General features: G+C 67.3%; 52 protein-coding genes and 1 tRNA gene (1 of these 53 running past the window's edge). 30 read left to right on the top strand and 23 right to left on the bottom strand.

What is annotated here, in order from left to right:
• The 5 genes from GV027_RS00005 to GV027_RS00025 all read right to left on the bottom strand — a co-directional run.
• A partial coding sequence (locus tag GV027_RS00005) for a BapA/Bap/LapF family prefix-like domain-containing protein (protein WP_159510535.1) occupies positions 1-478 on the bottom strand: 478 nt, incomplete at its 3' end.
• 242 nt (positions 479-720) lie between these two features.
• Positions 721-1,599 carry a hypothetical protein gene (locus GV027_RS00010; protein ID WP_056408435.1) on the bottom strand — a complete coding sequence of 293 codons (879 nt, stop codon included), beginning with the start codon at positions 1,597-1,599 and terminating at the stop codon, positions 721-723.
• Between the two features lie 35 nt (positions 1,600-1,634).
• Positions 1,635-1,847: a CsbD family protein gene (locus GV027_RS00015; protein ID WP_056408432.1), complete on the bottom strand. Its 213-nt coding sequence runs from the start codon at positions 1,845-1,847 to the stop codon at positions 1,635-1,637.
• Complete coding sequence (locus tag GV027_RS00020; RefSeq protein ID WP_159510536.1) at positions 1,844-3,376, bottom strand: PAS domain S-box protein; 1,533 nt, start codon at positions 3,374-3,376, stop codon at positions 1,844-1,846. The genes GV027_RS00015 and GV027_RS00020 overlap by 4 nt, the downstream gene beginning before the upstream one ends.
• A 4-nt stretch (positions 3,377-3,380) precedes the next feature.
• Entirely contained in the window at positions 3,381-3,746 is a 366-nt protein-coding gene (locus GV027_RS00025) for a CsbD family protein (RefSeq protein WP_031395490.1), read from the bottom strand.
• Here GV027_RS00025 and GV027_RS00030 point away from each other — a divergent pair.
• On the top strand, positions 3,739-4,209 hold the full coding sequence (locus tag GV027_RS00030; RefSeq protein ID WP_159510537.1) for a hypothetical protein: 471 nt from the start codon (positions 3,739-3,741) through the stop codon (positions 4,207-4,209). The two genes, GV027_RS00025 and GV027_RS00030, sit on opposite strands and share 8 nt — an antisense overlap.
• On the opposite strand, the gene GV027_RS00035 is transcribed toward GV027_RS00030, so the two are convergent.
• The 4 genes from GV027_RS00035 to GV027_RS00050 all read right to left on the bottom strand — a co-directional run bounded on the left by GV027_RS00035 (position 4,210) and on the right by GV027_RS00050 (position 8,667).
• A complete protein-coding gene (locus tag GV027_RS00035; protein WP_159510538.1) occupies positions 4,210-4,428 on the bottom strand; it encodes a hypothetical protein in 219 nt (72 codons plus the stop codon).
• Positions 4,429-4,530: 102 nt separating this feature from the next.
• A complete protein-coding gene (locus GV027_RS00040; protein WP_159510539.1) occupies positions 4,531-5,514 on the bottom strand; it encodes a hypothetical protein in 984 nt (327 codons plus the stop codon).
• On the bottom strand, positions 5,511-7,031 hold the full coding sequence (locus tag GV027_RS00045) for an AarF/UbiB family protein (RefSeq protein WP_159510540.1): 1,521 nt from the start codon (positions 7,029-7,031) through the stop codon (positions 5,511-5,513). Before GV027_RS00045 ends, GV027_RS00040 begins: the two co-directional genes overlap by 4 nt.
• Before the next feature lie 4 nt (positions 7,032-7,035).
• Positions 7,036-8,667, bottom strand: coding sequence for an ABC1 kinase family protein (locus tag GV027_RS00050; RefSeq protein ID WP_159510541.1), 1,632 nt, complete (start codon positions 8,665-8,667; stop codon positions 7,036-7,038).
• Positions 8,668-8,835: 168 nt separating this feature from the next.
• On the opposite strand from GV027_RS00050, the gene GV027_RS00055 reads away from it, so the two are divergent.
• The 10 genes from GV027_RS00055 (at position 8,836) to GV027_RS00100 (ending at position 23,957) form a co-directional block, all read left to right on the top strand.
• Positions 8,836-9,540, top strand: a complete 705-nt coding sequence (locus GV027_RS00055) for a hypothetical protein (protein WP_159510542.1) — start codon at positions 8,836-8,838, stop codon at positions 9,538-9,540.
• A gap of 15 nt (positions 9,541-9,555) precedes the next feature.
• Positions 9,556-11,652, top strand: coding sequence for a GMC family oxidoreductase N-terminal domain-containing protein (locus GV027_RS00060; protein WP_159510543.1), 2,097 nt, complete (start codon positions 9,556-9,558; stop codon positions 11,650-11,652).
• A gap of 112 nt (positions 11,653-11,764) precedes the next feature.
• On the top strand, positions 11,765-12,796 hold the full coding sequence (locus GV027_RS00065) for an NAD-dependent epimerase/dehydratase family protein (protein WP_159510544.1): 1,032 nt from the start codon (positions 11,765-11,767) through the stop codon (positions 12,794-12,796).
• Complete coding sequence (locus GV027_RS00070) at positions 12,793-17,421, top strand: aminotransferase class III-fold pyridoxal phosphate-dependent enzyme (RefSeq protein WP_159510545.1); 4,629 nt, start codon at positions 12,793-12,795, stop codon at positions 17,419-17,421. Before GV027_RS00065 ends, GV027_RS00070 begins: the two co-directional genes overlap by 4 nt.
• Complete coding sequence (locus GV027_RS00075; protein ID WP_159510546.1) at positions 17,399-18,649, top strand: acyl-CoA dehydrogenase family protein; 1,251 nt, start codon at positions 17,399-17,401, stop codon at positions 18,647-18,649. The genes GV027_RS00070 and GV027_RS00075 overlap by 23 nt, the downstream gene beginning before the upstream one ends.
• 12 nt (positions 18,650-18,661) lie before the next feature.
• On the top strand, positions 18,662-19,057 hold the full coding sequence (locus GV027_RS00080) for an SCP2 sterol-binding domain-containing protein (protein WP_159510547.1): 396 nt from the start codon (positions 18,662-18,664) through the stop codon (positions 19,055-19,057).
• Positions 19,057-21,114, top strand: a complete 2,058-nt coding sequence (locus GV027_RS00085; RefSeq protein ID WP_159510548.1) for an amino acid permease — start codon at positions 19,057-19,059, stop codon at positions 21,112-21,114. The genes GV027_RS00080 and GV027_RS00085 overlap by 1 nt, the downstream gene beginning before the upstream one ends.
• Entirely contained in the window at positions 21,105-21,905 is an 801-nt protein-coding gene (locus GV027_RS00090) for a TylF/MycF/NovP-related O-methyltransferase (protein ID WP_159510549.1), read from the top strand. The genes GV027_RS00085 and GV027_RS00090 overlap by 10 nt, the downstream gene beginning before the upstream one ends.
• A gap of 1 nt (position 21,906) precedes the next feature.
• On the top strand, positions 21,907-22,983 hold the full coding sequence (locus GV027_RS00095) for an alpha/beta hydrolase (RefSeq protein WP_159510550.1): 1,077 nt from the start codon (positions 21,907-21,909) through the stop codon (positions 22,981-22,983).
• Between the two features lie 11 nt (positions 22,984-22,994).
• Complete coding sequence (locus GV027_RS00100) at positions 22,995-23,957, top strand: hypothetical protein (RefSeq protein WP_159510551.1); 963 nt, start codon at positions 22,995-22,997, stop codon at positions 23,955-23,957.
• A gap of 12 nt (positions 23,958-23,969) precedes the next feature.
• Here GV027_RS00100 and GV027_RS00105 read toward each other — a convergent pair whose 3' ends face one another.
• From GV027_RS00105 to madL, 3 genes are read right to left on the bottom strand one after another with little or no spacing between them, the layout of a single operon-like run.
• Positions 23,970-24,659, bottom strand: a complete 690-nt coding sequence (locus tag GV027_RS00105) for a GntR family transcriptional regulator (RefSeq protein WP_159510552.1) — start codon at positions 24,657-24,659, stop codon at positions 23,970-23,972.
• Between the two features lie 4 nt (positions 24,660-24,663).
• Complete coding sequence (madM, locus tag GV027_RS00110) at positions 24,664-25,428, bottom strand: malonate transporter subunit MadM (protein WP_056022622.1); 765 nt, start codon at positions 25,426-25,428, stop codon at positions 24,664-24,666.
• Between the two features lie 11 nt (positions 25,429-25,439).
• Positions 25,440-25,883 (bottom strand): malonate transporter subunit MadL, encoded by a 444-nt coding sequence (gene madL / locus GV027_RS00115; protein ID WP_159510553.1) that lies wholly within the window; start codon positions 25,881-25,883, stop codon positions 25,440-25,442.
• Between the two features lie 164 nt (positions 25,884-26,047).
• Here madL and mdcA point away from each other — a divergent pair, with 164 nt between their 5' ends.
• From mdcA to GV027_RS00160, 9 genes are all read left to right on the top strand, one after another.
• Entirely contained in the window at positions 26,048-27,694 is a 1,647-nt protein-coding gene (mdcA, locus tag GV027_RS00120; RefSeq protein ID WP_159510554.1) for a malonate decarboxylase subunit alpha, read from the top strand.
• A gap of 11 nt (positions 27,695-27,705) precedes the next feature.
• A complete protein-coding gene (gene mdcC / locus GV027_RS00125) occupies positions 27,706-28,023 on the top strand; it encodes a malonate decarboxylase acyl carrier protein (RefSeq protein WP_159510555.1) in 318 nt (105 codons plus the stop codon).
• Complete coding sequence (locus GV027_RS00130; protein ID WP_159510556.1) at positions 28,020-28,988, top strand: biotin-independent malonate decarboxylase subunit beta; 969 nt, start codon at positions 28,020-28,022, stop codon at positions 28,986-28,988. Before mdcC ends, GV027_RS00130 begins: the two co-directional genes overlap by 4 nt.
• Positions 28,975-29,691 carry a biotin-independent malonate decarboxylase subunit gamma gene (mdcE, locus tag GV027_RS00135; RefSeq protein ID WP_159510557.1) on the top strand — a complete coding sequence of 239 codons (717 nt, stop codon included), beginning with the start codon at positions 28,975-28,977 and terminating at the stop codon, positions 29,689-29,691. The genes GV027_RS00130 and mdcE overlap by 14 nt, the downstream gene beginning before the upstream one ends.
• Positions 29,691-30,320: a malonate decarboxylase holo-[acyl-carrier-protein] synthase gene (gene mdcG, locus GV027_RS00140; protein ID WP_159510558.1), complete on the top strand. Its 630-nt coding sequence runs from the start codon at positions 29,691-29,693 to the stop codon at positions 30,318-30,320. Before mdcE ends, mdcG begins: the two co-directional genes overlap by 1 nt.
• Positions 30,317-31,153 (top strand): triphosphoribosyl-dephospho-CoA synthase MdcB, encoded by an 837-nt coding sequence (mdcB, locus tag GV027_RS00145; protein WP_159510559.1) that lies wholly within the window; start codon positions 30,317-30,319, stop codon positions 31,151-31,153. The genes mdcG and mdcB overlap by 4 nt, the downstream gene beginning before the upstream one ends.
• Complete coding sequence (locus GV027_RS00150) at positions 31,150-32,061, top strand: acyltransferase domain-containing protein (protein ID WP_159510560.1); 912 nt, start codon at positions 31,150-31,152, stop codon at positions 32,059-32,061. The genes mdcB and GV027_RS00150 overlap by 4 nt, the downstream gene beginning before the upstream one ends.
• Positions 32,062-32,213: 152 nt before the next feature.
• Entirely contained in the window at positions 32,214-32,789 is a 576-nt protein-coding gene (locus GV027_RS00155; protein ID WP_159510561.1) for a GAF domain-containing protein, read from the top strand.
• Between the two features lie 46 nt (positions 32,790-32,835).
• Positions 32,836-33,180, top strand: a complete 345-nt coding sequence (locus GV027_RS00160; protein WP_107933800.1) for a hypothetical protein — start codon at positions 32,836-32,838, stop codon at positions 33,178-33,180.
• Positions 33,181-33,308: 128 nt separating this feature from the next.
• Here the strand turns inward: GV027_RS00160 and GV027_RS21330 are convergent, their stop codons facing one another.
• Positions 33,309-33,968 carry a PEPxxWA-CTERM sorting domain-containing protein gene (locus tag GV027_RS21330; protein ID WP_236558974.1) on the bottom strand — a complete coding sequence of 220 codons (660 nt, stop codon included), beginning with the start codon at positions 33,966-33,968 and terminating at the stop codon, positions 33,309-33,311.
• Between the two features lie 1,658 nt (positions 33,969-35,626).
• Here GV027_RS21330 and GV027_RS00170 point away from each other — a divergent pair.
• The gene (locus GV027_RS00170) at positions 35,627-36,043 is read left to right on the top strand and encodes a hypothetical protein (RefSeq protein ID WP_159510562.1); all 417 of its coding nucleotides are present in this window, start codon (positions 35,627-35,629) and stop codon (positions 36,041-36,043) included.
• 626 nt (positions 36,044-36,669) lie between these two features.
• On the opposite strand, the gene GV027_RS00175 is transcribed toward GV027_RS00170, so the two are convergent.
• From GV027_RS00175 to GV027_RS00200, 6 genes are all read right to left on the bottom strand, one after another.
• Positions 36,670-36,930, bottom strand: coding sequence for a hypothetical protein (locus GV027_RS00175; RefSeq protein ID WP_236558975.1), 261 nt, complete (start codon positions 36,928-36,930; stop codon positions 36,670-36,672).
• A gap of 927 nt (positions 36,931-37,857) precedes the next feature.
• Positions 37,858-38,226: an HIRAN domain-containing protein gene (locus tag GV027_RS00180; protein ID WP_051916446.1), complete on the bottom strand. Its 369-nt coding sequence runs from the start codon at positions 38,224-38,226 to the stop codon at positions 37,858-37,860.
• A gap of 1,065 nt (positions 38,227-39,291) precedes the next feature.
• Entirely contained in the window at positions 39,292-39,843 is a 552-nt protein-coding gene (locus GV027_RS00185) for an FxDxF family PEP-CTERM protein (RefSeq protein WP_159510564.1), read from the bottom strand.
• Between the two features lie 857 nt (positions 39,844-40,700).
• Positions 40,701-40,776: transfer RNA gene (locus GV027_RS00190), tRNA-Ile, on the bottom strand.
• Between the two features lie 123 nt (positions 40,777-40,899).
• On the bottom strand, positions 40,900-41,166 hold the full coding sequence (locus tag GV027_RS00195; protein WP_031393308.1) for a hypothetical protein: 267 nt from the start codon (positions 41,164-41,166) through the stop codon (positions 40,900-40,902).
• Between the two features lie 154 nt (positions 41,167-41,320).
• Complete coding sequence (locus tag GV027_RS00200; RefSeq protein ID WP_159510565.1) at positions 41,321-42,721, bottom strand: M20/M25/M40 family metallo-hydrolase; 1,401 nt, start codon at positions 42,719-42,721, stop codon at positions 41,321-41,323.
• A 104-nt stretch (positions 42,722-42,825) separates the two neighbouring features.
• Here GV027_RS00200 and ettA point away from each other — a divergent pair, with 104 nt between their 5' ends.
• The 3 genes from ettA to GV027_RS00215 all read left to right on the top strand — a co-directional run bounded on the left by ettA (position 42,826) and on the right by GV027_RS00215 (position 46,720).
• Entirely contained in the window at positions 42,826-44,505 is a 1,680-nt protein-coding gene (gene ettA, locus GV027_RS00205; RefSeq protein ID WP_159510566.1) for an energy-dependent translational throttle protein EttA, read from the top strand.
• Positions 44,506-44,746: 241 nt separating this feature from the next.
• Positions 44,747-45,940 (top strand): sensor histidine kinase, encoded by a 1,194-nt coding sequence (locus tag GV027_RS00210; protein WP_235188280.1) that lies wholly within the window; start codon positions 44,747-44,749, stop codon positions 45,938-45,940.
• A 66-nt stretch (positions 45,941-46,006) separates the two neighbouring features.
• A complete protein-coding gene (locus tag GV027_RS00215) occupies positions 46,007-46,720 on the top strand; it encodes a DUF3108 domain-containing protein (RefSeq protein ID WP_159510567.1) in 714 nt (237 codons plus the stop codon).
• 17 nt (positions 46,721-46,737) lie between these two features.
• Here GV027_RS00215 and GV027_RS00220 read toward each other — a convergent pair whose 3' ends face one another.
• From GV027_RS00220 to GV027_RS00235, 4 genes are all read right to left on the bottom strand, one after another.
• Complete coding sequence (locus GV027_RS00220; protein ID WP_159510568.1) at positions 46,738-47,508, bottom strand: NYN domain-containing protein; 771 nt, start codon at positions 47,506-47,508, stop codon at positions 46,738-46,740.
• 10 nt (positions 47,509-47,518) lie between these two features.
• Positions 47,519-47,899, bottom strand: a complete 381-nt coding sequence (locus GV027_RS00225) for a DoxX family protein (RefSeq protein ID WP_159510569.1) — start codon at positions 47,897-47,899, stop codon at positions 47,519-47,521.
• Positions 47,900-47,996: 97 nt separating this feature from the next.
• A complete protein-coding gene (gene greB / locus GV027_RS00230; RefSeq protein ID WP_031439512.1) occupies positions 47,997-48,473 on the bottom strand; it encodes a transcription elongation factor GreB in 477 nt (158 codons plus the stop codon).
• 19 nt (positions 48,474-48,492) lie between these two features.
• Entirely contained in the window at positions 48,493-50,496 is a 2,004-nt protein-coding gene (locus tag GV027_RS00235; protein ID WP_159510570.1) for a lytic transglycosylase domain-containing protein, read from the bottom strand.
• A gap of 79 nt (positions 50,497-50,575) precedes the next feature.
• On the opposite strand from GV027_RS00235, the gene dapA reads away from it, so the two are divergent.
• The 6 genes from dapA to GV027_RS00265 all read left to right on the top strand — a co-directional run.
• Positions 50,576-51,475 carry a 4-hydroxy-tetrahydrodipicolinate synthase gene (dapA, locus tag GV027_RS00240; RefSeq protein ID WP_159510571.1) on the top strand — a complete coding sequence of 300 codons (900 nt, stop codon included), beginning with the start codon at positions 50,576-50,578 and terminating at the stop codon, positions 51,473-51,475.
• 115 nt (positions 51,476-51,590) lie between these two features.
• On the top strand, positions 51,591-52,073 hold the full coding sequence (gene smpB, locus GV027_RS00245; RefSeq protein WP_031395420.1) for an SsrA-binding protein SmpB: 483 nt from the start codon (positions 51,591-51,593) through the stop codon (positions 52,071-52,073).
• 78 nt (positions 52,074-52,151) lie between these two features.
• Positions 52,152-52,637, top strand: coding sequence for a DUF2062 domain-containing protein (locus GV027_RS00250; RefSeq protein ID WP_042466983.1), 486 nt, complete (start codon positions 52,152-52,154; stop codon positions 52,635-52,637).
• A 92-nt stretch (positions 52,638-52,729) separates the two neighbouring features.
• A complete protein-coding gene (locus tag GV027_RS00255; protein WP_159510572.1) occupies positions 52,730-54,817 on the top strand; it encodes a M13 family metallopeptidase in 2,088 nt (695 codons plus the stop codon).
• Positions 54,818-54,982: 165 nt separating this feature from the next.
• The gene (locus GV027_RS00260) at positions 54,983-57,034 is read left to right on the top strand and encodes a M13 family metallopeptidase (RefSeq protein WP_159510573.1); all 2,052 of its coding nucleotides are present in this window, start codon (positions 54,983-54,985) and stop codon (positions 57,032-57,034) included.
• 80 nt (positions 57,035-57,114) lie between these two features.
• Positions 57,115-57,308, top strand: partial view of a hybrid sensor histidine kinase/response regulator gene (locus tag GV027_RS00265; protein WP_159510574.1) — the start only. Its footprint extends 2,191 nt past the window's final position; only the first 194 of its 2,385 coding nucleotides appear in the window; it begins with the start codon at positions 57,115-57,117; its stop codon lies beyond the right edge, outside the window.

Below are 57,308 nucleotides of genomic sequence, written 5' to 3' on the forward strand. Positions count from 1 at the left end.
GGGTCGTGACGGGTGGGGTGGCCGGATCGGGCTGGGTCGCGGGAGTATCCGAGCCGCCGCCGCCGCCCAGTGCCGCCGCCGCGCCGCCTGCCGTGACCACCCCGCCCAGCAGGGCAGCGGGCAGCGCGAGCGAGGCGCCACCGCCGCCGCCCGCCGCCGCTACGAGGTCCTCGGGATCCTCGAGCGGAACGAAGCGCGGCGCGCCCGGCGCGACGCGCGCCTGCCACATGGTGCCGCCGGGTTCGTTCAGGACGAGATCATGCGGTGCGACCCCGGCATCCTCAGGATGAAAATTGGCGACCTCGACATGGTCCCCGTTGGTCAGGCGGACGATGAGCGCATTGCCCTCGCGCTCGAACCCCGCAACTTCGGAGCGGGCAAGGTCGAGCCGGACGACGCTCGGCGCATCGAGGCTGACGGCGTCTCCCGATACGCGCGTGACGGCCCCGGTTGCCTTCGAGATGACGTGTACGTCCATGCTTCATCCTCCTGTGCGGGTCAGCAGCGCCGCGGCGCCGACGGCCCCAGCGGGCATGTCGACGACCTTCGAAACTGCTGGCTTCTCGAGAGGGACAAAGCCCGGCGCGGTCGGGGGGCTGCAACCATTCCGCTATCGGAATCAATTCCGCGGCCAGGGTCATGGCACGGTGAGGCGCCGGCCAAAAAAAAGGCGCCGCCGGAGGATCCGGCAGCGCCCCAGTCAGGCTCGGCGGATCGCGATCAGATGCGGCGGCGCGTCGCGGCGGTCGCGCCGGCCCCTGCGGCGGCGGCACCGATCAGCATCGCGATCACCACCATGAACGACGTGCCCGCAGCGGCGCCGGCGGCGGTGTCGGTCGCCGACTTGGCGGTCGCGATCGTCTCGTCCTTGGTCTTGACGAACTGTGCCTTGGCGCGCGTTACCTGAGCCTGGGCTTCGGGACGCGCGATCTTGCGCTGCGCGGCGACGATGTCGACGATGCGGCTCTCGGCACGCGCGCCGTCCGGCCCGCCGCGGGCGAGCGCGGGAAGCTGCTTGGCGACTTCCTTCTGAGCCTGTTCCGACGTCATCTGAGCAGGATCCGACGGTGCGTCCGACAGATAGGCGGCCGCCTCTTCGCGGACGTCGCCCGTATCGACGCCGGCGACGTCGGCAACCTTGGGCGCAGCAGCCCCGATTCCGGTGCCGGCCGCGGTCGCGACCGAGCCGACGGTACGGAAGGCGCCGCCGATGATCCCGCCGACCGCCGAGGTCAGCAGGTACAGCGTCAGGATCAGCGTCACGCCCCAGACCACAAGCCCGTGAACGAGCCCGTCGAACCGGTCATGCACGCCGGCAACGCGGGCCGCGGCATAGCCGCCCGCGCCAAGCGCGATGATCGTCGTGACGACCCAGTACAGCCCGGCACTGATGCCGAAGCCCGCAGCGCCCGGCGTGGTCCCCTCGACCGGGTCGACCAGCGTCAGGCCGATGCCCGTGCCGAGAATGCCCAGCACGAGCTGGACCGCGATCGCGAGGACGACGCCCGCAAAGATCGCCCCCCAGGATATGCGGCTGGGCGTCTTCGCAAGACGCAGGTCGTCGGCCGGCAGAACGCCGGGTGTCGTGGTGATCGTCATAGATGCTCCTGTTGAATAATGTGCCCGCGACGGCGTCAGTCGGCGCCGTCGCGGTCGATGGAATGATCCGTTTCATGCGGCTCGGCCTGGGCCTGCTTCGCGCCGGCCTTGCTTTCGCGGCGGCCGCTGCGTTCGACACCGGGGTCGCCGATGATCTTGCCGATCGCCTCCTGGACGGAGCCCTTGGCCTGGCGTGCGCGTCCGGTCTTGCTGCCAGCCTTGCCGCCGGGTGTCGTGTCGTCGGTCATGCTGCGACCTCCTTGCTTGCTGCGTCGGCCGGATGACGCGCGGGCAGCGAGTCTCCGTCGAAGCCGCGCGCGCGCGCCCAGGCGGCGGCGGCGTTGCGGCGGTTGACCCCGATCTTCGAATAGATCCGCGCGACGTGATTGCGCACGGTGTTGCCCGAGACGTCGAGCGTCCGCGCGATCGACTTGTCGTCGAGCCCGCGACAGATCAGCGCCAGCACCTCGCGCTCGCGCGGAGTAAGCTCATCGAGCCCGACGCCGACCGGATCGGCCTGCGGCGTCCGGATCCGCGCCAGCTTCTCCATGATCGACCGGCTGAGCCAGCTCGTATCCTGCATCACCGCCTCGATCGCATGGACCAGCTCGCGTTCGGATGCCTTGCGCGTGCTGATGTCGCGCATCGCCCACAGCATGCACGGTTCGCCGCCGAGCTGGATCGGCTCGCTCGAGACGATCCCGTCGATCACCTGACCAGATTTCAATCGGAGCCGCAGTTCGCGGTCGCGGATCGGGTGGTCGGCGGCGATCTCGCCCTCGATCGCGTGCTGGATCGCACCGGTCTCCCACAGATCGACGACCCCGAGCGGCTGGTCGACGATGTCCGCCGCCGTATAGCCCGTCAGCTCGGTGAACGCCTCGTTGACGTCGCACAGCCGGTGGCCGTCGCGCGTGCCGATCGCCAGCGCGACCGGCGCCAGTGAGAAGGTGCGCGTGAACCGGTCCTCGCTGTGGCGCAGCGCTGTCTCCGCCTTGCGACGCGGTTCGAGGTCCGCGAAGGTGAACAGCATGCACGCCTGCTCGGCCAGATCGATCGGCTGGCCCGCGACGATCACCAGCTTGGTGCCGCCTTCGGGCAGGTCGAGTTCGGCCTCCATCTGCGGGATCGTCCGCCCCTCGCACAGCCGCTGCTTTGCCACGTCGCGCTTGTCGGCATGCGCGAGGATGTCGAGATCGTAGAGCGTGCGCGCGAGCACCCCGTCGCGCTCATGCCCGGTCATGTCGAGAAAACCCTGATTGACCTTCACGAACTTCAGATCGCACAGCCGGCAGATCAGCGCGGGCGCGGGGTTCGCGTTGAACGATTGCTCGAACCGGTCCTCCGCCTCGAACTGCGCCGAGACGTCCTGGATGACCAGGACGAGGCATTCGGGCTCGTCCTGGTCGTCGGTCAGGACGAGGCTGCGGACCTGATGGACCCAGCGCGGGCTGTCCTCGCCCGCGACCGCCACTTCGACCACGACCTGCGAAAACGCCTCGCCCGACACGACGCGCTCGATCGGATAGTCATCCTCGCCCAACCGGTGGTTGTTGCGATAGCGCAGCTGGAACTTCGCGCGATAGGCGTCGACCGTCGCCCCCAGATCCTCGACCGCGTCGACCCCGTGCATCGCGAGCGCCGCGGCGTTCGCCCACAGGATCGACTGGTCCGGATCGATCAGGATCACGCCCTCGTCGAGCCCCGCGATGATCTGGCGCAGATGGCGCAGATCGGCGGAGTCGCGCAGCGACTTGAGGGCGGGGGCGGCGGTCATCGGATCAGTCGCGCTGGCCGTGGACGAGCCAGGCCAGGCCATAGCCGATCGCGGCGGCGCCGAGTGCCCAGAGCAACGGTGCGTCCTCGGCGGATTCCTGCACGGTTCGCGCACCCTGGCGCGCCAGCTGGCCGGCGCGGTCGGCGGCTTCGCGGGCGTCGCTGCCGAGCTTGTCGGCGAGCTCCGGGGCGCCATCGACCGCATCGGCGACCGCGGACTTCGCGCGGCCATAGAGATTCTGTGCGCCGCCTGCGACCTGATCGACGACGCCGTCGACCTGCCAGTCACGGCTGCTGACGGTATCGCCGATCGTCTTTTCGACCTTGCCGCCGACATAGCGTGCGCCGCCCTGGAATTCGTCCTTGTTCATCGTCTTGTCCTTATCGAAAGTGGGGAAACGTCAATTCGGCTCAGGGAAGGAAACGGCAGGCCGCCGCGGCCTTGCCGACCTCGAGCGCGATCGCCGGGTCGCGCAGTTCGGAGGCGACACGGATCAGGTCGGACGGCGTCAGCGCTCCCGGCGTCGTGTCGTTTTGCCGATACGCCGCGGCCGCCTTGCCGAGCCGCTGGAGCTGCCCGAGCGACAGGCGCGACTGGAGCCGCTCGCCGACGCAATCTGCGCGCGGCGCGTCGAGCCCGTAGCGCTGAACCCCGAGGATATGCGCGTCGCCGGTGCCGCACAGCCGACGACTCCCGTCATCAGCACGAGCGAGGCGATCGTCGCAGACAGGCTCTTCATGATCGGGCTCCCGACATTCCAGGAGCGCAACTGCTTCCGGATCGGACGCATAAAGCGTGAAACAGGACGTAAGTTTCTGGTATTTATGCGCTAATCATGGGTATCCATATACTAGAGGATCGGCCGCCCGCGCCCGGTACAATCGCGCGAACCGGCGATGCAGCGTCACCGTGCTGGCATCGGTCGCCACGCTGGCGCGCCGCTCATGCCAGTCGGCGCGCGCGTGGAAATAGGGGGCCTCGCCGGCATCGCCGGTGTGGGGCGGCCGGTCGTCGTCCTGATCCGTCATCGTCCTGCTTTTCTCAATGGTCATCGCCGCGACCTTAGGCCGTCAGCGCCACCGCCGCGTGATCGGAAAGGACCAGTGCACTGGGTAGATATCCCAGTCGGCGCCGCGCCCGTCCGGCGGTCGCCCTCACGCGCGGCGGAAGCCACCCCGCCGGTTGAAGATCGCCACCGTCGCGTCGATCCCGACCGTCACGACCTGTTCGATGATCCGGTCGAGCAGCACGGATCGGCCGGCCAGCCCATGCTGGCGCAGGACGATCATGACGAGCGCGCGGACATAGGCCTGCTTCTGCGCGCCCGACAGATGGACGAACACCTCCGCCTGCTGCGTGCCGATCGCGAAGACCGCGGCGAGGCTGCGCACCAGGCCCGGATTGTCCGTGATCAGCGTCCGCAACTCGGCCACCGCGGCAAGCGCCCCCGCATCCCGGCTCGCGACACGGTCGACGATCACGCGCAGCCCGGGCGAGAGCTGGTTCGCGCCGAGCACGAGTCGCCATGCCAGTCCGGCGAGCCATGCGGCCGCGCGGTCGAGAAGCTGGCGCAGCAGCAGCAGCGGCGGGCTCGCGATCCGCGCGCGGATGCCGAGCCGCGCGCCGGCGAGCTGGTCCGTGTCCCACAGAGCGTTCTGGTTGACGTGCGCCACCGTGAAATCGATCAGCAGATCGGCGCCGAGCGAGAACACCGCCGGCTCGAGCAGGCTCGGGACCCAGGGAATGTCGTACCCGCCGCGCCGTGCGGCATAGAGGAGCGCGGCCTTGGCCTGCTGGCGCTTGTAGCGACCCCGGCCCGCCTGCGTGCCGTGCAGCCGCTCGGCTTCGTCGACCAGTGTGTCGACCAGCGCGATCAGCGCAACCAGACGTTCGCCAAGGTCGCGCGCGAGGAGCACGACATCGCCGAATGCCGCATCGATACCCGGCACCGCGGCGACCTGCGACAGCCGGGCCTGCATCTCCCAAGCATCGCGGTGGAGACGCATGACGACGTCGCGCGGCAGGGCGGCAGACTCGCTGTCGCCGGCCAGCAACGAGGCACTTGCGCGCAGCATTGCCGCCAGCGCTGTGCTGCCGGCCTGTTCGGCGGCGCACGCGGCCTCGCCGAACGCGCTCACGCCGACCGCCGCCAGAGCTGGACAAAGCCCGTCGCGCTGAGCGCTGCCAGGCTCCAGAGCGTGGCCGTCAGTGCGGTCGACGCCCGTGCCGGCCAGCGATCGGCGGCTGGATGCGGCACCAGCAGCAGCACCGCACAGCCGACCCAGAAGATCGCGACGCCGATCAGCCGCCGCTGATCCCGCCGTACCGCGCGGTCGGCCGGCGGTTCGCGTAGATCTACGGGCACGCGGTATTGCGGCGCGGTCGCCTGTGACAGGAGCTGGTCGATCCGGCGGGGCAGCGTCGCGAGCGGTTCGATTTCGTCGAGCAGCCCGACCGCGATCGCATGGCTGTCGGGCGCTTCGAACAGTGTCTCGATGCTACGCCGCATCATGAAGCGCTGGGTGATCGCGGCAAGGTCGACCGCCGGGTCGAGCCGGCAGGCGCTGGCGGCAAGAGCGGTCATCCAGCGTAGCGCCGCCAGAAGATCGGCGGGCACGCGAAACCCGCACATGCCCGCGGCGGCGAGCCCGTCGGCAAGCGCGCGCTCGAACCACGTGCCGTCGCGCCGATCCCGCATCCTCCGCTCCAGCGTCGTGACGTGACTCGCATAGGCCGCGGCATCCGCCACCGGCCCCGCCTCGAACAGCACCACTGCCTCGCTGGACAGTCGGGCCGGATCGCCCGACAGCAACGCGCGGACGAACCTGGGCAGCGCCTGCTCAAGCGCGCGCGACACTGGCTCGGCGGCGCCGAGATCGCCCAGGCCGATCCGGCTTTCGGGCAAGATGACCAGCGATGCGGGGCGCGGGTCGACCGGCGCTTCGTGATGAATGAAGAGCCGTTCAAGCCCCGTCTCGATGAGCCGTTGCGCCGCGGTCGGCGCGTCGATGTCGTGCCGGTCCAGCGCCGCCACGTCGTTGCGCGCGACGAGCTGCTCGACCTGGGGGAGCGGCAGCCCGGCCAGCGGCGCGACGCCGATCACATGCGGGGCGTCGGGCGTACAGATCCGCGGGACGACGACTCCGGTCCGCGTCAACGCTCGACGCCGCCACGCGAGCATCCTGCGCCGTTGCCCGTGAATGTCGAGATCGGCGGCAATCCAGTGGTGCAGATCCTGCGCCAAGGATGTCGCCGCGTGCTCGCAATCGACACCGGGTCGAAGCAGCGGGATGACGATGGCGATCGCGGTGTCGATCGTCGCGCTGCCGGGCGCGCGTTCGGGTAGGGCGACGCGCAGGAGGACGTCGCGCCCGTCCGCACGCCGACCGAACGCGGTCCAGCATAACGGATTGCTCCCGGTCGAACTGGCGGTCCAGACCGGCAGGATCGCGTCGAGCGTCTGGTCGAGCTCCGTCGCGATCACCGCGAGGGCCTGGGCCGGCGGTCGGACCTCGACGGGGTGGCGCAGCGTGAGCGCCCGGGTCGTCTCTCGGTCGAACAGATCGATGCGCAGCGCCATCAGTTGCGAGAGACGCACCCCGCCGTGGCCCAGCCGGGCGAGCCGCACGGCGGCCTGCTGCGCGGTCGCCGCCACGCGATCAGCTCCCGGCCCATAGCGCGCGCACGCCGCCGATCGCGACGAGCGCCGCCGCGCCGGCGACCACGCCGGCCGCGAGTCCGTGGGGCAATGCGGCGGCATGCAGCGCCAGCGCGACCGCGGCGAGCGGGAGCGCGACCGCGCGGGCATCGTCGCCACCCGGCAGCCGCGCGACGATCGGGATTGCCGGCCGTCGCGCCACCGCCGCCACGGCGCGCGCGGCCTCCCCACGTGTCAGGCGGACATAGTCGACGAGGCCGCCGATCGCAGATGCGCCGCGCACGCCGATGCCCGGGCGGATATCTGCAAAGAAGCGACGCACGGCCGCCAGCAGGTCGAACTGCCCCGGCAGCTGATGCGCGGTCGAATCCAGCAGGCCAAGCGCGCGCCAGAACAGGAGATGCTCCGGCGCCAACCGGACCCGGTGCCGCCGCATCACCTCGAACATCAGGCCCTGGTAATAGGCCGTCAGCTGGCGCTCCACCGGGGTCGCCGGATCGGTCGCGGCCTCGTGCCAGCCGCGCAGGATCGCCTGCGTCGCGCGCTGATACGCCGCGACATCGGTCGTCGGCGCGGGGGTGACGAGCGCCGCATAGCAGTCGAACGCCGCCTCGATCCGGCCAAGCGCCAGATTCTCGACATAGGCCGCCAGCGTCAGCCGGTCCGCGCCCGAGATCTCGCCGAAGATGCCGAAATCGATCAGCGCGATTCCACCGCCGCGTTGGATCATGACGTTCCCCGGATGCGGGTCGCCGTGAAAGAAGCCGGTGACGAACAGCTGGCGAAGAAACGCCTCGCACAGTCGTTCGGCGATCACCGCTGGCGTGATCCGCAGGCGTTTGGCATCGCCGCCGCGCGCGATGACGCGTGCCAGCGGCACGCCGACGATCAGGTCCATCACTAGCACGCGCCGCGTGCTCAGCGTCCAGTGGATCCGCGGGATGCGGACGCCGCGCTCGGGATCCGCGGCGATGCGATCCGCGGTTCGGCCCTCGATCCGGAAATCGGTCTCGCGCATCGTGAAGGCGGCGATTTCGGCGACCAGCGCCCGCGCGCCGACGCCGGAAAACAGCCCCAGCCGATCCGCCAGCGCCGCGGCGGCGGCGATCAGCCGGAAGTCCGCGGTCATCGTCGCGACGATGCCGTCGCGCTGGATCTTGACCGCGACCCGGGTGCCGTCGTGCAGCCGCGCGCGGTGGACCTGCGCGATCGAGGCGGCGCCGATCGGTACCGGATCGAACGCGGCGAACCACGTCGCGATCGGCGACCCGAGTTCGCCTGCGATGATCGCCGCCGCACGATCGCCCGGCATCGGCGGTACGGCGTCGAGCAGCCGGGACAGTTCCGCGCACGTCAGCGCGGAGAACAGATCGCGCCGTATCGCCAGATACTGCCCGATCTTTACGGTCGTCACGCCCCCCGCTTCGAGCAGCCGCCGCAACCCACGCGCGACCTCGGCCTCGGTCGAGTCGTGCTTGAGCAGGTGCAGTACCGCGGGCCGGAAGAACAGCCGTATTGCAAGCGCCGTCAGCCATGCCGCGCGGCCGATCGCCACGACCAGATGCCAGGCTCCGACCGCCGATACCCCGCGCCGCTCGCCGATTTCGTCGCTGTCGATGACCGCCGCCAGCATGTCTTGCTCCATTTCGGAGGTTTCAAACGAAGTTCTAGTCCGCAGTGGAGATAGTATTTAAATGCCTTTGTTAAACTATGCCGGGATCCGTGATAGTCAAGAACCAATCAAAACACCAAGGCGTAAGTACACTGATAGCTGAATCTGCAAATCTCGAAAGGATTGGGCATGGCAAACCGTTCTGACAAACCAAATCAGGGTGACAGCGACCGGCGTGATCGTGTGCAGCATGAGCGGCTGGTCAGGCGCGCGCGGGTCCGATCCCGGCGCGACCTGCGGTCGCCGCGTGACTTTGCCGAGAATGTCGAGACGATCGATCGCGTCGCGGATCGCGTCGCGAACGACGTCAATGCGCTGGTGCGCGCCTGGAGCGCGGCGAACGCTGAGAGCTTCAAGGGCGCGGTCACGATCCTCGGCAATGTCGCGCTCGACCTGTTCGGCGGCGCCACGCGCGCCAGCCGCCGCCGCCGTGACGAGGCGTACCGCGATGACCTCGATCGGGAGGATGAGTATGCCGAGCGCGATCCCGACAGGGCGCCGGCGCCCTATGCCACGCGCCGCTCGAACGCCGACCGGATCGAGGAGGCGGGGGACGAGGTGGCCGGTTTCACCCATGCCGTATCCGACGCGCTGGCGGGCGCCGCGAGCGTCGTCTCGCGCTCCAGTCGGCGCTTCCAGGACGAATATGACAATGCGCTCGACGACGCGGAGGATGCCGACCGCGATCTGGGTCGCGAGGACACCGATCCGCGCGATCATGATGACGGCACGGCCCCCGACGAGAGCCTGGGCGCGCCCGGGGACGACGCCGATCGCGTCGACGACCGCCCCCCGCCGGCCGGCCCGCCGTCGACGCGCAAGCGTCGCCTCTAGACGCGGGAGGGTGCGGTGGTCGAGCGTTTGATCGCGGCGGTGCTCTGGCTGTATTGGCGTGCGAACCGCGGCTTTCTCGAGCGGTTCGCGGTGGCGCTGATCGGTCGCAATCCCGGCAATGTCCTGCTCGATCCCGACGGCCGCGCGGTGGTGCGCGAACTCGATCGGCTGTTGAAAATGATGACGCGCGCGGTCTTCGTCCAGGCGGCGCTCAGCGTCCTCGTCATGCCGCTCTGGGTTCCGCGAAAGCTGCCCTATTCGCCGCTTGCGCGTCTGCTGCTCGGCCTGTTCCTGCCGGTCTGGAGCCAGGTCTTGCGGATCGTCTTCTGCTTTCGATCCGCAGCGGGCCGGGCCCGCGTCGTCGACACGCTGTTCGTGCGGCTCGGCGAGCAGGCCGCGGCCGAGGAAGACCAGCTGATCAAGAACATCATCGTCATCGGCGCGGTCAAGACGTTGCTGAGCGGTGCCTATCTCGACCTCGACCGCACCTGGAATGGGCTGGACTATCAGCGGTTCCAGCAGCGAAGCTGGACCCCGCCAAGCGGGCCGGATCTCGCCGACCCGCAGCGTACGCCCGCCTCGACGCTGTTAATGCAGCGCCGGCGGACGCTGGCGGAGGTCGCGCGCAAACCGGCCGGTTCGACGACCTATCTCGTCATCGGGTCGGGGGCAGGGGGCGCCACCGCCGCCTATTTCATCCAGCAGGCCGATCCGTCGGCGCGGATCGTGATCCTCGAGACCGGGCCGCTGGTGCCCAACGACGCGCTGCCGGACAAGCTGATGGAGTCCGCCGCGTCCCTGTACATGAACGGCGGCTTCACTTTGTCCGCGGACGAGAAGACGACCTTCGTTCAGGGGCGCGTCGTCGGCGGCGGGACGCTGCTCAACAATTCGGTCGCCTGGAAGCCCGAGGGCGTCTGGTGGGACGACGTGGTCGTCAAGCGCTGGGAGCGTTTCGGCGTGACGCTCGACTGGGCCCGGCTCGATGCCAGCTACGACGCGATGCTCGACCTGCTCAACGTCCGACCCGTCAACCCGGTGGTGATGCCGCCGATGGCGCAGACGCTGAAGGACGGATTTGCCGCGATCGGCCAGACCGCGACCACGGTAAAGTGCAATATCCTCGACTGTATCGGGTGCGGGCGGTGCAATGCCGGATGCCGGTTCGGCGCCAAACAGTCGATGAACGAGACGACCTTGCCGAGACTCGTGGCGGCGGGTGCGCTGCTGGTCCCGGACGCGCACGTCACGGGTCTGATGCTCGACGGCGAACCGGGCGCGCAGCGGTGCCGCGGCGCCTATGCGCGCGATGCCACAGGCACCGACTTTCAGGTCGAGGCCGATCGGATCGTTCTCGCCGCGGGCGCCTTCGCCTCGACCAAGATTCTGCGGCGCAGCGGCTTTTCGGGCGCGCTGCCCGGGGTGCGGACCGTCGGCAAGCGCTTCTCGGGCAATATGGGAACCCCGGTGTTCGGCGAGTTCGCAACGCGCCAATATGGCGCCCGCGGGATCCAGGTCGGCTATGCGATCGAAATGCCGCGCGAGCGCATGGTGATCGAGACCGCCTTCGGACCGCCGTCATCGCTCGGGATGGAGGCCCCGCAATGGGGTCCCGATTTCATGGGGCTGCTCGATCGCTACAACGACGTCGCGGTCGCGGTCCCGGTGATCGGCGCGAACGCCTATGGCAGCATCAACGCCGATCTCTCGTCGAGCGGCTACACCATCTCCTATGCGCTCGACGATGACGACTGGTATCGCCTGACGCTGGGGATGAAGGCGGCGGGGCAGGCGATGTTCGCCGCCGGCGCGCGCCGCGTCTGTTCGACGCGGTTCGATGCGACCTGGGCCAATTCGCCCGCCGAGCTCGACGCCTATTTCGGGGCGGTCGGCCCGCTCCAGTATCTCAAGATCACGACCGCGCATCTGCAGGGTGGCAATGTGCTCCATCCCGATCCGGCGCAGGGCGTGGTCGATCTCGACATGCGCGTCCATGGGATCGACAAGTTGTGGATCGCCGACGCCAGCATCATTCCGTCGCCGATCACCGTAAATCTGCAGATGACGGTCATGGCGCTCGCCCATTATGCCGCGAAGTCCATCGTCGCCTGACGATCATTCATAATGGAGCAGCTTGATACGCTCGCGCTCCATTACGGACCAGCATCGCGATGTCACATCCTGCAAACCCGATATTGTGGGATCTTCTCTGAAGGAGGTCGTGGTGAGGGTTCTGGTCACGGGAAGTACCGGCTTCATCGGCGCCCGCACCGTGCGACGGCTGCTCGACCACGGATACCAGGTCCGCTGTCTCGTCCGCTCCGACCGTCGGATCGGCCGGCTCGGCGGACTCGCGGTCGAGCAGGTGCGCGGCGATCTCTTCGATGCGTTCAGCCTGGCCCGCGCGGTCAAGGGCTGTGATGCCTGCATTCATCTCGCCGGGCTGAGCGGCTGGGACCAGATCACCGGCCCGGCGGTCCATGACGTCATCCACCAGGGGACGCTCAGACTGCTCGCCGCATTCGCCGACACCAGTGTCCGGCGGCTCGTCTATGTCTCCTCGACCGCCGCGATCGACGGCACCCGCAAACCCGTCGCGCTCGACGAGCGCAGCCGCTTCACGCTCGGCCAGTCGGGGCTCGACTATGCGGTCGCCAAGCATGCGGCGGAACAGGCAGTCCTCCGCCATAATGGCGGCACGCTCGAGACGGTGATCGTCAGCCCCGCGGAAACCTATGGTGCCGACGATCAGGACTGGATCACCGCGGGCAGCATCCGCGACGTGCTCAGCGGCTGGCCCGCGCTGGCGGTGCGCGGTGGCAGCTCGGTCGTCCATGTCGACGATGTCGCGGCAGGTATCGTCGCCGCACTCGCGCGGGGCGGTGCCGGCGAACGCTATATCCTGGGCGGCGACAATCTGACGATCGAACAGGTCGTCCGGCTGATGCTCGACATCGCCGCGGTCCGCCGACCCGTGGTCGTCGTGCCGTTCGCGCTGCTGCGAAGCGCGGTGGTCGCGTGCCGCCTGGTCCGACGGGCGCCGCCAATCGAGCCGGTTTTGCTCGACTATCTCAGCCGCTACTGGTTCGTCGTGTCTGACAAGGCCCGCGCCGAGCTCGGCTATCGCCCGCGACCGGCGCGCGACGTGCTCGCGCCCGCGGTGCACTGGGTCCGCGATCAGATCGCCGAGACGCGTCGCGCCGTCCTGCGCGAAACGATCTCGGGCGAGCCGGTCGCGCATGGTGCAAGCCAGTGACCGGCGCCTCGACCCTCGTCGAGCTGCTCATCGCCAGGGCGTCCCCGGGCGGCGGCGAGGACGCTGGGTACCGGTTCGAACGCGAGGACGGCAGCGAGGATATCCTCGACCTCGCCGTGCTCGAAACGCGCGCGCGCTCGCTCGCCTCGCACCTGCTCGCGCACGGCAGGCGCGGCGACCGCGTCCTGCTCTATTATCCCCCCGGGCTCGACTTCATCATCGGCTTCTTCGCGACGGGCTTTGCCGGCATGACTGCGGTTCCGGTGCCGTGCCCACGCGGCGGGACGATCGGCGCGCTGGCCTATGCCGCGACCGCCGCGGTGATCGCGGATTGTACGCCCCGGATCGCGCTGACGACCAGCGATCGCGTCGCCGCGCTGCCCGCGGCGGCGTCTCGCGAGGGCGTCATATGGATCGCCAGCGACGCGCTGCCCCCGGCGTCTGCCGGACCATCCGGACCGCCGTTTCCCGCGCCGGGGCAGCGCGACCTGCCGTCGCCGGACGACATCGCCTATCTGCAATACACGTCGGGATCGACGGGGATGCCCAAGGGCGTGATGATCACGCACGCACAGGCACTCGCGAACCTCGCGGCGATCGGCGCGGCTATGGACTTGCCAGCGGGTGCGCCGGGCGTGACCTGGCTCCCGCATTTCCACGACATGGGGCTGGCGGGCGGCATCCTGTTCGCGCTGTATGGCGGTCATCCGCTTGTGCTCATGGCTCCGCAGACGTTTCTCAACCGGCCGGTGCGATGGTTGCGCGCGCTGACCCGGCACCGCGGCGTCTGGAGCGGCGCACCCAATTTCGCCTATGAGCTGTGCCATCGTCACATCGCCGCAGGTGAGCGCGACGGGCTGGATCTCCAACACTGGCGTGTCGCTGTCAGCGGTGCCGAGCCTGTCCGACGCGCGACGGTCGACCGGTTCGCCGCCGCCTTCGCGCCGGTCGGCTTCGATGCCGCGGCACTGCGCCCCTTCTACGGACTGGCCGAAAGCGTCGTGTTCGTCAGCGGCACCCGCGCCGAAGGGGGGCCGCGGATGGTCGGCGCGCCAGCCGCGGACGGCGACCCGTCGCCCGCGCTGGCCTATGCCGCCTGCGGCACAGCGGCGGCCGGCCACCACATCGCGCTCGTGAACCCGGAAACTCTGGAGCGGCAGTCCTCCGGAGCCACCGGCGAGATCTGGGTGACGGGCCCGAGCGTCGCCGGTGGATATTGGGGCCGCGCGGCGGAGAGCGAAGCGGTGTTCGGCGCGCGCATCGCGGGCGAGCCCGGGACGCGCTGGCTGCGCACCGGCGACACGGGGTTTTTCGATCAGGGCGAGCTCGTCGTCACGGGACGGCTCAAGGACCTGATCATCATCGCCGGGACCAATCACGTGCCGCACGATATCGAGGCGACCGTCGAGGCGGCGCACGCCGCGGTCCGCCCCGGCAATGTCGTGGCCTTTGCGGTCGAGGGCGATACCGATGCGCTGGTCGTCGCGGCCGAGGTCTTTGCCGATCTGGGCAGCGATGCGCCCGAAACCGTGATCGCGGCAGTGCGCGCCGCGGTGTCTGACGCGCACGGCATCGCGGTCCGCTCCGTCGTCCTGCTCCGACGTCGCACGCTGCCTAAGACGTCGAGCGGCAAGCTGCGCCGCGCGGCGGTGCGCGACGCCTGGTGCGACCAGCGGCTGGAGGGGGTGATCGCGGCGTGGCCTACGCACTCGTCCGCGCCCGCCGCCCGCGCAAGCGTCGCGCTGCCCGCCAACGCGTGCCCCGACGCCAACGCGCTGACCGCAACGTTGGTCCGCCATGTCCGCCGGCTGCTCGGCGATCCGAATCTGCACGTCGCGGTCGAGCGCCCGTTGCACCAGCTCGGTCTCGGGTCGCTCGAACTTGCCGACCTGCGCGCCGCGATCGAGCGGGAGATGACGATCGACCTGCCGCTCGAACGGCTCCTGCGCGGATGGAGCATCGCCGAGATCGCCGCCGAATGCGCCGCGCCGCCCGGGACGACGGCCGGGCGTCATCCGTGGGAAACGCTGGTCAACCCCGAGATCGGGGCATTGCTTCGCCGCTTCCGGCTCGACCGGCCGTTCACGAGCGGTGCCGGCGCTTGGCTGACATGGGACGACGGCACGCGCATCCTCGACGCGATTGCAGGGTTCGGCGCGCTTCCCTTCGGGCATAATCCACCCGAGATATGGCAGGCGCTCGACGCGGCGCGTACCGCTGCCGCGCCGAGCCTCGTCCAGCCGTCGATGAATGACGCCGCCGGGGCCCTGGCCGAGGCGCTGCTGGCGATCGCACCACCCGGGCTGCGCCACGTCTGCTTTGCGAACAGCGGCGCCGAGGCGACCGAGATCGGCCTGAAGATCGCGCGCGCCGCGACCGGACGCCCGGGCTTTCTGTCGACCACCAACGGGTTCCACGGCAAGACCTTGGGCGCGCTGTCGGTGACCGGCCGCGACACGTTCCAGGCGCCGTTCGGCGCACCCGTCCTCGACGTCGATTATGTGCCGTTCGGCGACATCGCCGCGCTCGAGCGCGTGCTCGTGGAGACCGGCACGCGCTATGCCGGGTTCATCGTCGAGCCGATCCAGGGTGAGGCGGGCATCGTCGAGCCGCCGCGCGGCTATCTCGCCGCCGCGGCCAGCCTGTGCCGCGCGCACGGCGTGCTGCTGATCGTCGACGAGATCCAGACCGGGCTCGGTCGCACCGGCGCGATGTTCGCGTGCGACGTCGAATGCGTCGCGCCCGACATCCTGCTGATCGCCAAGGCGCTCGGCGGCGGGGTGCTGCCGATCGGCGCGGTCCTCTATGCGTCGGGCTGCCACAGCGCGGCATTTGCGGGCAAGCACAGCTCGACCTTTGCCGGCAACGGGCTCGCCTGCCGGGTCGGCCTTGCCGCGCTCGCCCGGCTGACGGCCGATGGCGGGCGTCTCGTCGATATGGTGGCCGAGCGGGGCGCCCGGCTTGAGGCGGGGCTGCGCGGCGTGGCGGATCGCTATCCGGCGGCCCGGCTGGGCGTTCGCGGGCGTGGCTATCTCCTCGGGCTGCAGCTGCCCGCGGGCCGCGCCGCGCCCGCCGCTCACGGCCTGCTCGATATCCTCGCCGAACAGGCGATGCTCGCGCCGCTCGTCGCAAGCTATCTCCTCAACGTCTGTCACGTCCGCGTCGCACCGACGCTGCTCGGCAGCGAGGTCGTCCGGATCGAGCCGCCGCTGACGCTGACCGAGGCCGAGGCGGACCTGATCGTCGCCGCGGTCGGGCAGGTCGCACGGCTGCTAGCGGCGGGGGATGGCGGGGCGCTGGTCAACCACCTGCTCGACGCGCCGCTGTCCGCATCGGCCATCGGCCAGACGCGGACCCCGCCGGGTCCGTCGGCGCCGTCGATCGTCGTCGCGAAGCACGACGCGCGACCCTGGGCGTTCCTCGCGCATCCGCTCGACGCCGCGGGCTTTGCCGCGATCGACGACACCCTCGCGCGCTTTTCCGTGCCGCAGCTGACCGAACTGACCGACCGGCTCGGCGGCATGATCGCGCCGTTCGTCGCGAACACGCTGTCGGTCGTGGGTAACGATCGCACCGCGTCCGGTACGGTCATCCTCGTGCCCTGGACTGCGCAGGCGCTGGCACGCGACCGCGCCGGCGGGCTCGCGGCGATCCGCGCGGCGGCCGAGCTCGCGCGGACCGCCGGCGCGGGTGTGGTCGGGCTGGGCGGCTATTGCTCGATCGCGTGCGGCGGCGGCAGCGACCTTGCCGGCTCGGGGGTGCCGGTCACGACCGGCAACAGCTACACCGCGATCGCCGCGGTCGATGCGATGGCGGCGGCGTGCGACCGGCTCGACCGTCCGCTGGACAAGGCGGTCGTCGGGATCGTCGGCGGCGGGGGCTCGGTCGGACTCGGTCTCGCCTATCTGATGGCCGAGCGCGTCAGCCGGATCGTGCTCGTCGGCAATCCGGGGCATCGGCGCGCCAGTCTGGCGCGGCTGCGGTCGGCGGCGGCGGCGATCGCCGCGGCGCTGATCGCGGGCCGCGACGGAGTGAGCGGCGACCTGGCGCGCCGCGCGCTCGCCTATCACGACAGGACCGGGGCGGATGCGGCCGCGGTCGCCAACTGGCTGATCCTCGCGGGCGATGTCGAGCTTGCCGCGGACCATGCCGCGCTCGCCGCCTGCGACCTCGTCTTTACCGCGACCTCCAGTCCGGACCTGATCCTGGCACCCGAACTGTTCCGCCCGAACGCGATCCTGTGCGACGTATCGCAGCCGCGCAACATCGGCCGCGCGACCGCGACCGCGCGGCCCGATCTGCTGGTGCTAGACGGCGGGCTGGTCGCGGTCCCCGGCGCGCCCGATCTGGGCATCCGCTTCGGCCTCGCTGCTGGGGTCGCGTTCGCGTGCATGTGCGAACCGATGATCCTTGCGCTCGAAGGCCGGTTCGACGCCGCGCCGATCGGGCTTGGCGTACCGCTCGACTATCTTCGCGCCCTGCGCGGCTGGGGCGCGCGGCAGGGCTTCCGGATCGCCGCGCCGACCAGCTTCGGCCGACCGCTCGAGCCCGCCGACTGGCGCGCCCGCCGCACGCATAACCTTCATGACCAAGGGGAAAGATATGCCCAACGCCCTCAATCTTGACGGCATCGCGCTCACGCGGGAGCAGGGACGCTGGTGTCGCAAGGCGGAGACGCTGGCGCGCGAGGTGCTGCGCCCCAATGCGGCCGAGATCGATCACGGCGGGGTCTTCCCCAGCGCCAATATCGACGCGCTCAAGCGATCGGGGCTGCTCGCGCTGATGATCCCGACCGAGATGGGCGGCGGCGGCGGGGATATCGTCACCGCCGCGCTGGTGACCGAGGCGCTCGCCAAGGGCTGCGTGTCGACCGCGATGATCTACACGATGCACCAGTCGACGCTGCCGATGCTTTGCGCGCTCGCCGATGCCGAACAGGTCGAGCGGTTCATCGCCCCGATCGTCCGCGGCGAGCTTCTCGGCGCGTTCGCGATGAGCGAACCGGGATCGGGCAACCGGATCTGGCACATGGACAGCCATGCGCGGAAGAACGGCCACGGCTTCATCCTCGACTCCTTCAAGTCGTTCTGCACCTCGGCGGGCCATGCCGATTTCTACCTCGTCCCGACCCGCGGCAATGCCGATGCCGGTGCGACCGATCTCAGCATGTTCTGGGTCGATGGCGATGCGACCGGGATCGAGCCCAAGGGCGCCTGGGACGGCATGGGGCTGCGCGGCAATGGCAGCCGCCCGCTGCACTTCAACCAGGTGCACGTCCCGCCGATCGCCCGGCTCGGCGGCGAGACCACGGGCTTTTCGTTCATGATGGCCTATGCGCTGCCGATCTACCTGGTCGGCCTCGCGAGCTGTTATCTGGGGCTTGCCTCGGCCGCGTTCGACGGCGCGATCGCGCATGTGAAGGGGCGCGTCCATTCGGATACGCAACGCTCGCTCGCCACCGTCGAGACGGTGCAGCGCTATGCCGCCGAGATGCGCTGCCGGATCGACCAGGCGCGCGCGACCGTGTTGCGGGTCGCGCAGATGTCGGACAATGCGGTGGTCCTGTTCAACGAGTTCAACACCGCCGGGCTGCTTGACGAGATCATCCGCGACAATCCCGACGATCCCTATTTCGTCGAGCTGGCCGAACTCAAGATCATCGCCAGCGAGATGGCGGTCGATGTCGCGCATACCGCGCTGCAGGTCTGCGGGGGCAGCGGCTACAAGCGCGGCCACCTCGTCGAGCGCTGTTACCGCGATGCGCGCGCCGGCTCGCTGATGGGCCCCTCCGACGACACGCTGAAGGTGATCATGGGCAATCAGTTGCTCGGCACGCCGCAACCCTGGGCCTGAGGATATATCGCGATGACATTTGCCGCCGCCGCCGTGCAGCCCGCCGTTCCCCTTGAGACGCTCGATCACTGGCTCGGCGATTTTCGCGATCGCTTCAACGCCAATGTCCGCGCGGCGAAGCTGACGGCGGGCTGGAACCGCCGCCTGCTTGTCGACGCGACCGACACCGCGCGCAGCGTCGTGCTGACGGTGACCGGCACCCGCGTCACCGATATCCGCGACGGGACCGAGGGCACCGGCGACACCCCGTTCGTGACGCTGAGCGGCGAGGAGCGGACGCTGATCGAGATCTTCGCGGGCCGCTACAATCCGTCCTCGGCGGTGATCGACGGACAGCTCGAAGTCTATTCGGACGCGCGCGACAAGGTGAAGCTCGAAGCGCTCGCCATGGTCATCTGGGGGCTGTGATGGCGACCGGCCTGTCCTTTCGCGGCGAGTGGCTGTTCTATGTCGCGGTCGGCGCGGGCATGGCGCTCAGCAACTCGGCCTTTGCGATGGTCTCGGGCCTGTTCGCGGTGACCGGCACCGGGCCGGCGCTGGTCGCGCTGCTGGTCGCCGGCGTGATCTGCACGGTGATCGGCGCGGCGATCGGCGAGCTGGCCAGCATGTGGCCCTCCTCGCCTGCGGTGATCACCTATTTCCGCGCGGCGTTCGGACCGGTCGCGGCGCTGGTGCTGGTCCACGCCTATCTGCTGTTCGTCGTGATGATCGCGGGGGTGGAGAGCTACGGCTTTGCGATGGTGGTGCAGGCCGCGCTGCCCGCCGTGCCACCGACGGTGTCGATCGTCGTCCTGATGTCCGTCGTCGTGCTGACGAACCTGCGCGGGCTCGACCTGCCACGTCGCCTGCAGATCCTTACCGCGTTCGGGACGATGGCGGTGCTGCTTGTCACCGCCACGGCTGCGCTCTGGTTCCTGCCGGCACCGGGCGTCACGCCGATGCGAGACCTGACGACGACAGCCGCGCCCGCGGGCTGGGCAGGGCTGCCCGCGGCGATCGCGCTCGCGATCTTCATCTATACCGGGTTCGAATGGGTCACCCCGGTCGGCCTGTCGCGGCAAGCCTATGCGCGGCGGGTTCCGATCGCGATGCTCGTCGCGATCGGGACGCTGCTCGTCACCTATGGCCTGTTCGTCGCCGCGCTCGGTACAAGGCTGCCGCACGGCCTGATCGCCACGAGTGCGACGCCGCAGGTGCCGCTGTTCACCGCGCTGCTGGGCAGCCCCGGCATTGCGCTCGCCGTGCTGGTCGGACTCGGCGCGATCGTCTCGACGTTCAACGCGGGCATCATGGGCGGCGCGCAACTGCTCCAGGCGCTCGCGCGCGAGGGATCGCTGCCGCGGTTCGTCGCGCGGGTACAGGTCGATACGGGCGCGCCGGTCGGTGCCGTGCTCGTGCTGGGCAGCCTCGGCCTGCTCGCTGCGCTGCTGATCGCGGCGTTCGATCTGTATCTCGTCGTCGGGCTCGTCGGGTCGGCAATCATCTGCGTGATCTATGCCGCCTATGTCGGCGCGGTCGAGCGTCTGCGCCGCTGTCGCCCGGATCTCGCCCGGCCTTTGTCGCCCGGATCTCGCCCGGCCTTTCCGCAGCCGGTTGCCGGGGGCGAGCCACTGGGCGGTGATCGTCCTGATGCCGCTGATCGCGGTGGCATCGCTGTTCACCGTGCCCGCGATCGTGCCGCAGGCCATCGCCCGCGTCGCCGTCGCGATCCTGCTCGTCACGCTGCTCACGCTCTATTCCCGCTGGTCGCAGGAGCAGGCGGCCGTCCGCGCGCCTGTCGGTGCAGCCCGGTGACGACGCCGTCGCCCGTGTCCACGCCCCGGCATGCGCGCGTCGCGGTCAGCGACGGCGCGATCGTCGCGGACTGGGCTGCCGCGACCTGCGTCATGCCGGAGCGCGGGTTCATCGACCTGTGGCTGTACGATCTGCCCGCCACCCCGCCGACCGACACCGGCGCGACCGATACGCACACCGCCCGGGCCAGCCGCGCCCGGTTCGAACTGCGCGGCCTGCTGGCGCGCGCGCTCGGCCAGTCCGCCGACGCGGTCGAGATCGTGTCGGGGGCACGCGGCAAGCCGAGCATCCGGTCGCGCGGATCGGCGCCGCTATACTTCAACACCAGCCGGAGCGGTGCGATCGCGCTGACCGCGCTCGCTCGTGACACCGAACTCGGCATCGATATCGAATGCCACGGGCCTGACCGCGCGCCATTCCTGTGCCGCGATCACGCACTCCCCGATTCCGAGGTGACGCGCCGCTGGACCCGCCACGAGGCGCTGGTGAAGGGCACCGGGTTCGGCCTGTCGGTGCGCGCCCAGTCGCCGTTCGCCCTGTCCGCCAGCGCGGGCACGCTGCAGTTCGGCGGTACGCGCTGGACATGGCGCGACCTGCGCCTGCCCGACGGTATCGCCGCCGACGCGGCGCTCGCCTTTTGTCCCGTGGAGGAGACCGGCCGATGTGGATGAAGCACCCTCAGGTCCAGCGCATCGTCGGGCGCAGCCGGCTGCTCCGCCGCGGTGCGATCGGGCTCGCCTCGGCGATCGAGTCGCTGTCGCTGCGGGGGCACAAGCGGGGCGACACGCTGGCGCTGATCCGCCGGAGCAAGCGCGGTCGCGAATCGCTGCTGACCGCGAACGAATCGTTCACGCTGTACGGCATCGCGCATGCGCAGGCCGCGCTCGATGGCGATCTGGCCGAGTTCGGCGTGTTCGAAGGGACGTCCGCGTCGCTGATCGCCGCCGCGGCGCCGGGGCGGGCGCTGCATCTGTTCGACAGCTTCGCCGGGCTTCCCGAACCCCGCGCGGACGAACGCGAAGTCCTGCAGCGGGGTCAGTTCGAAGCCAGCCTGCCGCGGGTGCGCGCGCGGCTTGCCGATCTCGACATGGTCCGGTTTCATCCCGGCGCGTTTCCCGCCTCGACGGCCGGGCTCGACGCGCTGCGCTTCAGCTTCGTGCATCTCGACGTCGATCTCTATGAAAGCACGCTGGCCGGGCTCGCCTTCTTCTATCCCCGGATGGTGCGCGGCGGGATCATCCTGTCGCACGACTATTCGATGCTGCCGGGGGTCGAGCGCGCCTTTGCCGATTTCCTCGCGACCCGACCCGAACGACCGATCGAACTGCCGAGCACGCAGGCGATGATCGTCTGCCGCGGCGGGCCCGACATTCCGGCGGTGGCGGCGGTCCCCCCGGACGGCGCCGGGGCAGGGCGCCTGTCCGTCCATCCGGCCGCCACCCGACGTGGCGCGGCGGCTTGAGATGACGATCCTGTCCATCCTCGCCGCCCTCCTCCTCGGCGGGATGCCGCTGTGGCTCGCGGTCAGCCAATGGTACATGCATCGCCGGCGTGCGTGCGAATGTACGCTCATTACCTATCTCGCCGGTCTCTACGCGCGCTTCGGCATCGATGCGGCGCCCAATGGCTTCGCGCGCGATTATCTCAGGACCGCGGACGGCGTGTGCCTAGCACTCTATGTGCTGCAGGGCGCGCACGATGCGCCGGTCTATGTCTTCATGCCGGGGACCGCGGCCTATGCGCAGCTCTACGCGCAGCTGCTCGTCGACCTGCATCGCCGCGGCTGCACGGTGGTCGCCTATGACCCGCGCGGTCACGGCCGGAGCGGACGCTGGCGCGGCTATTTCACCGTGACGCAGGCGATCGACGACGCGCGCGCCGTCTGCGCCTGGGCGCATGCGCGCTTTGGCCGCAAGGTGGTCTTCTCGGGCAGCAGCCAGGGCGGGGTGATCGGCCTGTACGTCGCGGCCACGGAGGATCCCGCGGTCGCCACCGTCGTCTGTCACAATATCGCCTGGCTCGACGGCAACACGATCCGCCAGATCGCGATCCTGAAGCCGCCCTTGTGGCTCGTGCCGTTCCTGTGCTGGCTGTTCCTGCGGCTGCGCGCCTGGTCGATTCCCGTCACCTGGTACCTGCCGTTCGACAAGCTGAAGCTGCCCGGCGGCGGCTCGGCGATGGAACTGATGCGCACCGATCCGCTGGTCACGCTCGCCTACGGCCTCGGGGCGATCTCGACCCTTGCCAAGACCGACCTCGCACGGCCGCTCGACCGGATCACGACGCCGCTGATGCTGATCTCGTCACGCGGCGACGAAGTCTTCCCCGTCGCCTATGAACAGCACCTGTTCGACCAGCTTACCTGTCAGAAGCGCTTCCTGCTGCTCGGTGACCTGCCGCATCTGATGATCCTCAAGCCGCCCCCCGAACTCATCGACGCGGTCGTGGACTGGATCCGCGTCCATGCCCCCGGCCGCTGGCCTGCCAATCCGCAGGCCGCGGGCGGGTCCTCCACCAGCCACCCCTCGGGGTCGAACTGAAAGCGCGCATCATGCCCGTCCGTCACTCCGTGCCCGCGTTCCTCGCCGCACTGGCGGTGATGCTCGTCTATATCACCAGCAAGGCCTTGGTCGCCGGCGATTTCTGGTTTCACGGCATCGCGCGGTGGGAATTGCTGTTCCGGCCCTTCCCGGATTGGGGCAGTGGTGCCGCGCTCTATGGTGCGCTGTTGCCGGCGAAATGGCTTGGCACGCGGACCGCGATGCACGCGATCGGGTTTCTCGCCACCGTGATCGTCGCGCTGTGTCTGCGCGCCTATCGTCTGCCGGCCTATTTTGCCTGCGAGGCGGCGCTGATCGAGACGATCGATGCCGTCTGGCTGAGCCGCGGGCAGGCGTTGGGCTGGGCACCGCCGGCATCGAGCGGCGCGATGCTCGTCAGTGTCGGCTGGGTGGTCGCGCTGCTCGCGGCGGCATGGGTGTTCGCCGGCCAGTCGGACAGCCCCGCTCGCGCGACGCCGACAGCGGCGATCCCGCCACGTGCCGGCGCGGCAGGCCGCTGGATCGACCGCCATTTCGTGATCGTCTGCTATGTCGTCACGCTCGCCTATGCCGGGATGAAGCTGCTCTTCGCCTATTGGTGGTGGTTCGACAGCACCGGCTTCTGGATGGCGGCGTTCCGGCCGTTTCCGGACTGGGGGACGGGGTCGGCGCTGTTCGGCGCGATCCTGCCCGCGCGGTGGATCGGCACGCGCAACCTCGCCTACGGGCTGTTCCTGCTGTTCGGCCTGTGGCTCGCGGTGCGGCGCGGTGAGCCCCGGATGCTCGCGATCCTGCTGCTGCAGGGGGCGCTGATCGAGGGCTTTGACGGCCTGTGGCTCGCCAACGGCAAGTTCAACTGGCTCTGGACCGGCCAGAATACCGACTTCTACATGCGCGGCGGTTTCCTGTGGGTCCCCGACCTGCTGCTGGTCGGCATCTACATGATGACCCGGCCCATTGGGCGCCGAGCCTGACGCGCCGGGCGATCATCCCGCCGGCTTGGCGTGCGCGGCGTCCTGGTGCGCGATATAGCTGTCGAGCGCGCTCGCGGCATTCAGCATGTGCGCGCGCATCCGCCGCGCCGCCTCGTCGCCATCGCCCTCGGCGATCGCGCGCATCACTGCGTCATGCTCGGCGCGCGAGCTGGCGAGGCGGCGGTCCTGGCGCAGCTGCATCCGGCGGAAGGCGTTGAGCCGCGTCCGCACCGCGATCGCCTGGTCGGCAAGAAAGTCATTGTGCGCCGCGCGGTAGATCGCCTCGTGGAACTCACGGTTGAGCGCGTCGTAGGCGTCGACATCGGCCGCCACGACCGCCGCCTCGCTCGCCTCGTGGACCCGCAGCAGACGGCTACGCTCGAGCGGCGTGATCCGGTAGGTGGCGAGCCGGACGCACACCGCCTCGAGCTCCGCCATCGTCTCGAACATGTCCATCACCTCCTCGGCGGTGACATGACGGACGATGACGCCGCGACGCGGGCGGACCTCGACCATCCCGCTGGTCGCGAGCTGGCGCAGCGCCTCGCGGACCGGGGTACGCGAGGCGCCGTAGCGGTCGGCGAGTTGCTGTTCGTCGAGCATCGTACCGGGCGCGAGCTCGCCCGACGAGATCGCATCGGTCAGCGCGTTGCGGATCCGGTCGGACAGCAGCCCCGTGTCTTCGCTCTCGATATCCGCCACGCTGTCAGCCCCCCACGATCGCGCGGACGATCAGATAGAGGATCGACGGCGCCACCAGGCATCCTAGCCCGGTATGGAAGGTCGCGGTCAAGGCACCATAGGGGACGAGCCGGCGGTCGGTCGCAGCAAGCCCGCCCGACACGCCGCTGACCGTCCCCATCAGCCCGCCGAACACCATCGCACTGCGCGGGTTGTTGAGCCCGATCAGCCCTGCGACCAACGGCGTGCCGACCATCACCATCACCGCCTTGAACACGCCCGTCGCGATCGACAGCGCGATCACGGGCGAGCTTGCCCCGATCGCGGCCCCGGTGACCGGACCTACGATATAGGTCACCGCGCCCGCGCCGATCGTCGTCATCGACACCGCATCGGTATAGCCGAACGACGCCGCGACCAGCGCGCCGACGATGAACGGCAGGATCGTACCGAGCAGCAGCGCGACGACGCCGATCAGCCCCGCCTTCTTGGCCTGTTCGACATCGACCTCGCACGCGGTCGCGACGATCGCGAAGTCGCGCAGCATCGCGCCGCCCATCAGCCCGATCCCCGCGAGCATCGGCAGGTCTGCGAGCCCCTTGTGTCCGCCGGTTGCGATCCCGCCCCAGAAGGCGAGCGCGAGGCCGATCAGGATCGCGATCGCCGAGCCGTGGACCCGGCCCATCGTCAGCTTGGCGGACAGGATGTTCGACAGCCACATGACGATGCCGACGACCGCGAACGCGGTGAGCAGTGCATTGGCGGTCAGGACCTTGGTGATCATTTCCATGCGTTCGGTCCTTAGCGCGGGGTGATCGGGGCGGGGGATCCGGCGGCGATCGCCATCTCGGCTTCACGCGTTTCGCGCGCCTCGATCTCGTCCATCGTCTCGGGCGTGCCCGACAGCCGGCTGATGATCGCGACCGCGCTGAAGCACAGCAGCAGCGCGCCGACGCCCGCGATCAGCACGATCGGACCGCCCTCGACCGCGGCGACGACATCCTGCTGCGCCGCCATCGCGACGACGATCGGGATATACAGCGCGCCCCAGAAGCCGATCCCGCGCGACACGCCTTCATTGTAGCGACCGCGCGTCTTCAGCCACATCCGCGCGGCAATCAGCAGGATCATCGCGATGCCGACCCCGCCGACATTGGCCTTCACGCCGAGCAGCACGCCGAGGCCTTCGCCGAGCAATTGCCCGATCAGCGTACAGATCGCGAGCAGTGCTACGCCGGCGATCATGCGCCGCGTCCCGCATCTGTGGCGGCAACGGGTAGGGACTCGCTCATGGCATATCCTCTCAATGTATTCGATCTGGCGTCTTATACGGTGTTAAGTATGCACAGGGTTGCGTTTATGGCAATAGAGAATACAAGAAGGCCAATTAAGCGTCAGGAGGCGATGCGGTGCGGCAATGGAATACGCGCAAGCAGATGCGCGAGGAGCGGATCGCGGCGGGTCGGGGCTTTGCCACCGGCAAGCTGGTCGATCCCGGAACGCTCGTCGACTTTCTCGAAGCGGTGCTCAGGCCCGGTGACCGGGTCTGCCTCGAAGGCGACAACCAGAAACAGGCGGACGTGCTGGCCCGGGGGCTGGCGGCGATGGATCCCGACCGGATCCACGACCTGCACATGGTCCAGTCTGGCGTCGTCCTGCCTGAGCATCTCGACGTCTTCGACAGCGGCATCGCGAAGCGGCTCGACTTCTCCTATTCCGGCCCGCAATCGGCGCGGATCGCCAGGATGCTGTTCGGCGGCAAGATCGAGCTCGGCGCGATCCACACCTATCTCGAACTGTTCGCGCGCTATTTCGTCGATCTGACGCCACAGGTCGCGCTGATCGCCGCGGTCAGCGCTGACCGTCACGGCAATCTCTATACCGGCCCCAATACCGAGGATACGCCGACCGTGGTCGAGGCGACGAGCTTCGGCAGCGGCCTCGTGATCGCGCAGGTCGGCGAGATCGTCGATACGCTGCCGCGCGTCGACATCCCCGGCGACCAGGTCCATTTCGTGCTCGACGCCGGGCGGCCCTTCTATGTCGAGCCGCTGTTCACGCGCGATCCCGCGGCGATGACCGAGACGCAGATCCTCACCGCGATGATGGCGATCAAGGGGCTGTATCAACCCTATGGCGTGCGCCGGCTGAATCACGGCATCGGCTTCAACACCGCGGCGATCGAGCTGTTGCTGCCGACCTATGGCGAGAAGCTCGGGCTGAAGGGCAAGATCTGCACGCACTGGGCGCTCAACCCGCACCCGACGCTGATCCCCGCGATCGAGGCGGGCTGGGTCGAGCAGGTGCATTGCTTCGGCTCGGAAGTCGGCATGGAGGATTATCTGGCCGCGCGGCCCGACATCTTCTTCACCGGGCCCGACGGCTCGCTGCGCTCGAACCGCGCGTTCAGCCAGACCGCTGGGCTGTACGCCTGCGACATGTTCATCGGCTCGACGCTGCAGATCGACCTTGCCGGGCACAGCTCGACGATCACCGCGAACCGCATCGCGGGCTTTGGCGGCGCGCCCAACATGGGCTCGGACGCGCGCGGCCGGCGCCATCCCAGCGCACCCTGGCTGCAGGCCGGGGCGGAGGCGGATCCCGATACCGCGGCACCCTTGCGCCGCGGCCGCAAGCTCGTGGTCCAGATCGGCGAGACGTTCGGCGAGGGCAATGCGCCGCTCTTCGTCGAAAAGCTCGGCGCGCTCGAACTCGCGGAAAAGCTCGATCTCGATCTCGCACCAATCATGGTCTATGCCGACGACACGACGCACATCGTCACCGAGGAGGGCATCGCGAACCTGCTGCTCTGCCGCACTGCGGACGAGCGCGAACAGGCGATCCGCGGCGTCGCGGGCTTTACCGAGATCGGCCGCGGCCGCGACAGGGCGATGGTCGAACGGCTGCGCGAGCGGAAGATCATCCAGCGGCCCGAGGATCTCGGCATCGACCCGCTCGACGCGAACCGCAACATGCTGGCCGCGCGTTCGATCAAGGACCTGATGCTCGCCTCGGGCGGGCTCTACCGGCCGCCGAGCCGGTTCCGGAACTGGTAGGGGATAGAAGCATGGAAATCCTGCATTTCGATATCGCCGCGCCCGTCCCGGCGGGCGGCACGCGCGCGATGGCGCTGGTCGGCGTGGTCGCGTCGGGCAATCTGGAAGTGCTGGTCGAGCGCGGCGACGCGGCCGATCGGTGCGCGATCGAGATCAGCACCGCGGCGCACGGCTTTCGCGACCTCTGGGACGCGGTGGTCGCCGATTTCGTCGGCCGGCGCGCCGCCGGCGGCCTGCGGATCGCGATCAACGATGGCGGCGCGCGACCCGATACGGTGTCGCTGCGCCTCGCCCAGGCCGTCCGCATGATCGAGGAGCCCGAAGCATGAGCAACCTTCATCAGAGCTGGTACGAGGCAGGCGCGCGCGAGCGGATCGCGGCGCTGGTCGATACCGGCAGCTTCACCGAATATGTCGGCCCCGAGCGGCGCGAGACCAGCCCGCATCTCGGCATCTTCGACCTGCCCGCGCAGTTTGACGACGGCATCGTCGTCGGCGCCGCGACGGTCGACGGCACGCCGATCCTGATCGCCGCGCAGGAAGGCCGCTTCATGGGCGGCGCATTCGGCGAGGTGCACGGCGCCAAGCTGACCGGGCTGCTCCGAGCCGCCAAAGCCCTCAACCGCGACGTCGTGATCGCGTTCGACACCGGCGGCGTCCGTCTGCAGGAGGCCAATGCCGGCGAGATCGCGATCGCCGAGATCATGCGCGCGGTCACCGAGGCGCGGATCGCGGGCGTGCGCGTCGTCGGACTGATCGGCGGCCGTGCGGGCTGCTATGGCGGCGGCGGGTTGATCGCCGGCTGCTGCTCGACGCTGATCATATCCGAACAGGGCCGGATCAGCGTCACCGGCCCCGAGGTGATCGAGACCAACAAGGGCGTCGAGGAATTCGACTCGCGCGACCGCGCCCTGGTCTGGCGGACGATGGGCGGCAAGCACCGGACGCTGATCGGCGGCGCGGACCTGTTCGTCGACGACGATGCGGCGGCGTTCCGCGCGGCGATGCTCGCGGCGCTCGGGCGACCAGCCAAGGCGGGTTCCGTCCGGGACGCCTCCCCCCTCCCGGTCGGGAGAGGGGAGCGACCCGGTCTCGATCTGGCCACTCTGGACGCGGAGCAGGACCGCCTCGAACGCCGCATCGCCCGGTTCGGCGACGCCGCCGACGCCGCCGACGCCACCGACATCTGGCGCATGCTGGGCATCGACGACCCGCAAGCGATCCCCGACATGCCTTCCGCCGCGTTCGCGACCCTAGCCGCCCAGTACCGGGAGAGCGCCGATGACGCCCGCTGAGATCCTCGATTCGCTGTTTCCGGCCGGCCATGCGGTCACCGCGGAGGGCGACCTGCTGTTCGGTCGCGGCACGTCGCCCGACGGACGGGTCGTGCATGTCATCGGCGCCACCGCCCGCGCGCCGATCGGCATCGACCAGGCGATCCGCCTGTCCGCCGCGGTGCTCGCGATCGCACGCAGCGACGACGACGCGCCGATCCTCTTTCTCGTCGACAGCGCGAGCCAGCGGATGAGTCGACGCGACGAACTGCTCGGCCTCAGCGAATATCTCGCGCATCTCGCCAAGTCGCTGCTCCTCGCCGAGGCGCGCGGCCACCGTACGATCGGCCTGCTCTATGGCGGCAGCGCGGCCGGCGCGTTCATCGCCACCGCGCTCGCCTGCGACACGCTCGTCGCGCTGCCCGGCGCGCATCCCGAGGTGATGGACCTCGCCTCGATGGCGCGCGTCACCAAGCTGTCGATCGATCTGCTCGAGGACAAGGCAAAGACGACCCCGGTTTTCGCCCCCGGCCTCGACAATCTGGTCAGCGTCGGCGGCGTCGCCGAGGTCTGGGATCCGCAGCGCAGCCTGGCGGATCAGCTCGCGGTGCTGCTCGCCACGCCGCGCGATCACGATGTGCGCGCGACGCTCGGGGCCGAGCGCCAGGGCCGGCCCAAGGCCGCGGCGATCGCGGACGAGGTGGACGCGGCGGCGCGGCGCTGATGCGCTTCGACCGACACCGGCTGGTCTGGATCGACCCGCAGCGCTGGCCCGCCATCCTCGCCGCGCACGGGCTCGCCAACGCCCCGGCGCTGCTGGCCGATTGGGCCAGGGACGATCGCCCGCTGATCGCGCGGCGGCCGGTCGTCGGCGAACTCCCGTGCTTGGTCCCACTCGGATTGCCGCTGCCGCCCTCGATCGGCAAGCAGCGGCTCGCCTTTGCCGTGCCCCCCGACGCGATCCGGGCCGACGCCCCGCCGCCGCTGCTGCGTGATGCGGCGGCGGCGGCACCCCCCGCCTGGCAGGACAGCATCGCCGCGCTCGTCACGCTGGACCCGGACACGCGCTGTTTCGGCAGCCTCGCCTGGGCACATCTGACAGGGCTGGCCTATCTGTCGCCGGGTTCGGATCTCGACCTGCTCTGGACGGTGGCGGATCAGCGCACCGCGACCGCACGTGCCCGCGCGCTTCTGACCATCGGAGCGACCGCACCGATGCGGATCGACGGCGAATTGCTCACCCCACAAGGGCATGCGGTGCAGTGGCGCGAATGGGCGTCGGACGCACCCGATCTGCTCGTCAAGGCGGCGCACGCGAACGGCGTGACCCCGCGCGCGGCGGTGTTCGCATGACCGCGCTCGTCGCTGCGACGCCCGCGGTCGACACCGACGCGATCGGCCACGCCGCCGCTTCGTGCCTCAGGCGGGAGATCGCGACCTATCCCAAGCCCGGCCTGGTCAGCCCGGTGGATCCGGGCGCGCATGACGACATGGATGCGGCGATGATGAACCGCAGCGCCGACGCACTCGCCCCCTATCTCGCGGCGCTGGCCCAGGCTGGCGCCGCGGGCGCGGGGATGGACCGGCTGCGCGCGATCGGGATCGCGGCGGAGGCGGCGATGATGGTCGCTACGGGCGGGGTGAACACGCACCGCGGCGCGATCTTCGGCATGGGCCTGCTCTGCGCCGCTACGGGGTTCCGCGCGCGCTATGGCATCGCCGCGCCGCTCGGAACGATCGTCGCGCAGCATTGGGGCGCGGAGATCCTGCGCGGGCCCGTCGCGCTGCACAGTCATGGCACCATGGTCGCACGCCGCCATGCCGCTGGCGGTGCACGCGCCGAGGCCGCCGCCGGCTTCCCCGCGCTCTACGCCACCGCCTTGCCCGCGCTCGCCACCGCGCGGCGCCTGCGGCCCGACGACCGGAACGCGCAGGCGGTGCAGGTCCTGATGGCGCTGATCGTCGGCGTCGCGGACACCAATCTCCTCTATCGCGGCGGCCCCGCGGGTCTCGCCTTCGCGCAAGACGAGGCCCGCGCCTTCCTCGCAGCCGGGGGCATCGGCGCGGTGGACTGGCGTGCGCGCGCGATCGCGGTCCATCACCGCTTCGTCGCCCGGCGGCTCAGTCCGGGGGGCTGTGCGGACCTGCTCGCGATGACGTTCTTCGTCGCGGCGCACGACGCGTGACGCTCGCGCTGCTCTGTTCGGGGCAGGGGCGGCAGGACCGCGCGATGTTCGACCTGTTCGTCGACCAGCCCGCCGCCGCACCGATCCTCGCCGAGGCCACCGCGATCCTCGGACAGGACGTCCATCAGCTCGTCCGGACCGCCGCGGACGACCGGCTCCACGCCAATGCAACGAGCCAGATCCTGTGCGTCGCGCGCGGGCTGGCGGCGGCGGCGTGTCTCGAACCGATCGGTCCGGCGCTGGTTGCGGGCTATAGCGTCGGCGAGATGACCGCCTGGGGCATTGCCGGCCTGTGGTCGCCCGCCGCCACGCTGCGGCTCACCGCGGCGCGAGCGGCGGCGATGGACGCGGCCGGCGGTGCGGAGGACGGCCTCGGCTTCGTCCGCGGCCTGCCGCGCGCGGCGGTCGAGGCGCTGGTCGCGCGGTTCGACTGCGGCATCGCGATCGTCAATCCCGGCTTGCTGTTCGTGATCGGCGGCACCCGCGCGCAGGTCGCCGCCTGTTGCGACGCGGCACTGTCGCAGGGCGCAGCGACCGCCCGCCCGATCGCGGTCCGCGTCGCGTCGCACACCCGTCGCCTGTCCGCTGCGGTCGCCCCGTTCCAAGCCGCGCTGCTCGAAGCCCAGCCCGCACGGCCGGTCCGGGGTCGTACGCTGATCGGCGCAACCGACGCCACGATCGTCCGCGGCGCCGCCGGCATCGCAGGACTTGCGGCGCAGCTCGACACGACGATCGACTGGGCCGCCACACTCGAGGCGCTGGTCGAACGCGGCGTCGACCGCCTGCTCGAACTCGGCCCCGGCACCGCGCTCGCCGACATGGTCCGCGCCGCCTATCCCACGCTCGACGTCCGCGCAGTCGACGACTTCCGCAGCCCCGCCGGAATCACCGCCTGGATTGCCCGCTGAACGTCGGGAGAGACAAGGGGAGGGTGCCGTTCGATAGGGCGGGCGGTGATGCCAACCCTTTGTTAGCTATTGCTTTATATCGTCATAGGCCGGGCAAACGGACGCTTAGGCTCCCTATCTGCTCGATTGGGCACATAGGGCTAGGATATGATTTGTCGATCTCGTTCTACATCATGGCGGATAAGCCGGAGAATGAACGCGAGCGCGAAAGGGCCATTGCGACAAGCAATCTCATCGCAAGTCCGCATGTCGGCAGATTCCGGCCGATCTTGGATGCTGTCCGCGATACCCTGAAGGCAAAGTCCGCAGCCATCACCATCGTCTATCAGGACTCGACCTATGTATTGTCGGCAGCGGGTTTCGAGGCCGGTGTATATAAGAGGTCAACGTCCTTCTGTGCGCATGCCATTCTATCCCCCGACGAACTGACAATCGTTCCGGACGCGGGCGCAGACGAGCGTTTCGCCGGCAACCCCTTCGTCGACACGATCGAAGGCATTCAATTTTATATCGGTGCGCCGCTACGCGACGAAGACGGCACCGTACTCGGGGCGCTGTGCGTCTTCGATGAAAAACCTCGTGACTTCATCACGGACGACGACAGGGCGCGGATCATCGCGTTGAAGAAAGAAGCAGAGGCGATTGTCCATTTCATAAGCAAGCAGGCCGACGTCGATCGCGAAGGCGATAAGGAAGTCCAGTCTTCGATGCAAAGCCAGCGACCGTGATGGCCACGTGTGCGCAACAACGTAGACTGCCCGGACGTGCCTCGAAATGAATATGTATCGCAAAATCGCGAGCGATATCTCGCCGGCGCTGATCGAACGTCGTTGCGCATCCCGGCATCTCGTCAACCTGGGGGCGCTTCTGATCACCCCTCTGGGCGAAATGATACCCGCGACCGTGACGGGCGTCTCCACGCGTGGTTTTCGGGTGAAAGCGGATTATGGCGTGACGATCGGCCGATCCGTCGGCCTCGCCATTCCGGGCCTGCCGAGATATGTCGGGTGGGTCGCCTGGTCCTATCTCGGCGAATTCGGGCTGGAGGGTGCCCAGGAAATTACCGAGGACGCCGTCGAGCATATTGTCGCACTAGGCACCCCTTCGGCGATTATATAGTTCAGCAAGCTGCAGGATCCTCGACGCCCTCATTCTGGGGTCAGAAATCAGACGCAGATGACGCTGGACCGAAAAGCCGCCGACCATTGAAGGGCGGCGGCTCTATCTGGGATGAATTGCCATCGAGATCAGGCGTAAACAGTACCTGTGACGACTTTCCCGATGCGCCGGCGGAGGCTGAAGCCAACTCCCCCGAAGCCGACGAGCATCATGAGCCACGTTGCCGGCTCTGGAACCGCGCCGATCGAAACGGTCGCATTCTCAGGTGCAAAATCTGTAATCTGGTTGACGTTACCCACACCGTTTCGGGGCCAGAGATTAAACCCATATTGCGTTGGCCCAAAGCCCGTGCTCGGCAGCAAGGCGAGCGGAACCCGCGCTGTCAGCATGTTTCCAGCGATGGAAATACCAGCTGGGTCCAAGGCGTTTGGACCGACCGATCCGGTGCCGTTCTTCTGTATCACGATGGCCTGATTGAAGATCACATCGGGTTGACCGATCGAGGCAAAAGGTCTGGCGATGCCTGTACCGGTGTTGACGCCGAAAATGTACAGACCCGCCGTCTGCGGATCGATATCCCCGGCAAAAGTGGCGCCTAGCGTGAAGAATTGCGACATACTGTCGTAATTGACCGAGAAGCCTGTGACGTCGAGATCTGCAAAACGTGGACCCGCAGTATATGACGGAATGAAGTCGTCGGTCGGATCCATGATTGATACAGCTGCAGCGGGTGTCGCACAAATTGCCGTAAATCCAAGCATTCCGACCATGATTGCCTTGTTTATCATGGGACTATCCTCGAAAGTCGGCAACCAGCGTCGCCATTCTTTCCTTATCATACTCCGGAATTCTCGACGATAATCCTAATGGCTTAAGACGCACTACTCCAATCGGATTATAGGAGACCTCCGCATATCCTTGGATTCGTCGGTTATTTGATGCGGAATTCCCTGAGCAAGCCGCGGGAGTGGTCCAGGTTCCCCTACCGATCGGGAAAGGTGCAGGTGCTCCACTTCCCGACGGAAGTTTTCCAGCCCGATCGTGACGGATGCGGTGTCGCAACTGGCGGCGGTCGCCGCGCCTCATGATCTTACGGATGAGAAGCGCCATCGGACATGCATGATCGTGATCGATGACCAGAAATCGCATCGCGTTTGGCCATGCAGTCGAAGGTGCAGTCTGAAGCTCTGAACGTTTCGGCGAAGGAGGCGAGGGTGCCGATCGACGGGCCCTGCTGGGCCGCCACGCGCGGCATAGAGGCGGCGTCCGTCCCTACCGATCAACTGCTCGGTAGGTGCAGGTCGGCCTGTCGTCAGTCGCTCGACGCGCCCGGTCGGCTCCCTGGTCGAGTCCGTCCTCGTCCGGATATAACGCGTGTGGATCCTAGCCCAGTCAGTGCTTCATACGTGCTTGAGCTTGTGAGCGGCGTACCCGAGAACGAGAAAAGCTGCGACGGAAGAGCCGGCCCAGCCCACCAGGATCATTACCATTGAAACATCCTCTGCTCCGCGGCGCGTTTCGCACCGTCATAGCGCGCAATAAGTCCTGTTTTTGTATGGTTAACAAGACACGAAGAGTGACCCAACAGTCATTTATTTGATGACGGGCTAGGCTGGCCACCGGGTGACGTCGAGGCCCCCCGAGCTGCTTGATTGTCCTAATCTTCCTGCGCTCGCAGCTGGCGGGTAGTTGCAAACTGATTGAGAACCAAAACGGCACGATGGAGTTCAGGTGCGATCCTGATTCGCTGCCCGGATGCGTTCAATAAGAATGTAATCCCCACAAGATCGACTGCCCGAGCACCCGAAAGAGCAGACAGGAGCCTCGCTAGCCTCCCTACGATGATAGGGCGAAACGCCGCCTAGCTGAACCAGTCCGTCACGCGCGGTTCGCCGCGACGCCTGCCAGCGGAGGAACGCCGCCACCGCGCGATCGTCCTCAACGCCGACGAGCGGGCACTGGGCGCGCGCGATCGTTGGTCACCGGGAGAGCCTCCGGATCCTGTCAGATCGCGCGAGACAAGGCGTTGCCGCGCATCAGGTGCGGCTGTGGCCGGAAGGTTTGGAAATCGCCAGCTGCATGTTCGGATGGCCTTGCGGGGATATTGGGCGAGGGTAATTCGAAATACCCCCTGAGCCGCCCCCGGAACGCCTAATCTGCGACGGTTGTGCGCGGCCGAAGTGTCGGGAAGCCGCACGCTTCGTGCCAGCATGACGAAAGCGGCGTTGTGCGCGCGCAATGAGCAGCTTCTCTCGGCGCTCAATCGGATTGCGGCATCCGATTCCACTGTCAGGCGGCGGCATTGCAGGAAATTGCCGCTGCGGCCCTCGCGGCGCATGCGAGCGGCGCATGATCATCGACACCCTCAATCCTAAATGCAGGAGTGCTGCAGCTCGTGTAGCTAGCCTCGGATCTTGGGGGTGCGGGGAAGTGCTATGCGGGTTTAATGCTTGTCGCGATGCCGCTGGCGCTGATTGGATGTAAGGAACGGCAGACCGCGCACGATGCAACGATCGCGATCGCAGAAGACGTATCAGAAGACGCCATCTCCCCGCTCAAGGACAAGGTTACGGACCTCGAGGAGCGGCTGGCTGTCCTTGAGGTCGACCTTCGGGCGGAAGAAACCTATTCGAAAGCGGTGCATGTCGCGCTCGACGAAGAACGCGAAAACCGCGCCAAGGACGTGAACCGCTCCGGGACCACTACAACAACCACCTCAGCCGATTCCACGGTGCGCCGTGAGCGGCCGGAGCGCTGGACCCACCTCGACCAGATGGTCGGAGAGGGCGTTTCACACTGGACGAGTCTACACGCCATGACCAGGAGCCGCCTTTGGACGCGATGCATCAGAGGCATCCCGTGACCTACCCGCGAACGCTTGGATATGGGCGAGAAGGTCGGTCAGGCGTCGATATTCATCGACCAGCCCGCTCAAGGTCCAAACCCTTTCGTCATTAAGTTTTGAACGTCGCAGCTGCATCTCGCGTGGTCCTAGCCGCCGATGCCCGACTCCCAAGCCGGTTATTTCGTCAATCTCAATGGCAATGCCCCCGCCGAAGGTGACAGAACGGGCGTGAGCATATTCCGCACGTCTGTCGGCCCCCTGCCTGAGGGCGGCGACCAGAACTTTCCAGTCGGCAGCTAGCTTAGGCGTCGGGCCGGCTTCAATCGCTTTTGTAGTGACTTTGCAGCGAGTGAACAAATCCCTGTTCCCGAAGGCGCTGTAGACTGCACGCATTTGTGGACGAATTGGCCCATCCCACATTGAGAGAAAAACAAATTCGATAAAGTCATCGCATTCTTGATATCGGGAAACACATCGGCCTAGGTGGGCCCACGTTCGCTCCGCGTGGTGCGGGAATTGGGCATCCGCCGCTGTTATTTCCGCGTTGGTGAGCTTGGGCTTATCCATCACCTCATCGTGTCTTAATCTACGGTACTGAGCAACCTCCAGGCTAAGCCCCGAACTCCGGCCCTTCCTCATCCAATTCAGTGCGGCACGCCGGTCGTAGGCATTCGATAGACATCCCGGGTCTGCTGCGCGCCGTCAGCAGTAATCCCATCAAACTTGCGCCACGCTGCAGCCGAATTGCAGACGCGCGTGGCCATGAAAGAGCCCGTCGGCGTCATTGACCGGCAGATCTTTTTCTCTTTGGTTGGCGACTCTACGGCCTTGGCAGGGGCTTCTGACGTTTGCGCCTTTACGCCAATGGGCGTGAGGATCAGCGCAACTGCAACGCGATATTTCATCATTCGACTCCTGCAATTCGACCGAAAGTATACGATCGACCTTCGTATGCAAGAGCGTCACTGGGACTGACGTTTTCTGACCTAGCTAGCGCGCTGCTCCGCGCCAAACTCACCGCCTCCCTCAACACGAGGCGAGCGATCTCGGTCACTGAGTATCGTCCTGCCGTGGATCAATACTCGGAACGATCTGCCGCCACTGGTCGCTGATTGTTCTACGGGAGAATTGGCATGCTGCGTACCTTGCGTCCGGAAATTCTGAACGTCTCAGCGAACGAGGGGAGGGTGCTGATTGACGGGCCAGGCGTTGCTGTCACGCTCGACATCGAAGCAGCATCAGTCCTATCCGATCAGTTGCTCGCTGGGTGCACCTCGGCACGCCGGCAACAGCGTGACGCAATCGGTCAGGTGCCCATTCAGACCCTTGCTCACCAGTATAGCTGGCAGCGGGTTCAGTCAGGCTAGCTTGGGTCCTGACGGGAAGTAACCTAGGTTAATCTTAACCTTGTATGCCGAACGCGAGCTTGGCTCCCAAGAATTCGCTTTGTAACAAGCCGCCCCATGAACACGCCCTTTGGACACGACGCAGAAATCTTGCGTTCCGCGATCGCTTGGGCGCTTCACGTCGCCGACGTATCTAACAATCCGCTTGTGGCCTCTTTCTTAGCCGATGCACTTCACCATGCCGAGAATGACGCCTACCGCTCTTGCGCGGCCACTGGCGCTATCTTGCCAGGGTTGAACGTGTTTGCAGTGTCTGCGGACAGTTCAGCTGGATCGGAAGTTCGGTAACCAGAGTGCGATTCAGGCACCATCTCGAGCAGTGCGGCACGCATTGCTGTGAGGGCGTCCCGTTTTTCAAAGCTATCTTCGCGGGCCTTAGCGATCGTGCCGCGTTCGTCAGCCCCAGCATAGTACGGGACGAACCTGCTAAGCTTCATATTGGTCAAACCGGGCCGCAAGCCCGATGTTAAGCGCCGAATTCTGGGCCTTCCTTGTCGGGTAAAAGGCGTGGGGATCGTAGACCGATCGCTGCTCCGGCCGAGCCTGGCGGGGAAGTGGGCGCTTTAAAGCATCGGGGACCGGGTCGGGCAGGGTAGGCACCCCGCTTCCGTGCATCGTCTGAAAGACGGCGATCGCCTCGCCTTCCTTTATCCGCTTGCCGATCAGCGGCGCGCGCTCTGCGCTGACATAGCCCAGTTGGGTGCCGCGCTCGCTAAATATGGCAACGGCGTTCTCGTCGTATGGGTTGCTTGGCTCGAAGCGCAGCTCGACCGCTACGCCAGGCGCGCACAGCATGCACTCCCTGCGGCGGTTGCTCTTGCTCGTGTCCTCGTTCGGAAAGTTGATGCGATCAACGAAGGGCCGTCGCAGTAGTTCGGCGTAACGAACGCCTTTAATTGGCTATCTGGTAGGCGGACGGTTTAATACTGCGCACACCGCTATGCAAAAAGCGGTGAAACCTCTTGGCCTTGCTTTTTCGCACATGCACCGATGAGATTCTGGCAAAGGATATGACGCGGTCGTGAACACAAAAAATGCCCGGCTCGAAAAGCCGGGCATTTTAAGCTTCAGCCGTTGTAAGGGTCACCATTGGCCTAGTAACGCATTGCTTTGCACCCTGAAGGATACGTCAATGACGCCAATAGTGATCCCCAAGCTGATGGCAAAGTTAACCCCGAATGGGCTTGCCGATTGGCCAGTAGCGCATTTGAACCCCCAAATTTGAAAGTGCTTGTCTTTCGACAAGGGGATTTATGCATTGAATTTGTTTAGTAATTGCAACTCCACGCGGTTAAAGTGGATTAACTGAAAATTCTTGATGCCAATGCTAGCCCGCGCATTGCCGACTACGGTATATGCGCCGGATCGACGCAGCTGCCGCACAATGCTGTTGAATGGGGCCGTCACGCTCTGGCACCGACCGATTTCGCTATCCTGCTGCGCGGCCTCCCAAAAGATCACGAGGGGCCAGCGCTCGGGGCAGTGATGTCAGAGACAGCGCAGGGTTAGGCGGACCGCTGGTGTGCCTACGCGACCGTTGACGGTCTCGCGAAGCGCGGCTCTTATTGGATTTTCTGCATTGTCACTCCGTCGACGTTTGACCACTTAAACCCGACCCATGCCGTCCCCGGGTATCCGGACCATAGATGTGATCCGTGGCTGTGGACGACATAAGGAAGTCGACTTCGACCAGTTCGCGCCTGACCGTACGCTTAGGTGTCGGTCAATGGCGGTCGTCGCGCCACATCAATCCCTCCGCAGCCGCAATCGCGCTGGATTCAAATGAAAACAGCCGCCAACCTCGAAAGGTTGACGGCTGCCTTCACACGGCCGGACACTGGGACCGGCTGTGAAATCGGCTTAAGCGAATGCGATCTTCGCCTGGCGACGACGAACGCGCATCGACGAGCCGATACCGCCGATACCGAACAGCATGATTGCCCAGGTACCTGCCTCGGGAACTGCTGCCGTTGGCTCAAAGGTTGCGGTGCCGGCATAGGAGCCGTTACCACGCGAGAGGCCGTTCACGACGATCTGGTTCGTCGCACCTTTTGCGATCGCCACGTTGTTGATCTCGAAAAACTCGGACTTGCCGACAACAGTCTTCGACGCTGCGAAGCCATTGATGAACACCGACAGGATATCGAGGTCGGTAGGGCTGAAGAACCGCGTCGTGGTCGTGCTGAGCGTACCGCTAGCCAGACCGGCCTGGCCGATGATGAAATTGAAAGTATCCGTGAATGCACCACGCTTGATGCCCGCACGGCCAAAATCTGCCGAAACGGTACCATTCTTTATATCGCCGCTGACGGTGAACTCTGGGTCGTTCGGAGTGAAGGTAACTGCGTGAGCCGCTGGGGCCATCGCAAATGCGGATACGAATGCCATTGTCGAAAGAAGTAAACGCTTCATGATGGTCCCTTTTTACGTGTTCCCGGACGAAAAAAGTAAAGGGGGCTATAGAGTTATGCAATTGCCTGAAAACGGCCACCACCCAACCATTGTGTGGTTTCGGGACAATCGTGCATCGTGAGCGGAGTGCGATGAGCGTCATGAAATCGCGCGGCCGGATCGTTTGCATCCGGGGGCATTTTCCACGGTAGAAGCGTGCAATAGGCCCTGCTCAACCTTGGTTAACAAGACAAGAAGAATGACCTAAATCTCCAATAGTTGTTGACGGGCACACTGTTCTTCCAGCGACATTCAAGCCCCCCCGAGTTACGAGGTTTTCCGAACTATCCCGTGCCTCGTTCCGCCCGGCGATGGCAGGCAGGTTGAGAACAAAAAAGGAGCAGTATAGCTCGGGCGCTACCCTGATTCGTTGTTTGGATGCGCCCAATGAGAATGCAAACGCCGCGAGTTCGACTGCCGAGTTCGCCAAAGAGCAAGGCAGGAGCCTCGCTAGCCTCTCTACGATGATAGGGCGTAACGCCGCCGATCTAAAGCGGTTCGTCACTCGCGGTTCGCCGCGACTTGCACCGCGGCGTGCGCTGCGGCGGGCATTGCCGCGATCATCGTCGCAAGGCCGCCCAGCATGATCATCGACACCCTCAAACCAGGTGCTTCCGCCGAAGCCGGAGCGGCTCCGCAAGCCGCAGAAATCCGGGCCGAATCATGACATCTGGGGGGCAGAAAATACCATTTGAAAAATACCCCCAAATATCCCGCACTCTCAGTTCGCCGTATGGAACGTGTGAGAAGGAAAACCCCCACAAACGACGCAATTCTGCGCATTCCTGACGAGGTAAGGTAGTCACTATTTTAGATATTGGTGGGCCCGGCAGGAATCGAACCCGCAACCTAGCCGTTATGAGCGGCCAGCTCTAACCGTTGAGCTACAGGCCCCACCGCCGCCTGCGTTAGCGCAAGCGTTTCCAAAGAAAAAGGGTGCCAAAGAAAAAGGGCGCTCCCGAAGGAACGCCCTTTCCGACTCTAAAACGCTGTCGAGCGCAAGCGCCCGACACAGTCTTAGTTCATGTTGTCGGTCTTCTCGTCGGCAGCATCGCGGACGTTGTCTGCTGCTGCGTTCATGTTGTCGGCTGCGTTCTCGAGCACGTCGGTTGCGACAGCGTTCGAGGTGTTGTCCGCCATGGCGTCCATGTTGTCAGCCTGCATTTCCATGTTGTCAGCCAGCATGTCCGCGTTGTTCTCAACTGCGGCGGCTTCTGGCGACTTGCTGCAGGCTGCGACGGACATCAGGCCGGCGGCAGCAGCGATCAGAACGATCTTCTTCATTCGAATGCTCCCAAGCATAGTTTCACTCGCGGCCGACCCGATTGCCGTCGCGAAGCCCCGTCAAATAGCGGCCCCCGACCGGCGGTCAATCCGCTAAATTCATCGCCCAGCAAGCTTTGCGACAGTCCGATGACGGGCGGGTTGCCGCAACTGGTCACTTTCTTGGCACGACCGAGCCGATTTCCTCGGGCGCATTGGCCACGATCGCGAGCATCGTCGTCCAGGCCGCGACGTTCTGGCGAAGCTGCTCGGGATCGACCCGGTCGAGCGTATCGTCGGGGGTGTGGTGCGTGTCGAAATAGCGCGTACCCGACTGGTTGAGGTCGATCGCCGCGACGCCCAGCGCCATGGTCGGGCCGACATCGGTGCCGTCACCACCGACCCCTGCGCCGCGCGCGATGCCGAGCGGGGCGAGGGCGGAGGCGAGGCGATCGGCGACCGGCTTCGCGCTGTCGGGCAGGTTGGTCTCGAACCGCCAGACGCGGTCCGCGCCGAAATCGGATTCGCCCGCGGTCGCGTGACGCTCGGTCCTGTGCGCCTCGGCATAGGCCTTGCCGCCAAAACCGCCGACCTCTTCGGCACCGAACCAGACGACGCGGATCGTGCGTCGCGGGCGCGGGCCGTCGAGGATGCGCTTGGCCGCCGCCGCGGTGATCGCCACGCCGCTCGCATCGTCGAACGCGCCCGTGCCGAGATCCCAGCTGTCGAGATGCCCGCCGACCAGCACGATCCCCGCCTTGGGATCGGTCCCCGGCACCTCGGCGATGACGTTCCCCGATTCGTGCGTGCCCGTCATCCGCGGGGTCAGGACGAGCGTCATCGTGATCGGCTTGCCGCGCGTCGCGATCCGTTCGATCAGCTCGGCATCGGGCACCGACAGCGCCGCCGCCGGGATCGGCGTGACGCCCTCGGGGAAGTTGGTCGTGCCGGTATGCGGATTGCGGTGATGATCGGTACCGATCGAGCGGATCACGATCGCGGCCGCACCCTTGCTCGCCGCCATCGCCGGCCCCACGAACCGTGCAGGGCCGAACGCGCCATAGCTCGACCCGTCCTGCGTCGGCTCCATTGCATTGCCGACATAGGCGATCTTGCCCGCAAGGCTCCCTGCGGGTGCCGCCGCCAGGTCGCCATAGGTCTTGAACACCACCACCTGCGCGGTGAGCCCACCCACCGGCGTCGCACCCGAATTGCCGAGCGCGGTCAGCTTCAGCGCCTGCGGGAAGGGGGCGAGGATCGAGCCCGTCTCGACGCCGCGCACCCAGACGGGCATCTGGTACGGCTCGATCCGGACGTTCTTGAAGCCCAGCGCCTTCAGCTTGGTCACCGACCAGGCGCGCGCACGCGCCTCCGCCTCGGTCCCCGCCAGTCTGGGTCCGATCTCGGTCGTCATCCCCTCGACGATGTCATAGGCGACGTCGTCCTTGAGCGCAGCGTCGCGGAGCGCCGCGACCTTCGCATCGACCGGGGCAGGGGCGGGTGGTGCGGTCCGCTGTGCCATGAGAGGAACGGACAGGGTGGAGGCGGCCAATACCGCGAGCGTGTGCTTCATCATCCGCGACAGCCTATGTCGCCGCTCCCCGTTTGCCAACGGCCCGCCGCATCGCTATCTGCGCACGTCAAATCCCGCCTCATTCAAGCATGGAGCTCGGCACCCACATGGCCGTCCAGTATACCTACGTCATGAAGGGTCTGACCAAGACCTTCCCCGGTGCCGCAAAGCCCGTCCTCAACAACATCCACCTCCAGTTCATTCCGTCCGCCAAGATCGCGATCATCGGCCCCAACGGGTCGGGCAAGTCGACGCTGATGAAGATCATGGCGGGCATGGATCCCGATTTCACCGGCGAGGCCTGGGCGGCCGAGGGCGTCAATGTCGGCTATCTCGCGCAGGAGCCGCAGCTCGATCCGACCAAGGACGTGATGGGCAACGTCAAGGACGGCGTCCGCCCCGTCGCCGACCTCGTCGACCGGTTCAACGCGATCTCCGCCGAGATGGGCGATCCGAAGGACGACACCGATTTCGACGCGCTGATGGAGGAGATGGGCGATCTCCAGGCCAAGATCGACGCAGTCGACGGCTGGGCGCTCGACAGCCAGCTCGAACAGGCGATGGAGGCTCTGCGCTGCCCGCCGGGCGACGCGTCGGTGGTAAACCTGTCGGGCGGCGAGAAGCGCCGCGTCGCGCTCTGCAAGCTGCTGCTGGAGAAGCCGCAGATCCTGCTGCTCGATGAGCCGACCAACCATCTCGACGCCGAGAGCGTGTCGTGGCTAGAGAATTACCTCAAGGAATATACCGGCAACGTCATCCTCGTGACGCATGATCGCTACTTCCTCGACAATGTCGTCAACTGGGTGCTCGAGCTCGATCGCGGCCGCTACTACACCTATGAGAGCAACTATTCGGGCTATCTGGAGAAGAAGGCCCAGCGCCTCAGCCAGGAAGAGCGCGAAGAGGCCGGCAAGCAGAAGGCGATCGCCGACGAGCTGGCGTGGATGCGCCAGACCCCCAAGGCGCGCCAGACCAAGTCCAAGGCCCGTATCCGCGCGTTCGACGAGCTGATGGAGAAGCAGGAGAATCGCGTCGCCGGCAAGGCCGCGATCCTGATCCAGCTGCCGTCGCGTCTCGGCGGCAAGGTGATCGAGGCGAAGGGCCTGACCAAGTCGTACGGCGACAAGCTGCTGTTCGACGGTCTCGACTTCACGCTGCCGCCGGGCGGCATCGTCGGCGTGATCGGCCCCAATGGCGCCGGCAAGTCGACGCTGTTCAAGCTCATAACCGGTCAGGAAACCCCGGACACGGGCACGATCGAGGTCGGCTCGACCGTCAAGCTCGGCTATGTCGACCAGAGCCGCGACGATCTCGATCCGAACAAGAATGTCTGGCAGGAAATCTCCGACGAGCTCGAGATCTTCCGCTTCGGCAAGCAGGAGATGGGCACGCGTGCCTATGTCGGCGCGTTCAACTTCCGCGGGCAGGACCAGCAGAAGAAGGTCGGCCAGCTCTCGGGCGGCGAGCGCAACCGCGTCCACATGGCCAAGATGCTCAAGGAGGGTGGCAACGTCCTCCTGCTCGACGAGCCGACCAACGATCTCGACGTCGAGACGCTGCGTGCGCTCGAAGAGGCGCTCGAGACGTTCGCAGGCTGCGCGGTGGTCATCAGCCATGACCGCTTCTTCCTCGATCGCCTCGCCACGCACATCCTCGCCTTCGAGGGCGACAGCCATGTCGAGTGGTTCGAGGGCAATTACGCGTCGTACGAGGAGGACAAGCGCCGCCGCCTCGGCGACGCCGCCGACCGCCCGACGCGTCTGGCGTACAAGAAGCTCACGCGCTGAGCGTCTGAGACCCGCCGCGGCCCATGTTCCCGGGCTGCGGCGCCCCCCCATCAACCCCGTCATCCTGACGAAAGTCAGGATCCAGAGCCAAGAGGCGGGCCGCCCGTAACCCTGGATCCTGACTTTCGTCAGGATGACGAGGGTGGTGTAGGACCGAGCCGGCGCCTGCCACGCAAGCGCCATGTTGATCCCCTAACCGGGGTCGGTAGGAGACATATTGGTCCCCACGAACGGAGCAGGCGTGACAGTTATCGAACACTCCCCCGGTGGAGATGCCCCCCCGGGTGCGGGGGAGCTGCAATACCGGCTTCGCCAGCAATCGATACTGGCCGATTTCGGGATCGAGGCGCTGCGCGCGCGGGATCTCGAGCCTATGCTCCAGCGCGCCACCGAATTGTGCGGCGAGGGGATGCGTTCGAAATACTGCAAGTTTCTCGAATATCGCCCCGAACAGGACAGCCTGTTCGTGCGCGCGGGGATCGGCTGGGCGCCGGGCGTGGTCGGATCGGCCGAGATGCGCACCGATCTCGCCTCGCCCGCGGGCTTCGCGCTCGAGACCGGCCAGCCGGTGATCTCCAACCATCTCGAGAATGAGGAGCGGTTCCGTACGCCCGCCTTCATGGCCGAGCACCATATCCGCCGCGCGATCAACGTGCTGGTCGAGACGTCGGGCAAGCGCTTCGGCGTGCTCGAGGTCGACAGCCCCGACGAGGGCAAGTTCGAGCCCGCCGACCTCGCCTTCATGCAGGGGTTCGCCAATCTGATCGGCGTCGCGATCGAGCGGCAACAGGCCGAACAGCGCTTGAGCGACGCGATGGAGCATCAGGAGCTGCTCACGCGCGAGGCGAGCCACCGCGTCAAGAACAGCCTCGCGCTCGTCTCGGCGATGCTCAACCTCCAGATGCAGGAGGATGACGACCCGCGTATCACGCGGCTGCTCGGCGACGCGCAGGCGCGCATCACCGCGATCGCACAGACGCACGACCAGCTCTGGCGCGGCGAACAGGTCGGGATCGTCGCGCTCGACGACCTGGTCTGCGGGATCGCGACGGGGCTGGCCGAACAGGCGCCGCTGCACCGGATCGACTGCGACATCGACGCGATCCGGATCAGCGCGGATACCGCGATCCCGCTCGGCCTGCTCGTCACCGAGCTCGTCACCAACGCGATCAAATATGCTTACGGCGAGGGTGGCGGCGTCATCGCGGTGACGATTCGCAACGCCGACGGCCGGATCCTGCTGACCGTGTCCGACGACGGCGTCGGGCTGCCCGCCGATTTCGACCTCAAGGCCGCCTCGCGCAAAAGCCTCGGCATGCGGATGATCGGCAGCCTTGCCCGGCAGTTGCGCGGTACGATCGCCATCGAGAATGCCGCGCGCGGCACCTGTGCGGTCCTCGACATCCCCGACCCCAGGATCGTGCTCCCGGACTGATCGCTTGACGCGTGTATGATGTCCGTAGCACACCTCTCCCACAATGACGGGGTGGGGATGATGGACATGCTGATGATGCTAGCGGCCGCAGCGGCTGCGGTGACCGCGCCGCAGGGCGACAGGGTCAAGCCGATCGACCAGTGTTTCGCGATCTACCGCCCCGGCTCCCCCGCAGCCACGCAGGCCGCCGGCGCACCATCCGGCCAGACCGTCATCGGCGCAACCCGCCAGGTCATCCGCGCCATCCGCGTCGGCGGTCGGCCGGCCTGGGATATCGTCATCCATCAGCGTGTGCCGATGGCGAATTTCGCGATGCGCGATCACTTCGTCCTGAACCGCGACGATCTGACGCCGATCACCTTCGACAACAGCCGGAGCGGGGTCGAGCATGTCGCGCTTCGCTACACCCCCGGCCGCATCGTCGGAACGAAGACCGACAAGGCCGTCGTCACGCCGATCGACGTCGCGGTGGCTGACCCCATCTGGGAGGGCAATCTCTGGGGCGTGACGTTCGGCGCCTTGCCGCTCGCGATGGGCAAGAGCTTCTCGCTGCCCTTCTACCAGTATGACGGCGGGATCGGCCGCTTCACGCTGACCGTCACCGGCAGCCAGAGCGTCGCGACACCGACCGGGCCCGTCGACGCCTGGACCGTCGCAGTTCTCAAGGACGGCAAGCCGAGTGCCACCACGCTGATCGCGAAACGCGACGCGCGTGAACTGGGCAGCTTCGCCGCGCGGGGCGGGACGAAGCTTGGCGGCGACTGCACCGGTCTCGACTGAGCGACCGGTGCCCCCGCTCAGCGCACCCGCTTGACGTAGATCCGACCGCCGTCACGGCGTTCGGTCTGGAAATTGGGCACCGCCTCGATCAGCTCGGACAGATGGTTGAAGCCATAGTTGCGCGCATCAAAGCTCGACCGGTTGCCCGCGCGTTGGCCCAGTTCTGTCAGGCTCTGATAGCCCTTCTCGTCGCGCTTGCCCGCGTTGTAGGCGTCGATCAGCAGCTTGATCAGGTCCGACCCGATCGGCTCGCCGCCGCGCGAGCGGCGTGCCGCGGGCGTGGCGGGGGCAGGGGCCTTCTCGCCGCCGATCGCGGGCGGCAGCGACAGCGGCATCGGCTCGGATTCGTCGTCGAGCGCGCTGACGTCGATGAAGCGCGTGCACGCCTGGCGGAACCCCTCGGGCGTGCGGCTGGTGCCAAAGCCATAGACCGGCACGCCGTCCTGGCGGATCCGCATCGCCAGCGGCATGAAGTCGCTGTCCGACGACATGATCCCGAACCCGTCGATCCGGCCGCGGAACAGCAGGTCCATCGCGTCGATCGTCATCTTCATGTCGGTCGCGTTCTTGCCCTTGGTCAGGTCGAACTGCTGCTGCGGCTCGATGCCGTGCTTGATCGACATGTCGCGCCAGCCCTTGAGCGCGGGCTTGGACCAGTTGCCATAGACGCGCCGGACGTTGACCGTCCCGAGCTCGGCAAGGACGGTCAGCACCGGGTCGAGCGTCGCCGAGGAGGCGTTGTCGGCGTCGATGAGAAGGGCGACGTTGCGGGTTGTGGTATCGGCCATACCGCCGGGATTAGCCGCGCCCGCGCGCCGCGTCCACGCTCCACGCGCCGCCCCCCGCTGCGGCGAGGTAGAGGAACACGAAACAATAGAGCACCGCCGCCTCGCCGCCATTGGCGATCGGGAAGGGGCCTTGGGGCGCGTGCGCGAGGAAATAGGCCGCCGCCGACATGCCCGACAGCAGGAACGCCACCGGCCGCGTGAACAGCCCGACGATCAGCAACGCGCCGCCCACGACCTCGATTATGCCCGCGACGTACAGCAACGGGGTCATCGCCATCGGGAAGGGCGGCAGCCCGAAGAACTTGGAAATACCGTGGCTGAAGAAGACCAGCGCCACGACGATGCGCATCACGCTGAGCAGGCGGGGGGACCAGGTGGCGGGTATCGGCATGGGATCATCCTGAACGTCGTTGCGGTCCCGCTACGTCCTATGCACGCGTGCCTGCGTCAACGCGCCGGATGGAAACGGATCGTTCAGCGATGGGAGGTCAGGGATAGGCGATCGCCACGACCTCATATTCGCGCTCGCCCGCGGGCAGGTCGACGCGGCGGACATCACCGATCGCGGCACCCCTCAGCGCGCGGGCGAACGGCGAATTCCAGCCGATCCGCCCATTGCCCGCATCGGTCTCGTCATCGCCGACCAGCGTGAGCACGCGTTCGACATCCTCCTCGTCCGCCACCGTCACGCACGCGCCGAACCAGACGCGGCTGCGGTCCTCCTGCGCGGCGGGATCGACGACCTTGGCCGCCTTCATCCGTCGCGACAGCCAGCCGAGCCGCCGGTCGATCTCGCGCAGCCGCTTGCGCCCATAGATATAGTCGCCATTCTCCGAGCGGTCGCCATTGCCCGCCGCCCAGGAAATCACCTCGACGAGCTTGGGCCGCTCGCTGCCGAGCAACAGCTCATATTCCTCGCGCAGCACCGTATAGCCTGCCGGGGTGATGTAGTTGGGCCGATCCATGCGCGCCGTCTCGTCCGGTTCAGCCCGGCCGAGTCTTGCCGAGATACCAGGACGTGCGCGCGACGCTGCGGCTCTTGGCGCGGGCGGGGTTCATCAGGTCGTAGACGACCGCATTCTCGATCACGCGCTGCACATAGTTGCGCGTCTCCTGATACGGGATCGCCTCGATCCAGTCGATGATGTCGACCGCGCCGGTCCGCGGGTCGCCATTGGCGCGCAGCCACTTGTTCACATTGCCACCGCCCGCATTATACGCAGCAATCGCAAGCGGATAGCTGCCATAGTTCGCATAGATCCGCTGGAAGTAGCTCGACCCCAGCATGATCGACAGATTGGGATCCGTCGTCAGCGACGCCTGGTTGTAGGCGAGCCCGATCTTGCCCGACTGCTCGCGCGCGGTCGCAGGCATCAGCTGCATCAGCCCGCGCGCACCGGCATGGCTGACCGCGGCGCGATCGAACTGGCTCTCCTGCCGCGAGATCGCGTGGATGATCGTCCAGTTGTCCTCATAGCCCGCCGGCACGCTGACGGTCGGGAAGCCCGCCGCCGAATAGTCGCTGAGCCCGTTCGCCAGCGCGCTGCGCCCGACCATCACGCCGAGATCGGGGCGGTTGATGCGCGTCGACAGTTCGGCGGCGAGCGCGTGGTCGGTGTCGGTCGTCGCATCCGCGGCGATCTGGCGGACGAACGCGGTCTGGTCCTGCCAGTCGGCGATCTGGCCAAGGAACTTGACCGCGCGCACCGTCTCGCGCTGCTCGAACGCGGCGCGTACCGCAGGCGCGATCGCCAGGCTGGCCATCGGCGGTGGCGGGGTCAGCGCGCGGCCCATCCGCTCGGTCGCGAGCTGTCCGTAATATTGATCGCGGTAGCCGGCCGCCTGGGTGTAGAAGGCGGTGGCATCCGCCTGCCGGCCTGCCGCCTCGGCCGCGCGACCCGCCCAGTAATAGCCACGCGCGCGCACGACCGGCGAATTCGACCCGCGCGCATAGCGGTCGAACAGCGTCATCGCGTCCGCCGGCCGGCCGAGCTGCTTCATCGCCGCCTGCCCGCCGAGCCAGGCGAGATTGGTATATTCGTCGCGCTCGGCATAGGATTTGGCCGAGATGTTCGCCCCCGCCGGATAGGCATCGTCGATCTGCCGCGCGATGTCATAGGCGACCTGCCACTGGCCGTCATTCGCCGCGCCACGCGCATTGGTCACCAAAATCTCGTACCATTCGCCCGCATTGCCCGGCCGCGTGGTCAGCGCCCGCGGCCGCGCCAGCCAGGCGCGCGCGCTAGGGCTCGCACCGCTGTTGCGCAGCCACACCGCGCGGTCGGCGACATAGCCGGCATCGCCGCGATAGGTCTCCATCGTCGCCGCGGACAGGTCGGACGCGTTCGGCGCATTGGTCCGGAAGGCGAGCCGCGCCTCGAACAGCGCGCGCTTGGCCGGACTGACCAGCAGGATCTGGCGCTGCGCCGCGCTCGTCTGCCCCGACCAGAGCAGCGCGTCCATCCGCGCATCCTGATCGTCGCTCGACAGCGCGCCGGGAAAGCCCGTCGTCACCGCGACCTGATCGATCGGCGACAGCCCGCCCGATCGCCATGCGGTGCGCACCGCGGCATAGGCCCGGTCGCGCTGCCCGGTCGCCTGCAATGCGCGCGCATAGGCAAGATTGCCCGCCGCGGACTGCGGCGGATAGCGCGTGAAGAACGCGACGACGCTGCCCGCCGCACCGCTGCCGATCGCCGCCTGCCGCTCCGCCGCGCGGCGATTGGCGGTCTCGTTCGGCCAGCCCGGATGCGCCATCAGGAACCCGGCATAGCTGTCGAACGGCAGCGCGTCGGTCTGTTGCAGCGCGCGCCACTGCGCGATCGTCGAGGCGATCGCGCCATCGCTCGCCATCGGCTGCGCCTGCGGGCCGATATTCGAAAGCTGCGTCCGGTACCGGTCGAGCGTTTCCTGTCCGACCCCTGAAGATACCGCCGTGCCGGCCAGAGCCGCCAGAACGATGCTCGATTTGAACGCCAATGCTACCATGTGGACAGAATAGCAGTTCAACCCGTATCTGTCCTGAACGAAACGCCCGAATTCAGCGCGGCAGGAGCGCAATATACCGATGTTTGCAGGTTTTTCCTTTGCCGGGTCGATCCCGGCGCTCGTCACGCCGTTCGCCGCGGACGGCGCTTTCGACGAGCGCGCCTATCGCGATTTCGTCGAGTGGCAGATCGCCGAGGGCTCGTCCGCGCTGGTCGCGTGCGGCACCACAGGCGAGGCAGCGACCCTGTCCTATGATGAGCATTTCCACGTCGTCCGCGTCTGCGTCGATCAGGCGAAGGGCCGCGTGCCCGTGATCGCCGGGGCGGGGTCGAACGACACGCGCGTCGCCTCGGCCAATCTGCGTGCGGCGCACGAGGCTGGCGCCGATGCCGCGCTGATGGTCCCGCCCTATTACAACCGTCCGAGCCAGGAGGGGATCTTCCGGCATTTCGAGGCGCTCGCCGCCGACGCGCCGCTGCCCATCATCCTCTACAACGTGCCCGGCCGCACCGTGACCGACATCCAGCCCGCGACGCTGGCGCGGGTCGTCACCGCCTTTCCGCAGGTGTTCGTCGGCGTGAAGGACGCCAGCGGCGTGCTCGCGCGCGTGTCGCAGCACCGCGAAGCCTGCGGGCCAGACTTCTGCCAGCTGTCGGGCAATGACGACCTCGCGCTCGCGTTCAACGTGATGGGCGGCACCGGATGCATCTCGGTCACCGCCAACGTCGCGCCGAAGCTCTGCGCCGAGTTTCAGGCGGCGTGCCAGGCGGGCGATTTCGTCAAGGCGCTCGCCTATCAGGACCGGCTCTATCCCCTGCACGACGCGCTGTTCACCGACGCGTCGCCGGGCCCGGTCAAATACGCCATGGCGCGGGTACGGGCCGGCTTCCCCGAGACGCTGCGCCTGCCGATGACCCCCGCGGGCGACGCCTCGCGCGCCGCGGTCGACGCGGCGCTGGCGCACGCCGGCCTGGTCTGATCCCCTTGCGTCATCCTGACGCACGTCAGGATGACGGGAGGACCGACAATTAACGTCCAACGCGATACGACGCCCGCTTCCCCTTCGCCCTCCGACCTCCTACATCGCGCATCCCATGGCACGCCCCAAACCCCCGACCTTCGAAAAGACCAAGATCGTCGCCGAGAACCGGCGCGCGCGGTACGACTATTATATCGAGCAGGTGTTCGAGGCGGGGATCGCGCTGACCGGCACCGAGGTGAAGGCACTGCGCGGGGGCGAAGGCTCGATCGCGGAGGCCTATGCCGAGGTGAAGGGCAGCACGGTCCAGCTCGTCAATTCGAACATCCCCGAATTCAGCCACGGCAACCGCTTCAACCATGAGCCCAAGCGGCCGCGCAAGCTGCTGCTGCACGAGCGCGAGATCAACAAGATGTTCGGCGCGGTCGCGCGCCAGGGCATGACGCTCGTGCCGCTGATGATCTATTTCAATTCCAAGGGCCGCGCGAAGGTCGAGCTCGCCCTCGCCAAGGGCAAGCAGAACCACGACAAGCGCGATTCGGTGAAGGAACAGGACTGGAAGCGCGAGCAGGGCCGGATCATGCGGGATCGTGGATAAGCCGTGACCAGGGCGCCGGTCGGTCTCTTCGGGCGCCTCGCGGCGTGGTCGCATCGCAATCTGCCGACCCGCGATTCGATGGAGCGCAACCGCCTGTTGCGTCCCGTCGCGCACCGCGTGCTCGCGCCCGAACTGTGGCGGTTCACCCGGCGCTCGGTGCCGCGCGGCGTCGCGCTCGGCATGGTCGCGGGGATCCTCGTGCCCGTCGCGCAGACCCCCGTCGCCGCGTTGTTCGCGCTGCCGTTCCGCGCCAACGTGCCGACCGCCGCGCTGACCACCTTCATCACCAATCCGCTGACGACCCCGCCGCTCTGGATCGCCGCCTATTGGATCGGGTCGTGGATGCTGCGGATCGACGCGCATGTCCCCGGCCAGCCGGTCGCCGAAGCCGCCGCGCAGGCCGACTGGATCCCCTGGCTGATGCAGGCCGGCCCCGCCACCGCGCTCGGTCTGCTGGCGATCACCGTGGTGGCCTCGATCGGCGGCTATGCGCTCAGCGCGCTCGGCTGGCGGCTGTGGATTGCCCGCAAGTGGCGGCACCGCCACGATAATCGCGGATCGTAACAATCGTCACTATCTGTCGCCCGACGAATTGACGGAGCGTCTTATCGGCGTAGAACACACCGCATCCTGAAGTTCTTCCCCGAGGGTCCCTGATGCGTACGTCGATTGTCACCGCCATTCTGCTCGCCTCCGCCGCAACGGTCTCGGCCCAGACCAGTCAGGCCCCGGCCCGACCGCCCGCGCCGTCGCCCGCGCTCGCCGGTGCGGCCAGCGGTCCCGTCGCGCCGAAGGATGCGAACAAGCCGCAGATCGGCGATTTCGGCTTCGACATGGCCGGGCGCGATACCGCGGTGAAGCCCGGCACCGACTTTTTCGACTATGCCAATGGCGGCTGGGAGAAGGCGACGCCGATCCCCGCCGATCGCTCGTCCTACGGCATGTTCCACGTCCTCCAGGACCTGTCGCTCGAGCGCACCCGGACGATCCTCGACGCGGCGACCGCGAAGCCCGGCGACAAGGTCGGTGATTTCTACGCGAGCTTCATGGACGAGGCGGCGGTCAACGCGAAGGGTGCGGGGCCGGTAAAGCCGATGCTCGCCGCGCTGAAGACGACCACCGACAAGACCGCGCTCGTCACCCAGATTGCGAAGCTGCAGCGCCAGGGGGTCGGCGGGCTCGTCGGCGTCGGCGTCCAGCAGGACGACAAGGACCCGACCACCTATGTCGTCGGCTTCGGCCAGAGCGGCCTCGGGCTGCCCGATCGCGACTATTATCTGAAGGACGATGCCAAGCTCGCCGCGGTCCGCACCGCCTATCAGGCGTATCTCGCGCAGATGCTGACGCTCGCGGGCGAGCCCAACGCCGCCGCGCGCGCCGCGGCGGTCTTCGCGATGGAGAAGGGGCTCGCCACCGCGCACTGGACGCGGATCGAGAGCCGCGACGCGGACAAGACCTACAATAAATGGACCGCCGCCGACTTCGCGGCCAAGGCGCCCGGTTTCCCCTGGGCCCAGTACATGACCGCGATGGGCGTCACCGGCCGTCCCTTCTACCTCGTCGCGCAGCCGAGCGCGCTGACGGGCGAAGCGAAGGTCTTTGCCGATACCCCGGTGAACGTCCTTCAGGACTATGCGATGCTCAAGGTGCTGCGCGCCTATGCGCCCTATCTCTCGAGCGATTTCGACAAGGCCAATTTCGGCTTCTACGGCACCACCCTGTCGGGCACGCCCGAGCAGCAGGTCCGCTGGAAGCGCGGCGTCTCGACCGTGTCGGGCGCGATGGGCGAGGCGATCGGCGAGCAGTATGTCGCGAAATATTTCCCGCCGGAATCGAAGGCGGCCGCCGATCAGCTCGTCAAGAACGTCATAGCGGCGATGGGCGACCGGTTGCGCAACCTCGCCTGGATGGCGCCCGAGACCAAGACCAAGGCGCTCGCCAAGCTCGCCGCCTTCACCCCCAAGATCGGCTATCCTGATAAATGGCGCGACTATTCCGCGCTCCAGGTCCAGCGCGGCGACCTCGTCGGTAACGTCGCGCGCGCCAACGCGTTCGACTATGATCGCGACCTCAAGAAGCTCGGCCAGCCGATCGATCGCGGCGAATGGTTCATGACGCCGATGACGATCAACGCCTATGCCAATCCGACGATGAACGAGGTCGTCTTTCCGGCCGCGATCCTCCAGCCGCCGTTCTTCGATCCGAAGGCGGACCCGGCGATCAACTATGGCGGCATCGGCGCGGTGATCGGTCACGAGATCAGCCATCACTTCGACGATCAGGGCCGCAAATACGACGCCAGCGGCAAGCTCACCGACTGGTGGACGCCGCAGGACGTCGCGCGCTTCAAGGTCTTCACCGACGCGCTGGTCAAGCAGTACGACGCCTATGAGCCCTTGCCCGGGCTGCACGTCCAGGGCGGCCTGACGCTCGGCGAGAACATCGCCGATCTCGCCGGGCTGACCGTCGCCTATGACGCCTATCACCGCTCGCTCGGCGGCAAGCCCGCGCCGGTGATCGACGGCACCACCGGCGACCAGCGCTTCTATTATGGCTGGGCCGGCGTCTGGCGCAGCAAGTTCCGCGAACCCGCACTGCGCCAGACCTTGCTGTCCGATCCGCACTCGCCGGGTCACCAGCGCGTCCTCACCGTCCGCAACCTCGACCCCTGGTACGCGGCGTTCGGCGTGAAGCCCGGCGAAGCCAGCTACCTCGCCCCGGCAACCCGCGTCCGCATCTGGTAATCAGCTCCCGCCGACCGCCCCAGATACACCCCACCCCGGCGAAGGCCGGGGCCCATTTGGGGGACAGACGTAATGGCCGACTGTCCATCGTGACCAAGACCTTCCCAACTGGGCCCCGGCCTTAGCCGAGGTGGTGTACCGCCAACGAAATTCCAGGAGACCCCCATGAAGACCTACATAGCCGCCGGCCTGCTCGCCGCCACCGCGATCACCGGCGTCACCGCCGCCATCTCGCAGACCGCCGAACCAACGGCCGCACCCGCCGCACCCGCCGCGACCGGCGCGCAATATGGCAGCTTCGGCTTCGACGAGAAGGGCATGGACAAGAGCGTCCAGCCCGGTGACGATTTCTACGCCTTCGCCAATGGCAATTGGGCGAAGACCACGCCGATCCCCGCGGACAAGTCCAATTACGGCGCGTTCAACTTCCTCTCCGACCTGTCCGAGACGCGCACCCGCGGCATCCTCGACACCGCGGCCAAGGACCCGAACTCGAAGATCGGCCGCGCCTATGCGACCTTCCTCGACACCGGCACGATCGAGGCCAAGGGGCTGGCGCCGATCCGCCCATGGCTCGCGAAGATCGCCGCGCTCAAGGACCGGTCGGGTTATCCCGCGCTGCTCGCCGAGGCAGATCGCGCCGGGATCGGCGGCCCGTTCGGCAGCGGCGTCGGCCAGGACGACAAGATCCCCGAGCAGTACGCGCTCTCGCTCGGCCAGTCGGGGCTCGGTCTGCCCGACCGCGACTATTATCTCAGCACCGACGCCAAGCTGGTCGAGGCGCGCACCGCCTACCGCGCGCACATCGCCAAGATGCTGACGCTCGCCGGCGAACCCGATGCCGAGGCGCGCGCCGCCGCGTTGCTCGCGTTCGAGACCGAGATCGCCCGGGTCAGCTGGACCCGCGTCGACAGCCGCGACGCGACCAAGACCTATAACAAGATGACCGTCGCCGATCTCGCCAAGCGCGCGCCCGGCTTCGACTTCGCGGGCTATTTCAAGGCGACCGGCACGCCCGTTCCGACCGTTATCGTCGCGCAGCCCTCGGCGATCACCGGCATTGCAAAACTCGTCGCGACCGCGCCGATCGGCGTGCTCAAGGACCAGCTGATGCTCCGCTCGCTCGACGGCTATGCGGACGTGCTGCCAAAGGCGTTCGACGCCGAACAGTTCGCCTTCTACGGCACCGTGCTCGGCGGCACCCCCGAGCAGGAGGCCCGCTGGAAGCGCGGCGTCCAGTTCACCAGCGGTGCGCTCGGCGACGAGGTCAGCAAGCTCTACGTCGCACAGTATTTCCCGCCCGAGACCAAGGCCGCGGCCGACGTGCTGGTGAAGAACGTGCTCGCCGCGATGGGCCGCCGGATCGACAAGCTCGACTGGATGGCGCCCGAGACCAAGCAGAAGGCGCACGCCAAGCTCGCCGCCTTCACCCCCAAGATCGGCTATCCCAGCCAGTGGAAGGACCTGTCCGCGCTGACGATCACGTCCGGCGACGCGTTCGGCAATGAATGGCGCGCCAACGAATGGCAGCATCAGGACAACATCGCCAAGCTCGGCAAGCCCTTGCAGCGCTGGGAATGGGGCATGACGCCGATGACGGTCAACGCCTATGCCAATTTCGGCATGGTCGAGATCGTCTTCCCCGCAGCCATCCTCCAGCCGCCCTTCTTCGATCCCAAGGCCGATGACGCGGTCAATTATGGCGGTATCGGCGCGGTGATCGGGCACGAACTGAGCCATCATTTCGACGACCAGGGTTCGAAATACGACGCCAAGGGCCAGCTCACCGACTGGTGGACGCCCAAGGACATCGCCGGCTTCAACGCGCTCACCGGCAAGCTCGGTGCGCAGTATGACGCCTATGAGCCATTGCCCGGCATGCACGTGAAGGGCCAGCTGACGATGGGCGAGAACATCGCCGATCTCGCCGGGCTTACGGTCGCCTATGACGCCTATCACACCGCGCTTGGCGGCAAGGCGGCGCCCGTGCTCGACGGCTTCACCGGCGACCAGCGCTTCTATCTGGGCTGGGCGCAGGTCTGGCGTCGCAACTACCGCGAGGCGAACCTGCGGCAGCGGCTGCTGACCGATCCGCATTCGCCGTCGCAGCAGCGCGCCTCGGTCGTCCGCAATCTCGACCCCTGGTACGCCGCCTATCAGCCCAAGCCGACGCAGCGCCTGTATCTCGCGCCCGAACAGCGCGTGCGCATCTGGTGACCGGCCGCGTCCCCGACCGGGAAACCGGGCGGGGACATGACGCTTGACCCCAAACCCCCGAACAGCGGAAGAGGCATCGCATGGTTTCGCTTCCGCCCCAGACCGGCCTCGGGCCGAACCGCCGCGCCGCCCTCGTCGCGGCGGTGACGGGGATCGCCGCATCGGGGCTGGTGCTCGGCATGATCGGCGACCTCGTCGTCGCGGCGGCCTTTCTCGCCGCGGCGATCATCGTCATCGGCGCGGTGATCGTCTGGCGCGTGCTCGCGCGCGCCGG

Source organism: Sphingomonas sp. T1 (genome assembly GCF_902506585.1).
GTDB classification, from domain to species: Bacteria; Pseudomonadota; Alphaproteobacteria; order Sphingomonadales; family Sphingomonadaceae; genus Sphingomonas; species Sphingomonas aerolata.

Excerpts from the sequence above, each read along its gene's own strand:
- GV027_RS00010 (WP_056408435.1), bottom strand. The coding sequence starts at position 1,599 with ATGACGATCACCACGACACCCGGCGTTCTGCCGGCCGACGACCTGCGT.
- GV027_RS00015 (WP_056408432.1), bottom strand. The coding sequence starts at position 1,847 with ATGACCGACGACACGACACCCGGCGGCAAGGCTGGCAGCAAGACCGGA.
- GV027_RS00020 (WP_159510536.1), bottom strand. The coding sequence starts at position 3,376 with ATGACCGCCGCCCCCGCCCTCAAGTCGCTGCGCGACTCCGCCGATCTG.
- GV027_RS00025 (WP_031395490.1), bottom strand. The coding sequence starts at position 3,746 with ATGAACAAGGACGAATTCCAGGGCGGCGCACGCTATGTCGGCGGCAAG.
- GV027_RS00035 (WP_159510538.1), bottom strand. The coding sequence starts at position 4,428 with ATGACCATTGAGAAAAGCAGGACGATGACGGATCAGGACGACGACCGG.
- GV027_RS00050 (WP_159510541.1), bottom strand. The coding sequence starts at position 8,667 with ATGCTGGCGGCGGTCATCGACAGCGACGAAATCGGCGAGCGGCGCGGG.
- GV027_RS00055 (WP_159510542.1), top strand. The coding sequence starts at position 8,836 with ATGGCAAACCGTTCTGACAAACCAAATCAGGGTGACAGCGACCGGCGT.
- GV027_RS00075 (WP_159510546.1), top strand. The coding sequence starts at position 17,399 with ATGCCCAACGCCCTCAATCTTGACGGCATCGCGCTCACGCGGGAGCAG.
- GV027_RS00080 (WP_159510547.1), top strand. The coding sequence starts at position 18,662 with ATGACATTTGCCGCCGCCGCCGTGCAGCCCGCCGTTCCCCTTGAGACG.
- GV027_RS00085 (WP_159510548.1), top strand. The coding sequence starts at position 19,057 with ATGGCGACCGGCCTGTCCTTTCGCGGCGAGTGGCTGTTCTATGTCGCG.
- GV027_RS00090 (WP_159510549.1), top strand. The coding sequence starts at position 21,105 with ATGTGGATGAAGCACCCTCAGGTCCAGCGCATCGTCGGGCGCAGCCGG.
- GV027_RS00095 (WP_159510550.1), top strand. The coding sequence starts at position 21,907 with ATGACGATCCTGTCCATCCTCGCCGCCCTCCTCCTCGGCGGGATGCCG.
- GV027_RS00100 (WP_159510551.1), top strand. The coding sequence starts at position 22,995 with ATGCCCGTCCGTCACTCCGTGCCCGCGTTCCTCGCCGCACTGGCGGTG.
- madM (WP_056022622.1), bottom strand. The coding sequence starts at position 25,428 with ATGGAAATGATCACCAAGGTCCTGACCGCCAATGCACTGCTCACCGCG.
- madL (WP_159510553.1), bottom strand. The coding sequence starts at position 25,883 with ATGATCGCCGGCGTAGCACTGCTCGCGATCTGTACGCTGATCGGGCAA.
- mdcC (WP_159510555.1), top strand. The coding sequence starts at position 27,706 with ATGGAAATCCTGCATTTCGATATCGCCGCGCCCGTCCCGGCGGGCGGC.
- GV027_RS00130 (WP_159510556.1), top strand. The coding sequence starts at position 28,020 with ATGAGCAACCTTCATCAGAGCTGGTACGAGGCAGGCGCGCGCGAGCGG.
- mdcE (WP_159510557.1), top strand. The coding sequence starts at position 28,975 with ATGACGCCCGCTGAGATCCTCGATTCGCTGTTTCCGGCCGGCCATGCG.
- mdcG (WP_159510558.1), top strand. The coding sequence starts at position 29,691 with ATGCGCTTCGACCGACACCGGCTGGTCTGGATCGACCCGCAGCGCTGG.
- mdcB (WP_159510559.1), top strand. The coding sequence starts at position 30,317 with ATGACCGCGCTCGTCGCTGCGACGCCCGCGGTCGACACCGACGCGATC.
- GV027_RS00160 (WP_107933800.1), top strand. The coding sequence starts at position 32,836 with ATGAATATGTATCGCAAAATCGCGAGCGATATCTCGCCGGCGCTGATC.
- GV027_RS21330 (WP_236558974.1), bottom strand. The coding sequence starts at position 33,968 with ATGATAAACAAGGCAATCATGGTCGGAATGCTTGGATTTACGGCAATT.
- GV027_RS00170 (WP_159510562.1), top strand. The coding sequence starts at position 35,627 with ATGCTTGTCGCGATGCCGCTGGCGCTGATTGGATGTAAGGAACGGCAG.
- GV027_RS00175 (WP_236558975.1), bottom strand. The coding sequence starts at position 36,930 with ATGAAATATCGCGTTGCAGTTGCGCTGATCCTCACGCCCATTGGCGTA.
- GV027_RS00180 (WP_051916446.1), bottom strand. The coding sequence starts at position 38,226 with ATGCTGTGCGCGCCTGGCGTAGCGGTCGAGCTGCGCTTCGAGCCAAGC.
- GV027_RS00185 (WP_159510564.1), bottom strand. The coding sequence starts at position 39,843 with ATGAAGCGTTTACTTCTTTCGACAATGGCATTCGTATCCGCATTTGCG.
- GV027_RS00195 (WP_031393308.1), bottom strand. The coding sequence starts at position 41,166 with ATGAAGAAGATCGTTCTGATCGCTGCTGCCGCCGGCCTGATGTCCGTC.
- GV027_RS00200 (WP_159510565.1), bottom strand. The coding sequence starts at position 42,721 with ATGATGAAGCACACGCTCGCGGTATTGGCCGCCTCCACCCTGTCCGTT.
- ettA (WP_159510566.1), top strand. The coding sequence starts at position 42,826 with ATGGCCGTCCAGTATACCTACGTCATGAAGGGTCTGACCAAGACCTTC.
- GV027_RS00215 (WP_159510567.1), top strand. The coding sequence starts at position 46,007 with ATGCTGATGATGCTAGCGGCCGCAGCGGCTGCGGTGACCGCGCCGCAG.
- GV027_RS00220 (WP_159510568.1), bottom strand. The coding sequence starts at position 47,508 with ATGGCCGATACCACAACCCGCAACGTCGCCCTTCTCATCGACGCCGAC.
- GV027_RS00225 (WP_159510569.1), bottom strand. The coding sequence starts at position 47,899 with ATGCCGATACCCGCCACCTGGTCCCCCCGCCTGCTCAGCGTGATGCGC.
- greB (WP_031439512.1), bottom strand. The coding sequence starts at position 48,473 with ATGGATCGGCCCAACTACATCACCCCGGCAGGCTATACGGTGCTGCGC.
- GV027_RS00235 (WP_159510570.1), bottom strand. The coding sequence starts at position 50,496 with ATGGTAGCATTGGCGTTCAAATCGAGCATCGTTCTGGCGGCTCTGGCC.
- dapA (WP_159510571.1), top strand. The coding sequence starts at position 50,576 with ATGTTTGCAGGTTTTTCCTTTGCCGGGTCGATCCCGGCGCTCGTCACG.
- smpB (WP_031395420.1), top strand. The coding sequence starts at position 51,591 with ATGGCACGCCCCAAACCCCCGACCTTCGAAAAGACCAAGATCGTCGCC.
- GV027_RS00250 (WP_042466983.1), top strand. The coding sequence starts at position 52,152 with ATGGAGCGCAACCGCCTGTTGCGTCCCGTCGCGCACCGCGTGCTCGCG.
- GV027_RS00255 (WP_159510572.1), top strand. The coding sequence starts at position 52,730 with ATGCGTACGTCGATTGTCACCGCCATTCTGCTCGCCTCCGCCGCAACG.
- GV027_RS00260 (WP_159510573.1), top strand. The coding sequence starts at position 54,983 with ATGAAGACCTACATAGCCGCCGGCCTGCTCGCCGCCACCGCGATCACC.